Source organism: Kitasatospora xanthocidica (genome assembly GCF_014656195.1).
GTDB classification, from domain to species: Bacteria; Actinomycetota; Actinomycetes; order Streptomycetales; family Streptomycetaceae; genus Kitasatospora; species Kitasatospora xanthocidica.
On record NZ_BNBY01000010.1, the window covers coordinates 225,069 to 280,331 of the forward strand.

Annotated in this window: 47 protein-coding genes and 1 other RNA gene (1 of these 48 cut by a window edge); 22 read left to right on the forward strand and 26 right to left on the reverse strand. The window is 74.9% G+C overall.

What is annotated here, in order from left to right:
* Nucleotides 1–111 carry the start of a TetR family transcriptional regulator gene (locus IE332_RS20380; protein ID WP_373313770.1) on the reverse strand. 516 nt of this gene lie to the left of the window's left edge, so 111 of the gene's 627 nt are visible here — the first part of the coding sequence; its start codon is at nt 109–111; its stop codon lies beyond the left edge, outside the window.
* Between the two features lie 229 nt (nt 112–340).
* Here IE332_RS20380 and IE332_RS20385 point away from each other — a divergent pair, with 229 nt between their 5' ends.
* From IE332_RS20385 to IE332_RS20395, 3 genes are all read left to right on the forward strand, one after another.
* Nucleotides 341–1,651 (forward strand): glycosyltransferase family 4 protein, encoded by a 1,311-nt coding sequence (locus tag IE332_RS20385; RefSeq protein ID WP_189918377.1) that lies wholly within the window; start codon nt 341–343, stop codon nt 1,649–1,651.
* 137 nt (nt 1,652–1,788) lie between these two features.
* Nucleotides 1,789–2,532, forward strand: a complete 744-nt coding sequence (locus tag IE332_RS20390) for a class I SAM-dependent methyltransferase (RefSeq protein ID WP_189918379.1) — start codon at nt 1,789–1,791, stop codon at nt 2,530–2,532.
* The gene (locus IE332_RS20395; protein ID WP_373313771.1) at nt 2,529–3,587 is read left to right on the forward strand and encodes a prenyltransferase/squalene oxidase repeat-containing protein; all 1,059 of its coding nucleotides are present in this window, start codon (nt 2,529–2,531) and stop codon (nt 3,585–3,587) included. The genes IE332_RS20390 and IE332_RS20395 overlap by 4 nt, the downstream gene beginning before the upstream one ends.
* 128 nt (nt 3,588–3,715) lie before the next feature.
* Here the strand turns inward: IE332_RS20395 and IE332_RS20400 are convergent, their stop codons facing one another.
* The 4 genes from IE332_RS20400 to IE332_RS20415 all read right to left on the reverse strand — a co-directional run bounded on the left by IE332_RS20400 (nt 3,716) and on the right by IE332_RS20415 (nt 7,948).
* Entirely contained in the window at nt 3,716–4,618 is a 903-nt protein-coding gene (locus tag IE332_RS20400; protein ID WP_189918381.1) for a hypothetical protein, read from the reverse strand.
* Between the two features lie 215 nt (nt 4,619–4,833).
* Entirely contained in the window at nt 4,834–5,850 is a 1,017-nt protein-coding gene (locus IE332_RS20405; RefSeq protein WP_189918383.1) for an N-acetylmuramoyl-L-alanine amidase, read from the reverse strand.
* Nucleotides 5,851–5,857: 7 nt separating this feature from the next.
* Nucleotides 5,858–7,123 (reverse strand): hypothetical protein, encoded by a 1,266-nt coding sequence (locus tag IE332_RS20410; protein WP_189918385.1) that lies wholly within the window; start codon nt 7,121–7,123, stop codon nt 5,858–5,860.
* 171 nt (nt 7,124–7,294) lie between these two features.
* Nucleotides 7,295–7,948, reverse strand: a complete 654-nt coding sequence (locus IE332_RS20415) for a class I SAM-dependent methyltransferase (protein ID WP_189918387.1) — start codon at nt 7,946–7,948, stop codon at nt 7,295–7,297.
* A 227-nt stretch (nt 7,949–8,175) separates the two neighbouring features.
* On the opposite strand from IE332_RS20415, the gene IE332_RS20420 reads away from it, so the two are divergent.
* Nucleotides 8,176–9,258 (forward strand): alcohol dehydrogenase catalytic domain-containing protein, encoded by a 1,083-nt coding sequence (locus IE332_RS20420; RefSeq protein ID WP_189918389.1) that lies wholly within the window; start codon nt 8,176–8,178, stop codon nt 9,256–9,258.
* Nucleotides 9,259–9,414: 156 nt separating this feature from the next.
* Here the strand turns inward: IE332_RS20420 and IE332_RS20425 are convergent, their stop codons facing one another.
* The 5 genes from IE332_RS20425 to lanL all read right to left on the reverse strand — a co-directional run bounded on the left by IE332_RS20425 (nt 9,415) and on the right by lanL (nt 17,138).
* A complete protein-coding gene (locus tag IE332_RS20425; protein WP_189918521.1) occupies nt 9,415–9,585 on the reverse strand; it encodes a hypothetical protein in 171 nt (56 codons plus the stop codon).
* Between the two features lie 165 nt (nt 9,586–9,750).
* On the reverse strand, nt 9,751–11,469 hold the full coding sequence (locus IE332_RS20430) for an ATP-binding cassette domain-containing protein (RefSeq protein WP_229928744.1): 1,719 nt from the start codon (nt 11,467–11,469) through the stop codon (nt 9,751–9,753).
* Nucleotides 11,470–11,750: 281 nt separating this feature from the next.
* Nucleotides 11,751–11,894, reverse strand: a complete 144-nt coding sequence (locus tag IE332_RS20435) for a VenA family class IV lanthipeptide (RefSeq protein WP_158835523.1) — start codon at nt 11,892–11,894, stop codon at nt 11,751–11,753.
* Between the two features lie 217 nt (nt 11,895–12,111).
* Complete coding sequence (locus IE332_RS20440; protein ID WP_189918391.1) at nt 12,112–14,103, reverse strand: S9 family peptidase; 1,992 nt, start codon at nt 14,101–14,103, stop codon at nt 12,112–12,114.
* Nucleotides 14,100–17,138, reverse strand: coding sequence for a class IV lanthionine synthetase LanL (gene lanL, locus IE332_RS20445; protein WP_308437590.1), 3,039 nt, complete (start codon nt 17,136–17,138; stop codon nt 14,100–14,102). Before lanL ends, IE332_RS20440 begins: the two co-directional genes overlap by 4 nt.
* 570 nt (nt 17,139–17,708) lie before the next feature.
* Here lanL and IE332_RS20450 point away from each other — a divergent pair.
* From IE332_RS20450 to IE332_RS20460, 3 genes are read left to right on the forward strand one after another with little or no spacing between them, the layout of a single operon-like run.
* Nucleotides 17,709–18,545 carry a Nif3-like dinuclear metal center hexameric protein gene (locus tag IE332_RS20450; RefSeq protein WP_189918401.1) on the forward strand — a complete coding sequence of 279 codons (837 nt, stop codon included), beginning with the start codon at nt 17,709–17,711 and terminating at the stop codon, nt 18,543–18,545.
* 23 nt (nt 18,546–18,568) lie between these two features.
* Nucleotides 18,569–19,312, forward strand: coding sequence for a zinc ribbon domain-containing protein (locus IE332_RS20455; RefSeq protein WP_189918403.1), 744 nt, complete (start codon nt 18,569–18,571; stop codon nt 19,310–19,312).
* A 4-nt stretch (nt 19,313–19,316) separates the two neighbouring features.
* A complete protein-coding gene (locus tag IE332_RS20460; protein WP_189918405.1) occupies nt 19,317–20,456 on the forward strand; it encodes a bifunctional RNase H/acid phosphatase in 1,140 nt (379 codons plus the stop codon).
* 28 nt (nt 20,457–20,484) lie between these two features.
* Here the strand turns inward: IE332_RS20460 and yaaA are convergent, their stop codons facing one another.
* Entirely contained in the window at nt 20,485–21,270 is a 786-nt protein-coding gene (gene yaaA, locus IE332_RS20465) for a peroxide stress protein YaaA (RefSeq protein WP_189918408.1), read from the reverse strand.
* A 10-nt stretch (nt 21,271–21,280) separates the two neighbouring features.
* Entirely contained in the window at nt 21,281–21,733 is a 453-nt protein-coding gene (locus IE332_RS20470) for a DUF3995 domain-containing protein (protein ID WP_189918410.1), read from the reverse strand.
* Between the two features lie 158 nt (nt 21,734–21,891).
* Between IE332_RS20470 and IE332_RS20475 the strand changes: the two genes are divergently transcribed.
* From IE332_RS20475 to rnpB, 3 genes are all read left to right on the forward strand, one after another.
* Nucleotides 21,892–23,376, forward strand: coding sequence for an RNB domain-containing ribonuclease (locus IE332_RS20475; protein ID WP_189918412.1), 1,485 nt, complete (start codon nt 21,892–21,894; stop codon nt 23,374–23,376).
* Nucleotides 23,377–23,462: 86 nt separating this feature from the next.
* On the forward strand, nt 23,463–24,977 hold the full coding sequence (locus IE332_RS20480; RefSeq protein WP_189918414.1) for an MFS transporter: 1,515 nt from the start codon (nt 23,463–23,465) through the stop codon (nt 24,975–24,977).
* Between the two features lie 13 nt (nt 24,978–24,990).
* Nucleotides 24,991–25,389: RNase P RNA component class A (rnpB, locus tag IE332_RS20485), an RNA gene on the forward strand.
* A 60-nt stretch (nt 25,390–25,449) separates the two neighbouring features.
* Here rnpB and IE332_RS20490 read toward each other — a convergent pair.
* Entirely contained in the window at nt 25,450–25,707 is a 258-nt protein-coding gene (locus tag IE332_RS20490) for a metallothionein (RefSeq protein ID WP_030056921.1), read from the reverse strand.
* 108 nt (nt 25,708–25,815) lie between these two features.
* Nucleotides 25,816–26,214 carry an ACT domain-containing protein gene (locus IE332_RS20495; protein ID WP_189918416.1) on the reverse strand — a complete coding sequence of 133 codons (399 nt, stop codon included), beginning with the start codon at nt 26,212–26,214 and terminating at the stop codon, nt 25,816–25,818.
* A gap of 190 nt (nt 26,215–26,404) precedes the next feature.
* On the opposite strand from IE332_RS20495, the gene IE332_RS20500 reads away from it, so the two are divergent.
* Nucleotides 26,405–27,064: a PadR family transcriptional regulator gene (locus IE332_RS20500; protein ID WP_229928745.1), complete on the forward strand. Its 660-nt coding sequence runs from the start codon at nt 26,405–26,407 to the stop codon at nt 27,062–27,064.
* Between the two features lie 48 nt (nt 27,065–27,112).
* On the opposite strand, the gene IE332_RS20505 is transcribed toward IE332_RS20500, so the two are convergent.
* Complete coding sequence (locus IE332_RS20505) at nt 27,113–27,310, reverse strand: hypothetical protein (protein ID WP_189918523.1); 198 nt, start codon at nt 27,308–27,310, stop codon at nt 27,113–27,115.
* A gap of 55 nt (nt 27,311–27,365) precedes the next feature.
* Nucleotides 27,366–27,596, reverse strand: coding sequence for a DUF8847 domain-containing protein (locus IE332_RS20510; protein ID WP_189918526.1), 231 nt, complete (start codon nt 27,594–27,596; stop codon nt 27,366–27,368).
* Nucleotides 27,597–28,068: 472 nt separating this feature from the next.
* Here IE332_RS20510 and IE332_RS20515 point away from each other — a divergent pair, with 472 nt between their 5' ends.
* The gene (locus IE332_RS20515; protein WP_189918420.1) at nt 28,069–28,770 is read left to right on the forward strand and encodes a bifunctional DNA primase/polymerase; all 702 of its coding nucleotides are present in this window, start codon (nt 28,069–28,071) and stop codon (nt 28,768–28,770) included.
* Nucleotides 28,771–29,055: 285 nt separating this feature from the next.
* Here IE332_RS20515 and map read toward each other — a convergent pair whose 3' ends face one another.
* Nucleotides 29,056–29,901 (reverse strand): type I methionyl aminopeptidase, encoded by an 846-nt coding sequence (gene map / locus IE332_RS20520; protein ID WP_189918423.1) that lies wholly within the window; start codon nt 29,899–29,901, stop codon nt 29,056–29,058.
* A gap of 104 nt (nt 29,902–30,005) precedes the next feature.
* On the opposite strand from map, the gene IE332_RS20525 reads away from it, so the two are divergent.
* Complete coding sequence (locus IE332_RS20525) at nt 30,006–30,233, forward strand: hypothetical protein (protein WP_189918425.1); 228 nt, start codon at nt 30,006–30,008, stop codon at nt 30,231–30,233.
* 17 nt (nt 30,234–30,250) lie between these two features.
* On the opposite strand, the gene IE332_RS20530 is transcribed toward IE332_RS20525, so the two are convergent.
* The 3 genes from IE332_RS20530 to IE332_RS20540 all read right to left on the reverse strand — a co-directional run bounded on the left by IE332_RS20530 (nt 30,251) and on the right by IE332_RS20540 (nt 33,101).
* The gene (locus IE332_RS20530; RefSeq protein WP_189918427.1) at nt 30,251–31,012 is read right to left on the reverse strand and encodes a hypothetical protein; all 762 of its coding nucleotides are present in this window, start codon (nt 31,010–31,012) and stop codon (nt 30,251–30,253) included.
* A 13-nt stretch (nt 31,013–31,025) separates the two neighbouring features.
* A complete protein-coding gene (locus IE332_RS20535) occupies nt 31,026–32,411 on the reverse strand; it encodes an MFS transporter (protein WP_229928746.1) in 1,386 nt (461 codons plus the stop codon).
* Nucleotides 32,412–32,501: 90 nt separating this feature from the next.
* Complete coding sequence (locus IE332_RS20540) at nt 32,502–33,101, reverse strand: hypothetical protein (protein ID WP_189918429.1); 600 nt, start codon at nt 33,099–33,101, stop codon at nt 32,502–32,504.
* Nucleotides 33,102–33,148: 47 nt separating this feature from the next.
* Here IE332_RS20540 and npdG point away from each other — a divergent pair, with 47 nt between their 5' ends.
* Together npdG and IE332_RS20550 are read left to right on the forward strand one after the other, a co-directional pair.
* On the forward strand, nt 33,149–33,841 hold the full coding sequence (gene npdG, locus IE332_RS20545) for an NADPH-dependent F420 reductase (protein WP_189918431.1): 693 nt from the start codon (nt 33,149–33,151) through the stop codon (nt 33,839–33,841).
* A gap of 112 nt (nt 33,842–33,953) precedes the next feature.
* Complete coding sequence (locus IE332_RS20550) at nt 33,954–34,148, forward strand: hypothetical protein (protein ID WP_189918433.1); 195 nt, start codon at nt 33,954–33,956, stop codon at nt 34,146–34,148.
* A gap of 188 nt (nt 34,149–34,336) precedes the next feature.
* On the opposite strand, the gene IE332_RS20555 is transcribed toward IE332_RS20550, so the two are convergent.
* Nucleotides 34,337–35,152: a site-2 protease family protein gene (locus IE332_RS20555; protein WP_189918435.1), complete on the reverse strand. Its 816-nt coding sequence runs from the start codon at nt 35,150–35,152 to the stop codon at nt 34,337–34,339.
* Between the two features lie 181 nt (nt 35,153–35,333).
* On the opposite strand from IE332_RS20555, the gene IE332_RS20560 reads away from it, so the two are divergent.
* Nucleotides 35,334–38,708 (forward strand): AfsR/SARP family transcriptional regulator, encoded by a 3,375-nt coding sequence (locus tag IE332_RS20560; RefSeq protein ID WP_189918437.1) that lies wholly within the window; start codon nt 35,334–35,336, stop codon nt 38,706–38,708.
* 225 nt (nt 38,709–38,933) lie between these two features.
* Here IE332_RS20560 and IE332_RS20565 read toward each other — a convergent pair whose 3' ends face one another.
* From IE332_RS20565 to panB, 3 genes are all read right to left on the reverse strand, one after another.
* On the reverse strand, nt 38,934–39,746 hold the full coding sequence (locus tag IE332_RS20565; RefSeq protein ID WP_189918439.1) for an ABC transporter permease: 813 nt from the start codon (nt 39,744–39,746) through the stop codon (nt 38,934–38,936).
* The gene (locus IE332_RS20570) at nt 39,743–40,765 is read right to left on the reverse strand and encodes an ATP-binding cassette domain-containing protein (protein WP_189918449.1); all 1,023 of its coding nucleotides are present in this window, start codon (nt 40,763–40,765) and stop codon (nt 39,743–39,745) included. The genes IE332_RS20565 and IE332_RS20570 overlap by 4 nt, the downstream gene beginning before the upstream one ends.
* 166 nt (nt 40,766–40,931) lie before the next feature.
* On the reverse strand, nt 40,932–41,801 hold the full coding sequence (panB, locus tag IE332_RS20575) for a 3-methyl-2-oxobutanoate hydroxymethyltransferase (protein WP_189918451.1): 870 nt from the start codon (nt 41,799–41,801) through the stop codon (nt 40,932–40,934).
* A gap of 320 nt (nt 41,802–42,121) precedes the next feature.
* Here panB and IE332_RS20580 point away from each other — a divergent pair, with 320 nt between their 5' ends.
* The 3 genes from IE332_RS20580 to IE332_RS20590 all read left to right on the forward strand — a co-directional run bounded on the left by IE332_RS20580 (nt 42,122) and on the right by IE332_RS20590 (nt 45,868).
* Nucleotides 42,122–43,729, forward strand: a complete 1,608-nt coding sequence (locus tag IE332_RS20580) for an MFS transporter (protein ID WP_189918453.1) — start codon at nt 42,122–42,124, stop codon at nt 43,727–43,729.
* A 233-nt stretch (nt 43,730–43,962) separates the two neighbouring features.
* The gene (locus IE332_RS20585) at nt 43,963–44,592 is read left to right on the forward strand and encodes a TetR/AcrR family transcriptional regulator (protein ID WP_189918455.1); all 630 of its coding nucleotides are present in this window, start codon (nt 43,963–43,965) and stop codon (nt 44,590–44,592) included.
* A 226-nt stretch (nt 44,593–44,818) separates the two neighbouring features.
* Entirely contained in the window at nt 44,819–45,868 is a 1,050-nt protein-coding gene (locus IE332_RS20590; RefSeq protein ID WP_189918457.1) for an endonuclease/exonuclease/phosphatase family protein, read from the forward strand.
* 168 nt (nt 45,869–46,036) lie between these two features.
* On the opposite strand, the gene IE332_RS20595 is transcribed toward IE332_RS20590, so the two are convergent.
* Complete coding sequence (locus tag IE332_RS20595; protein WP_189918459.1) at nt 46,037–47,791, reverse strand: NAD+ synthase; 1,755 nt, start codon at nt 47,789–47,791, stop codon at nt 46,037–46,039.
* 173 nt (nt 47,792–47,964) lie between these two features.
* On the opposite strand from IE332_RS20595, the gene glnA2 reads away from it, so the two are divergent.
* Nucleotides 47,965–49,326: a gamma-glutamylpolyamine synthetase GlnA2 gene (gene glnA2 / locus IE332_RS20600; protein ID WP_097238167.1), complete on the forward strand. Its 1,362-nt coding sequence runs from the start codon at nt 47,965–47,967 to the stop codon at nt 49,324–49,326.
* 179 nt (nt 49,327–49,505) lie between these two features.
* Nucleotides 49,506–50,723, forward strand: a complete 1,218-nt coding sequence (locus IE332_RS20605; RefSeq protein ID WP_229928747.1) for a hypothetical protein — start codon at nt 49,506–49,508, stop codon at nt 50,721–50,723.
* Here the strand turns inward: IE332_RS20605 and IE332_RS20610 are convergent.
* The gene (locus IE332_RS20610; RefSeq protein ID WP_189918461.1) at nt 50,690–51,868 is read right to left on the reverse strand and encodes an acyltransferase family protein; all 1,179 of its coding nucleotides are present in this window, start codon (nt 51,866–51,868) and stop codon (nt 50,690–50,692) included. The genes IE332_RS20605 and IE332_RS20610 overlap by 34 nt on opposite strands.
* A gap of 183 nt (nt 51,869–52,051) precedes the next feature.
* On the opposite strand from IE332_RS20610, the gene IE332_RS20615 reads away from it, so the two are divergent.
* Nucleotides 52,052–55,075, forward strand: a complete 3,024-nt coding sequence (locus IE332_RS20615) for a bifunctional [glutamine synthetase] adenylyltransferase/[glutamine synthetase]-adenylyl-L-tyrosine phosphorylase (protein WP_189918463.1) — start codon at nt 52,052–52,054, stop codon at nt 55,073–55,075.
* Nucleotides 55,076–55,263: the final 188 nt, after the last annotated feature.

Genomic DNA, 55,263 nt, shown 5'->3' on the forward strand with positions numbered 1-55,263 from the left:
GGCGGCCCGCAGGATCCGCCGGCGCCGCTCGGCCTGGCTCGTGGTCAGCGGCAGCTCACCGGGCCGGGGCGCGACGGGGACCGTGGTCAGGGGCTCGGTGGACGGCGGCAAGGGTGCTCCCGGGCGGGCGAGAGTGGCGGTGTGCTTCCACAGATCGGCAGGGTGGGCGGGGTCCGGCGTGGCGGGAATCACCAGCCCTGGCTCCTGAGGAAAAGCTACGGGCCGGTATCTTCGAGGTCTCTCATTGTTCACGTGGTCGATGACGAGTTCCACCGCCACTGAAACCTGATCTACTTTAGCGACCGGCAGCACAGATAGCAGCTAGAGATGAGGGCCCAGGATGACCGCGCAGCCGCTGCGGATTGCCCTGCTGTCGTACCGCGGGGACCCCTTCTGCGGCGGTCAGGGCGTGTACGTACGGCACCTCTCCCGTGAGCTGGCCGCGCTCGGCCACCACGTGGACGTGATCGGGTCCCAGCCCTACCCGGTGCTGGACGAGGTCGAGGGCCCCGGCTCGGTGCGCCTGGTCGAGCTGCCCAGCCTGGACCTCTACCGCGCCGACGACCCGTTCCGCACCCCCGCCCGCGGCGAGTTCCGCGGCCCGGTGGACGTGCTGGAGTTCGCCACCATGCGCACCGGCGGCTTCCCCGAGCCGCTGACCTTCTCGCTGCGCGCCCGGCAGTACCTGGCCGCCCACAAGGGCCGCTACGACGTGGTGCACGACAACCAGACCCTCGGCTACGGCCTGCTGGGCCTGGCCCGGCACGGCTTCCCGCTGGTCACCACGATCCACCACCCGATCACCGTGGACCGGCAGCTGGAGCTGGACGCCGCCGCCACCCGGCTCAAGCGGCTCTCGCTGCGCCGCTGGTACGCCTTCACCCGGATGCAGCGCAGGGTCGCCGCCCGGCTGGACCACGTGATCACCGTCTCCGGCAGCTCGCAGCGCGAGATCGCCGAGCACCTGGGCGCCGCGCCCGGCGCGATCTCGGTGGTGCCGATCGGGGCCGACACCCGGCTCTGGTCGCCCTCGGACGCGGTCGAACGGGTGCCCGGACGGATCGTCACCACCTCCAGCGCCGATGTCCCGCTGAAGGGCCTGGTCTTCCTGGTCGAGGCGCTCGCCAAGGTCCGCACCGAGCGGGACGCCCACCTGGTGGTGGTCGGCAAGCCGCAGAAGGAGGACGGGCCGGTGGCCGAGGCGGTGCGCCGCTTCGGGCTGGCGGAGCACATCGAGTTCCGCAGCGGCCTGACCGACCGCGAGCTGGTCGACCTGTACCGCTCGGCCGAGGTGGCCTGCGTCCCGTCGCTGTACGAGGGCTTCTCGCTGCCCGCCGCCGAGGCGATGGCCACCGCCACCCCGCTGGTCGCGACCACCGGCGGGGCGATCCCCGAGGTGGCCGGACCGGACGGCGAGACCTGCCTGGCGGTGCCGCCCGGTGAGGCGGACGCGCTGGCCGCCGCGCTCGGCCGGCTGCTGGACGACCCGGAGCTGCGCGCCGAGCTGGGCGCGGCCGGCCGGGAGCGGGTGCTGGCCCGGTTCAGCTGGGAGCGGGCCGCCGAGCTGACCGCCGAGGCCTACCGCGCGGCGATCGCCACCGGCGTCGGCGCCCGGGCCCGTTCGGGCCCCGGCTGGCGGTACGTGGCCTGAACCGGGCCCGGCCCGGGTGTGCCCGCGCGGAGCCGCCAGCCCCGGAACGGGGTGCGTCGGCCGGGGTGCGGCGAGGTGTGACGAGGCATGACGAAGCGTCAAGGACGCTTGGTAGCAATAGGAATGGGAGTCCCGCAGTGCTGACCGTCGATTTCTCGCGCTTCCCGCTCGCCCCCGGCGACCGGGTGCTCGACCTGGGCTGCGGCGGGGGCCGGCACGCGTTCGAGTGCTACCGCCGCGGTGCCAACGTGATCGCCCTCGACCAGAACACCGAGGAGATCGCCGAGGTCAAGAAGTGGTTCGCGGCGATGGAGCAGGCCGGTGAGGCCCCCGAGGGCGCTTCGGCGGTCGCGATGGAGGGCAACGCGCTGGCGCTGCCGTTCGAGGACGAGTACTTCGACAAGATCATCATCTCCGAGGTGATGGAGCACATCCCCGACGACAAGGGCGTGCTCAACGAGATGTTCCGGGTCCTCAAGCCCGGCGGCCTGCTCGCCGTCACCGTGCCGCGCTGGCTGCCCGAGAAGATCTGCTGGGCGCTGTCCGACGAGTACCACGAGGTCGAGGGCGGCCACATCCGGATCTACCGGGGCGACGAGCTGCTCGGCAAGCTCAAGGACGCCGGCCTGGAGCCGTACGGCACCCACCACGCGCACGCGCTGCACTCGCCGTACTGGTGGATCAAGTGCGCGGTCGGCGTGGACAACGACAAGGCGCTGCCGGTCAAGGCCTACCACCAGCTGCTGGTCTGGGACATCGTCGGCACCCCGGTGATCAGCACCCTCACCAAGGCCGCCGAGCGGGCGCTCAACCCCGTCATCGGCAAGAGCTTCGTGGCCTACGCCGCCAAGCCCAACCGCGCCCCGGGCGGCGCGGCGTGACCGCCGCCGTCCCCGAGGTGCTGCTCCTCGACGGGGTGCTCGACGCCGCGCAGGCCGCCGACACCGTGCGCAGCATCCTCGCCGAGCAGCGCCCCGACGGTGCCATACCGTGGTTCGCCGGCCACCACCTGGATCCCTGGGACCACACCGAGGCCGCGATGGCCCTCGACACGGCGGGCGAGCACGCCGCCGCCGAGGCCGCCTACCGCTGGCTCGCCGCCAGCCAGAACCCGGACGGCTCCTGGTACGCCGCCTACACCGACGGCGTGGTCACCGACCGGGCCAAGGAGAGCAACTTCTGCGCCTACGTGGCGGTCGGGGTCTGGCACCACCACCTCAGCGCCGGCGACGACGCCTTCCTGGAGTGGATCTGGCCGGTCGTCCGGCGCGCCCTGGACTTCATCGTCTCGCTGCGGCTGCCCGGCGGCCCGATCGCCTGGCGGGTCGGCGAGGACGGCACCGCCACCGACGAGGCCCTGCTCACCGGCTCGTCCAGCATCCTGCACGCGCTGCGCTGCGGACTGGCCATCGCCGACTACCTGGAGGAGCCGCAGCCCGACTGGGAGCTCGCGGCCGGCCGGCTGCGGCACGCCGTCACCCACCACCCGGAGCGGTTCCTGGACAAGGACCGCTACTCGATGGACTGGTACTACCCGGTGCTCGGCACCGGCCTGCGCGGCGACGCGGCGGTGGCCCGGATCGAGCGGGACTGGGAGCGCTTCGTCGTCCCCGGCCTCGGCGTGCGCTGCGTCAGCGACCGCCCCTGGGTGACCGGCGGCGAGAGCGCCGAACTGGCCCTCGCGCTGTGGGCGATCGGGGAGTCCGACCGCGCGGTGGACATCCTGCGCTGGATCCAGAACCTGCGGCACGAGGACGGCTCGTACTGGACCGGGTACGTCTTCGAGGACGACGCGATCTGGCCGGAGGAGCGCACCACCTGGACGGCCGGGGCGCTGCTGCTGGCGGTGGCCGCGCTCGGCGGTGACCCGGCGACGGTCGCGGTCTTCGGCGGGGAGCAGCTGCCCGCCGGGCTGGTGGTCCAGGACTGCTGCTGAGGGCGGGGAGAAGACACGAAGGAGGGGCGGGACCGGTGCACCGGTCCCGCCCCTCCTTCGTGTGTGTCCGGGACCGCACACGGGTCCGAAGACCGCGCGTGCGTCCGAGGACTGTGCCGTCCGGGGCGTCAGCCGCGCTGGAGGCCCGTGGTGTCGGTCAGCACGCCCTGGGTGCCGTCCGCCAGCTGGGCGACCAGCGCGGTGCCGCGCTGCTCGACCGCCAGGTACCAGGTGCCGGGCACGACCTCACCGATCGGAGCGCCGGCCGGGTTGTCCTTCGGGGCCAGCTGGCGCGGAGCCGGGACGGCGAACCAGAACGGCTGGAAGTCCGCCGCCGGGGCGGCCGGCTGCGCGGCCTGGGTCGGCTGCGGGGCCGGCGCGCCGGCGTCCTGCGGCTGACCGGGCTGACCGGGCTGGGCGGGCTGGCCGGGGGCCGGGTAGCCGTAGCCGGGCTGGGCACCGAACGCCGGGTCGTGACCCTGCGCCGGGTAGCCGTACTGACCGGGCTGGCCGGGCGCACCCGGGTGACCGGGCTGGCCCGGGAAGCCGCCCTGGAACGGGGCGGCCGGGCGGTCGGTGACCAGCGGGGCCTTCAGCGCCGGCACCAGCGGGCCGGCCGCGGCCGCACCGGCGAGCACGATCAGCGAGATGAAGCCGAGCCAGGCGCCGAAGCCGTGGCTGATGCTGCCGCCGGACGGGCCGCCGCCCAGGGACCAGACCGAGGTCCACAGCGCCGCGACGGCGAGGGCGATGCCCCACTGGTCCAGCCGCAGGCCGAGCACCTGGCGGTTGGTCGCGGCCTGGCCCTGGAAGCGCTGCACCAGGATCAGCACCGCTGCGGCGATGCCCAGCAGGTAGATGGAGGGCAGGATGGGGAACAGCTCGGTGCTCCACGCGTTCTGCGAGGCGTCGGGTCCGCAGTACCGGCCGGCGCAGCTCACGGTCCAGTAGGGCAGGAAGGAGGCGATGAAGAGCAGGACGGCCGCGCCTGCGACGGCGGCGTCTCCCCTGGTGAGAGCGCGCAGATTCACTAACGTTCCCCTCGTTGACGTGTCGTGGACGGTGCTTCGTGCGGTCGGGCTGACCGGCCGAAACTCCCGAACGGACCAGAAGCCTAGGCCCAACCGTCCTGCCGGTGCACGGCGGGACCGGGAATGGGGCGAAGTCGTTGCAAACCGCGCGGGTTGGGCGGAGCTCCGTCCGCCGGGGTGCGCGGCCCAACTCCCGTACCGGGTCCCCGAGTCTTCTATCGAGTCGTCAGGAACGCGGTCAACGCGTCGGCGATCCCCTGGGCCGCCTGCTGGCGCCACTGAGGGTCCGTCATCCGCTTCGCGTCCGTCGAGTTGCGCATGTTACCGCACTCGATGAACACCTTGGGGACGGCGGACAGGTTGAGGCCGCCCAGGTCGGAGCGGGTGTCCAGGCCCTGGTCCGCGGTGTAGTCGGCGTACGGTTCGCCGGTCGCCGTGTGGAACTGGTCGCGCAGCAGCAGGCCGAGCCGGTGCGAGGGTTCGACGATCGCGGAGTTGTCCGCTTTGCCGGCCACCACCCTGCCGGGCATGATCACGTGGAAGCCGCTGCCGCTCGCCGGGCCGCCGTCCGCGTGCACCGAGACCGCGGCGTCGGCGTGCGCGTCGGCACCGGACCGGGCGCGCTCGTCGATGCACGGGCCCCAGGGGCGGTCGCCGTCCTGCACCAGCACCACGGTGGCGCCCCGGGCGGCCAGGATGGCGCGGGCCCGGCGGGAGACGTCCAGGGTGTACTCGGCCTCGGTGTACCCGGCGTTGGTCTCCGTCCCGGTGGTGTCGCACTCCTTGCGGGCGTTGCCGATGTCCACCTGGCGGTTGATCTCGGCGGTGTGCGAGAAGTTGCCGGGGTTGTGGCCGGGGTCGAGGACGACGGTGCGGCCGGCCAGGCCGTTCGCCGCCGTGCCGGCCGTGCCGGTCGGGGCGGCCGTGGTGGCGGTACCGGTCGGGGCGCTCGGGGTGGGCGCTTCGCCGGTCGGGGCGTCGGCGGAGGGCGGCGGCGCGACCGGCGGGGTGAGCGGCGCTGCGGCGGGGTCCGCGGCGCCCGGCCGGGTCGAGGCCGGGGCAGTGGCGGAGGCCGGGGCGGAGGCGGCGGCCGTGGCGCCCGCCGGGCCGGAGTGGTCGAGGGCCCGCCAGCCGAGCCAGCCCGCCGTGCAGAGCGGAACGGCCGCGGCCACCACGGTGGTGGCGCGCAGCAGGGTGGAACGGCGGTGCGGGCGGGGGGCGGTACCGGTCACGGGTCGGTCAGATCCTGTCCTGGGTGCGCGGGGTCAGGCCGTAGCTGTTCGCGATCGGGTTCCACTTGGTCATGAAGTCCGTCTTCGCCTGGGTGGCCTGCGGGTTGAGCTCGTCCGCGTGCTTCTTGTCCGCGGTGCTCGGGGCCCGGCCGGAGCAGCCCTGGGCGGCGACGGCGCGCGCCCAGCTCGCGTACGCCTTGTCGATGTCGGCGGACAGCTGCCAGGCGGACTTCAGCGAGTTCACCGCGTCCGCGCCGCCCGGCACGTCCGTGACGCTCAGCTTGCCGAGCTTGGTCAGCAGGGTGGCGCGCTGGGTGGCGCCGCTGTCGAACACCTGCGCCGCGCTCTCGATGTCGGCCTTCGACGGGCAGCTGCTCACCTTGGCGACGGCGCTGCCGATCGGGGCCTTGGCGTTCTCGCCCTCGCTCAGCAGGCCGTCCAGTGCCTGCGCCTGGGCCTGGGCGGCGGGCCCGGCGCCGGTCGCGGTCGGGGACGGCGCGGCGGTGGGGGAGGCCGGGGCGCTCGCGGCGCCGCTCGGCGCGGTGTCCGTACCGGTGGGCGCGGGGGCGGGCTGGGGGTTGCCGGAGCCGGTCGCCGGGGCGCCGGTGGGGGCCGGCGCGGCCTGGCCGTCCTTGTCCCCGCCGCCCCGGGCGGCGAACAGCAGACCGCCGCCGATCGCCAGCACCAGCAGCAGGGCGAAGCCGATCAGCAGCGGGGCCTTGCGGTCGGCCGGGCGCTTCTCGTCCTCGTCCGGGTAGCCCGTCGGGTAGTCCGCCGGATAGTCGGTCGGGTAGTCGGGCCGGCCGCCGTACGGGGGCTGCGGCGGGGCGGCGGGCGGCTGGGGGTAGCCGTAACCCTGCGGCGGGCCCTGGTGCTGCGGGCCGGTCGCGTGGGCGGGGAACGGCGAGGCCGCCGGCGGGCCCGTCGGGGGCGGGGCGGCGGTGCGCGGGATCGGGGCGGTCTGCGGGTCGTAGCCGGGCGCGGTGGCCAGGTACGGGCGGGCGCCCAGCGGCGGGCCCTGGTCGCCGGCGGCACCGGGCTGGGGCGGCGGGGCGAGCATGCCCAGACGGGGGTCGACCGGGGCCTGCGGGGCGGCGGGGGCCGGTGGGGCGGCCTGGTGCTGCGGGGCGGCGGGCGGTTGCGGGGCGGCCGGGGCCTGGGGCGCCGCGGCCTCGGTGCCGGCCGCGTTCTGCGGGCCGCGCACCCAGCCGCCGGCGCCGCCGCGCGCCGTCGGGTCCCAGACCGCCGGGGCGGTGTTCTGCTGGTCCGTCATGTCGCTGCTGGCCCCCACCGTCCGCCGATGCTCTGCCTGGTGCTGCGCGGCCACCGTACCGTTCGAACCCCCGCCCGACAGCCCCGGCACGACGTTAGAGCATCGGCGCGGGGCCGTGGGGCGGCTCGGTGGATCCCGGGTCGGGGCGACAAGCCGGCGGTCGGCCTCCGGTCAGCGCGCGGGTCGGCGCAGGACGCGCAGGGAGCCGGTCACCGAGACCTCCTCGAAGCCCTCGGCGAGCGCCCGCAGGTACACCCGGTACGGGGCCTGGCCGCCGTCCGCCGGGTCCGGGAAGACGTCGTGCACCACCAGCAGGCCCTCCGGCGCCAGGTGCGGCACCCAGCCCTCGTAGTCGCCGGTCGCGTGCTCGTCGGTGTGCCCGCCGTCGATGAACACCAGGCCCAGCGGGCGCCCCCACAGCGCGGCGATCCGCGGCGAGCGGCCGACCAGCGCCACCACGTGCTCCTCCAGCCCGGCGGCGTGCAGCGTGCGGCGGAAGCGGGGCAGGGTGTCCATCAGGCCGACCTCGGGGTCGACCAGGGACGTGTCGTGGTACTCCCAGCCGGGCTGCTGCTCCTCCGAGCCGCGGTGGTGGTCCACGGTCAGCGCGACCGTCCCGGTCTCCCGGGCCGCGGCCGCCAGCAGGATCGCCGAGCGGCCGCAGTAGGTGCCGATCTCCAGCACGGGCAGGCCGGTCTCCCGGGCCGCCGCCACCGCCGCCGCGTACAGCGCGAGCCCCTCGTCCACCGGCATGAACCCGGTGGCCGCCTCGAACGCCGCCAGCACCTCGGGTGCGGGGCGGGCGCCCTCCAGCAGGTCGGACATGCGATGCTCCTCGGGGTCGGGTCGTGGACGGACGTGCTGGGACCCTACTCGACGGTAGTGGCGGTGGTGAGGGCGGGCGGGGGCGGCGGGAGAACCAGGGCGGCCGGGAATCGCGCTCTTTGCCGACCCTTGTGAAACCCGTTCTACTGATATTGCGGAGGCCATGTCAGAATCGCCCAGTCCGAGGATCCACTCCGCGTCACGCCATGCACACAGGGAGCAGCACCATGCGCGCAGCCGTCCTGCACAAGACCGGCCAGGACACCCTCGACGTCCGCGAGGACGTGACCGCGGTCGGCTTCAGAAGAGGCAGCGTCCGGGTCCGGATGCGCGCCGCCAGCCTCTGCCACTCCGACCTCTCGGCGATGAACGGCGTCCTGCCCCAGCCCGCGCCCTTCGTCCCCGGCCACGAGGGCGCCGGTGACGTCGTCGAGGTCGCCGAGGGCGTGACCGGCTTCGCCGTCGGCGACCGCGTCGTGCTCTGCTGGATGGCCCCCTGCGGCCGCTGCGACCACTGCGCCAAGGACCGCGGCCACCTCTGCGTCGCCAGCCTGCGCCGGCTCGGCGCCCCCGGCTTCCGGATCGAGGAAGGCGGCGTGATCGCCTCCGGCTTCTACGGCACCGGAGCCTTCGCCGACGAGGTCGTGGTCTCCGCCAACGCGCTCATCAAGATCCCCGCCGACCTGCCCTACGAGGCCGCCGCGCTGATCGGCTGCGGGGTCACCACCGGCATAGGCGCCGCCGTCAACACCGCCAAGGTCGAGCCCGGCGCCTCCGTCGCGGTCATCGGCGCCGGCGGCGTCGGCATCGCCACCGTGCAGGGCGCCCGGGTCTGCGGCGCCGGCCGGATCACCGTCGTCGACCCGGTCGCCTCCCGCCGCGAGCGCGCCCTCGACTTCGGCGCCACCGAGGCGATCGCCCCCGACGACCTCAAGGCCGTCGCCAAGAAGCTGCCGGGCGGCGGCTTCGACTACGTCTTCGAGGCGGTCGGCCGCGCGGCCACCGTCCGGGCCGGCTACGACGCGGCCCGGCGCGGCGGCGCGGTGGTCGTCATCGGCGCGGGCGCGCAGGACGACCTCGCCGAATTCACCATGGGCGAGCTGTTCTTCAACGAGAAGCGCCTGCTGCCCTCGCTCTACGGCGGGGCGACCGTCGGGCGCACCGTCGCCCTGGTCGTGGACCTCTGGCGGGCCGGGCGGATCGACCTGGACGGCATGATCACCCACCGGGTGGGTCTGGCGGACGTCAACGAGGCGATCGCGCAGATGCGCAGCGGCGAGGCGCTGCGGACCGTCGTGACGATGGACTGACGGACCGCGCCCGGTTGTCGTCGTATCGGCTGCCGTTGGTGATGTGAATGCCGTGATGTGAGAACAGTGATGTGAATACCGTGCGGTGAATGACGAGGGCCCGCCGGGGAGCGCTGCTCCCCTCGGCGGGCCCGGTGCACGTCGGGTGCGGTGGGATCAGCCCCGTGCCGCGGCCGCGCGGTGGCGGCCGTGCGGGTCGGACTCCGAGGTGTCGTCGGCGGCGGACCGGCCCCGGTGGCGGCCGTGCGCGGCGTCCGCGGCCGTCTTCTCGTCGGCGTCGGTCCCGGTGATCGCGGGTCCGGTGGTGTCGGTGAGGGTGTCGGACATGAGAAATCGTCTTCCGTGCGGAGGGTGCAGGTCATCGGCGCCCGCCCGGCGCCGGGGGCGCGCGGTCGGGTCCCCGATCGGGCGCTCGGTACGCGCCCGTAGCCGGTGATCGCGGCCCGTGACCCGGACACCTTAACGGCCGGGACGGGCGAGATCCTATCGAGATCATGACACGCGCCCCGCGCCGGGCCGGGGCGCGGAACCGAGCCAGTGCCCGACCAGCTCGCGGTACAGCGGGGACAGCACCTGGAGATCGCCGTGCCGGGCCGTCAGCCCGTGCCCGCCGTCCAGCAGCAGCACCCGGTCCGCCCGCAGCGCGGAACTGATGCGGTGCGCGACGACCACCAGCGTCCCCGGCCGGGCGGCGAAGGCCCGCTCCACCCGCTCCTCCGCCGCCGGGTCCAAGTGGCAGGTCGCCTCGTCCAGCACCACGACCGGGGCGGGCGACAGGTAGGTCCGCACCAGTGCCAGCAACTGGCGCTCACCTGCCGAGAGTTCACTCGGATCGAGCAGCGCGGCGGCCGGTCCGCCCAGGCGCGCCACCAGACCCTCCGCGCCCAGCAGCGCCACGGCCGCGCCCAGCCGCTCCTCGGTGACACCCGGATCGAGCCAGGCCAGGTTCTCCCGGACCGACCCCGGGAACACGTACGCCTCCTGCGGCACCAGCGCCACCGACCGGCCCGGCACCGGCCGCTCCCCACCGACCGTCACCCACCCCTCCGTCGGCTGCGCGACCCCGGCCAGCAGCGCCGCCAGCGTCGACTTCCCCGCCCCGCTCGGCCCCACCACCGCCACGTGCTCCCCGGCCCCGAAGCCGGCGTCGACGCCGTCCAGCACGGGCACCGCGCCCCCGCCGTGCCCGTACCGGACCCCCACCAGCCGCACATCGGCGGCCGCGGGGGCCGGGGGCGGACCGTCCGCAGTCGTGGCCGTGGCCGTGGGTGTCGTCGTGGTCGCGGCCAGGCGGTCGAGGACGACGGCCAGGTTGAGCAGCCGGCCGCCGACGGTGCCGGCCAGGGTGCGTACGGCCGGGTCGAGTTGCTGGACGAGGTAGGTGGCGACGCCGAGGAGTTCGCCGGGGGTGAGAGCCCGGTGGGCGAGCAGCCAGGGGGCGGCGGCGAGGACGGCCAGGACCGGGAGGCGTCCGCCGAGTGCCACGACGAGCGCGCGCAGGGCCGAGGCCCGGCCGAGGGCCCGGGCGGCGGCGCTCTCCCCGGCCGCCTCGGCCAGGGACCGGGCGACCTCGGGGCCGGTGCCGGTGGCCTGGACGTCGCGCAGCCCGTGCAGGGCCCGTCCGGCTTCGGCGGCGAGCCGTTCCTCGGCCAGGACCACCGCCCGTCTCCGCGTCACCAGGGGGCGCAGCAGCCGGGCGAAGAGCAGCCCGGCGGCCAGGAGCGGCAGCAGGACCAGTGGCAGGACGGCGGGTGCGAGCAGGGCCAGGCCGGTCAGGGCGGCGAGCAGGGTGACCCCGACGCCGCGCACGGTGCGCAGCAGGGTCGCGGTCAACTGCCGGGCGGACTCGACCTGTTCGGTGAGCCGGGCGATCTCGGCCGGATCTGCCGTGGGGCGGGCGAGGGCGCTGTGGACCACGCGTTCGACCAGGGCGTCCCGGAGCGGTTCCACCACGGCGGCGAGGTACGGGAAGCCGGCCCGCGTCGCGTACGCCCGGCCGGCCATGGCCGCGCCGAAGCCGCTCAGCCAGGCCACTCCGACCCCGGGCCGGCCGGCCCGGAACCCCTGGTCGACGGCGGTGGAGACGAGCAGCCCGGACATCAGCGGGGGCAGCGCCTCCACCCCGGACCAGGCCGGCATCCGCACCAGCGGTGCCCGGGTGAGCGTCAGTTGCCGGAACAGCAGGCCCCACCCGGGTGACCCGCCGGGCACGGAACATCGGCCCCGCCGATTTCCGGTGCGCGGAGGCACGCGGGCGGGCTCGCGGGCGGGCCGGCGGGCCTCGGCCGTCCGGCCCCGCGCGGGAGGCCGGCGTCGTCGACTTTTGGTGCGGCCCGGCTGGGCGGGGGCAACTGGGGGCTCCCGTCGGGGTGTTGGGGGCTACTGCGGGGGAGCCGGCGGGCGGGAAGGCCGGTGCCGTCCCCGCCTGTCCGGACAGGCGGGGACGGCACCCGGTGACTACCGCCCGGTCGGCGGTCGGCCGAGCCGGTGGCTCAGCTGACGGTGAAGAGCAGGCAGGTCAGGATGAGACAGGTGTACTGGCAGCCGTTGCCGTGGCCGGTCAGCTCGACGGACTCGGTCTCCGGCAGGTCCTGCAGCGCCGCGAGGTCGGTCTCGAAGTCCACCGTGTTCTCCATGATCGGTTCCTCCCCTAGAGGTCACGCCCACCGCGATCTGCGAACGGGCGTCGGGTGTCGCACCCCGGGCGGTCTCCATCCACCGCGCCGGGGTCGGTACCCCGGGCCGCACAGGGGCCCGGGAGTCTGTGAAAGGTGTGCGCTGCGGCTCGACCCGGCTCGGCTCGGTCCAGCTCGGCTCGGTCGCGCGCGGGGCGGGCGGCTCGGCCCGGACGGCTCAGCCCGGTCGGCCGGTCCGCAGGAAGGCGGCCAGCAGCTCGTGCAGCACGGCGGCGCCCTCCTCGACGAGCACCTCGTGTCCGGACCCGGCCGCCTCGACGTACCGGAAGTCCTCGCCCTCGATCCGGCCGATCCGCAGCAACTCGTGGCGCAGCGACCGGGACTGGCCGACCGGCACGACCTCGTCCCGGTTGCCGTGCACCACCAGCAGCGGCGCGCTCAGCCGGTGCGCCAGCTGCAGGACGTCGCGCGGCCCGCGGGCGTCGGCGATCTGCTCGCCGCCGCCCAGCCGGGTGGTCAACGCCCGTACGGGGGGCGCCGCTTCGGCCAGCAGCCGGGCGCCGGACAGGAACGGCGCGACCACCGCGCAGCGGGCCACCTGCCCGGCCGGCGCGTGCGCGGCCGCCAGCAGTGCCAGGAACGCGCCGTAGCTGACCCCGAACAGGGCCGGCGGCTCCAGGCCGAGCGCCGCGCGCTGGCCCGCGATGCCGTCCAGGAGGTAGAGCACGTCGTCCAGGTCGGGCCCGCCCCAGGCGCCGCGAATGGCCAGCGCGTGCGGCACGCCGTAGCCGGTGGAGCCGCGCTGGTTGGGCGCGACCACCGCCAGGCCCTCGGCGGCCATCCGCTGCAGCGCCGGGTCGAACTCCAGCCGCCAGGCGTCGGCCGGGCCGCCGTGCAGCGCCAGCACCAGGTGCGGGCTGCTCAGCCAGGCGTCCCCGCCGTACACCACGGCCTCCAACGGGCCTGCCGGGCCCGCCAGTTCGAGGCTCTGTGCGGGCTGCCAGCGGCCGCCCTCGCCGGGCGGGGTGCTGCCGTCCAGCCGCCAGCCGGGCGGCGGGGTCCGCGGCGGGCGCGCCGCGCCGGGCTGCCAGGGCAGTACGGTGTCCCGCCACGGCCCGGGCAACCCCGAGGACAGCGGGGCGAGTTGGAGCGGAAGCGGCATCGGGCCGGTCCCGGCCGGCACCGGGCCGTGCGCCAGCAGCGCGTCCACGTCCAGGGTGGCCAGCGCCGCCGGATGGTCGGGCGAGGAGTACGGCAGCCGCAGCCCGGCCGCGTCCCAGCGCCCGACCGCGCCGAGCCGTCCGGGCGGCACCGGCAGCGGCTCCAGCCGGCCGACGGACGGCCGCCACAGGGCGAGCGCCGAGCCGGCGCCGTGGTCGATCTGCACCGCGACCCGCGGGCCGTCCGGCCCCCGCCGCAGCGCGACCGGCCGCAGGAACATGCCCGCGACGTGCAGGCACTCGGGGAAGCGCAGCGGTTCGCCGCCGCCGAGGACGCCCCAGCCGAGCCGGTCGGTGCCGGGCGCGTCGCTGCGCACCATGGCGAACCGGCTGTCGGGGTCGAACAGCACCAGCCGGTCGTTGCTGCGCTCGCCGATCTCCAGCAGCGGGGTGGCGGCGCCGGTGCGCAGGTCGAGCACCACGCTGCGGACCAGGCCCGCGTTCACCCGGTCCAGTGCGAGCAGCGCGCCGGTGTGGTCCAGCCAGGCGCCGCCGCCGTGCAGGCCCGGGATCTCGGCGACCCGTTCGGGTTCGCTGCCGTCCGTCCGCACCAGCCAGGCGGTGGTCGCCGGGCGGGTGTCGGTGCCGAGGGCGACCGCCACCGGCGCCCGGGGGCCCGCACCCGCCGGGACCGGGAGCGGCAGCAGGCGCAGTCCGGCCATCCGCAGGGAGGCCAACGGCTGTTCCACGGTGGCGGTCTCGCCGTAGTGGAGGCGGACCAGGTCGTGCCGCTCGCCGTCGTGCCGGCAGACCAGTACCGAGCCGTCCGGCAGTGCGACCAGCTGGGAGCGCAGGCTCTCCGAACGGTTGCCGGGCAGCGGCAGCGCGATCGGCGCGGCCGGTGCGCCGTCCGGCGGCAGCCGCCAACTCTCCACGTACCAGCCGCTGTCGGCGGAGGACGCCAGGCAGGCGGCGTGACTGCCGTCGGTGGCGAAGGTGAAGCTCAGCCGACGCAGCGCCTGCGTCAGGGTGCGGGTGGCCACGTTCATGCTCCGCTCACCCCGCCCGTTGTGGAGGGGAGCCGGAGTCCGGCGGGCGGCACCGGGTCCAGCCAGAGCCGGGGGCCGCCGTGGCGCAGCCGCAGCAGGAAGGCCAGCGGGCCCGCGGTGCCGGTGCCGTAGGCGGGGGCGCAGCCGGTGCCGGTCTCGTCCGGGAGTATCAGGAGTCCGTCGCGCCGGGCCGCCCGGGCGGCGAGGAGCTCGGCCAACTGCTCGGCGCCGGTGCGGAATCCGGGCTCGCCGGTGGCTCCGGCGAGGTCCAGCAGGTACTCGCCGTCGCCGGCCAGGCCGTGGCACGCGCTGGCCCCGCCGTGCCAGCGGCCGGCCAGGACGGCGCGGCCGGCGGCGCGGGCCAGGTCGAGCGCCTCGGTGTCGCCGGTGGCGAGCCAGAGCCGCAGCAGGAAGCTGCCCGCGCCGGAGGAGCCGCTGCACCAGTGGGCGAGCCGGACGTGCTCCGGGTCGTCCGCGCTCTGCGGCCACCAGGCGGTGTCCCGCCCGGCGCCCGGCCGTTCGCCGGGCCGTTCGCCCCACCGTACGGTCGCGGCGAGGGTGCGCCCGGCCTCGGCGGCGCCGGCGAGCAGGGACCGGTCGCCGGTCGCCCCGGCGGCGGCGAGGAGGAAGGCGCCGACACCGGCCGCGCCGTGGGCGAAGCCGAGGTGGGTGATCCCGGCGAGCGCCGAGTCGAAGTCCGCCGGTACGGGCCACACCGTCCCGTACGGTTCCCGGCGGGCGGCGGCGAGCAGGGCCCGGGCGCCGTGGGCGGCGCGGTCGAGGAACCCCTGGGCACCGCCGTCGTCCGCGCCGACCCCATCGGCGCCGAAGTCGTCGGCGGCGAAGCGCAGTCGGGTGAATCCGGCGCCGGCCGCGCCGTGGCAGACGTCCGGGTTGGGCCACTCGACGGGGATCCGGCGGGCGAGCCCGGCGGCGCGGGCGGCCAGCCCGGGGTCGTCCAGCGCGCGGGCGGCGTCCAGCAGCGCCCAGGCCGTCCCCGACCGTCCGAAGTGCAGCCCGGGCAGCACCACCGGCTCGGCGGCGATGCGCCGTTCGATCCAGTCCGCGGCGGTCCGGGCGGTCCGCGCGGCCTCCGCCCGCACCTCGGCGGGCAGCTGCCCGGTGGTGACGGCCCGGGCCAGCAGGGCCAGCACCCCGGCGGCGCCGTGCTGCACGTTGCACGGGTCGGTCCGCTCGCCGGCGGGCACCGCGGGCCACAGCCGGTCCCGCCGCTCCGGGGCGGCGGTGGCGGCGAGGTGCCGCAGGCCGTCGTGCAGCAGGCGGTCGAGGGGTGCGGCCTCGTCGTGCCCGGCGGAAGCAGGCGCGGGAGCGGGAGCGGGAGCGGAGGCGGAAGCGGGGGCAGGAGCGGGAACGTGGGCGGGAGCGTGCCAGAGCGGGGTGACCAGGGCGGGCCGGACCGCTCCACCGGCCCCGGCGCCCGGCACGGCGGCGTCCTCGCGCCGCGCCGCCCCGGCGCCCGGCGCGGCCGAGCCGCCGCGCAGCGCCTCCCGGACCCGGGCGACGGTCCACCGGTCCTGCGGCTCCTCGGCGCGCAGCCCGAGGACCGCCGGTGCCAGACGGCGCGCGGTCGTCCCGGTCCGCGCCGCGAGGGCGAGCCAGCGGCCGAGCCGTTCGGCGACCGGGCGGGCCCGCGGGAGGTCCTCGGGCAGCAGCGGGTCGTGGCCGGTGGCCAGCAGGAAGAGCAGGCCGCCGAGGGCGTACAGGTCGACGGCCGGGTCGGCGACGCAGCTGCCCGCGGGGGCGAGCCGGCCGGGCCCGTGTTCGGGGGCGCGGTAGCCGGGGGTGCCGGCCGATCCGGCGGCCCGGCCGGTCTCGGCGGCGAGTTCGAGGTCGACCAGCCGCAGGGTGCCGTCCGGGCGGACCATGACGTTGCCGGGGGAGAGGTCGCGCAGCACCAGCCCCTGGGCGTGCACCCGCTCGACCAGGTCGAGGAGGGCGTGCGCGACCGGCCCGGCCTCGGCCCAGTCGACGTCGGGGCTGCCGTCGCGGCGCAGCCGGGCGGCGACCCAGCTGCCCAGCGGTTGCCCGGCGATTCGTTCCTGCACCAGGAAGACGGAGTCGTCCTGCTCGATCAGTTCGACGACGCGCGGTGCCAGCTCCTGCCCGCTCAGCCGGTCGAGCAGCGCGGCCTCGTGCCGCAGCGCGTCGCGGGCGTCGGTGCCCGCGCGGTCGACCTCGATGTGCGCCCGGGCCTGCTTGACCACGACCTCGGCGCCGCTCGCCGCCTCCCGCCCCAGGAACACCCCGCCCTTGGCGCCGTGCCGGACGGCGGCGGTCACCGCGTACCGCCCGGCCAGCAGCACGCCGCCCCGCCGCCTGCCGCTCCCGCCTTCAGTACTCCCGGCACCCCCGGCGCGCAGCGGGTCCCGCACCCACCCGGGCGCCCGGTACGACCCCCCGCGCACGTCCTCGGCCCGTTCGCCGTCCGGCCCGCGCAGCACCGACCGGTACTCCCCGTCGTTGCCCAGCTCCGCCGGCAGCGCGAACGCGCCGTACCGGTAGTGCACCCGGCTCCCGGGCCGGTACGGGCGGTCGGAGAGCACCACCGGGCCGGGCAGTCCGGCGGTGGCCCGGTCGAGCTCGGCCGCCAGCCGCTGGAACTGCCCGTCGTCGTACGGGTAGACGGTGATGAACTTGCCCGCCGAGCCGCGGTCGCTGTTGCGGGAGTTGAGCTCCCGCAGCCGTTCCGGCGCGGCGGCGAACTTGAAGCCGCACGGGTCCTCGGCGAGCACCCGGACGACGGCCGAGAGCACCTCCTCGCCCGCCAAGGACGCCGCGCTCACGTGCAGCTTCCACCCCTGTGCGGGCAGGGGCGAGGACGCGGACGGCCTGGCCGTGCACCAGAAGCCACCGACGGTGACGTCCCAGCCACCGCGGCCTCCCCGGTCCCCGGCGCCGGCCAGTGCCGCCCGCGTCGTCTCCGGCCACGGACCGGCCGCAGCCGCCCCGCGCTCCACCGATCCCCTGTCCCCGGCCGTGCGCAGTGATGTGCCCGCCCCCATCCGCCACCACATCCCTTCGTCATGGCCGCCGCCCGCTGGTGCCCACTGCTCCGGCACCCGGGCGTGCGGCCCGGCCTGATCGGTTTCTGTCGCGCCCCTCGGTGGGGGCCGGACCGTCGCGGTCCGGCGGGTCCGGTCGGCCCGCGCCGACGGGGTGCCCGCCGTGGCCGCCCCGGTCGGGGCTACTGCCGGGGCAACTCCCGTTCGCAGGACTGAAGTTAGTTTCGGAAAAACCGGCGGCTCAACGCAGAGCCGGTCACTTCACTCGTAAGGGTGATCCGGGGGCGGTTTCGAATTCGTACGAGAGCTCTGATGTGTGCAGCGGACGCCGGGCGTGCGAGCGCACACGGCCCGCGCGGGGCCCGCCGAGCGCCCCCGCCGCAGGTTGACGCGCATCCGTGCGCCCTCGGCACCCCCGTCCGAACCCCGGCCGGGAGCCGTTCGAACCGGACGCCGACGGGCCCGCCGCGCCGCGCCGCCCCGGCCGCCGCCCCGGCCGCCGCCCCACCGCGGCCGCGCGGCGGCCCCCGCACCCGAACGGCCGAGGCCCGACCGCCCCCGCGCGCACGGTAGTCTCGACAGGTGCCGAAACTGTCCGACGTCATCACCGCGCTCGAAGAGGTCTACCCGCCGCAGTGGGCGGAGTCCTGGGACGCCGTCGGCCTGGTCTGCGGAGACCCTCAGGCCGAGGTCCGCCGCGTGCTGTTCGCCGTCGACCCCGTCCAGGCGGTCGTCGACGAGGCCGTGGAGTGGGGCGCCGACCTGGTGGTCACCCACCACCCCCTCTACCTGCGCGGCACCACCAGCGTCGCCGCGACCACCTTCAAGGGCCGGGTGGTGCACACGCTGATCAGCAACGGCATCGCCCTGCACGTCGCCCACACCAACGCCGACCACGCCGACCCGGGCGTCTCGGACACGCTCGCCGAGGCGGTGGGCCTGCGGGTGACCGGCCCGCTGGTGCCGGACCCGACCGACCCGCTGGGCCGCCGCGGCACCGGCCGGATCGGCCTGCTGGAGCCCCCGCTGACGCTGACCGCGTTCGCCGCGCAGGTCGCCGAGGGCCTGCCCGCCACCGCCGCCGGCGTCCGCGTCGCGGGCGACCCGAACCGGCTGATCAGCCGGGTCGCGGTGTGCGGCGGCTCGGGCGACAGCCTCTTCGCCGAGGTGCGCGCGGCCGGCGTGGACGCCTACCTGACCGCCGACCTGCGCCACCACCCGGCCTCCGAGGCCGCCGAGGCGGCGCCCGTCGCGCTGCTCGACGCCGCCCACTGGGCCACCGAGTGGCCCTGGCTCGGCCTGGCCGAGCGCGCCCTGCAGTCCGCCGCCGACAAGCGCGGCTGGACCGTGGAGACCAAGGTCTCCCACCGGGTCACCGACCCGTGGACCGCGCACGCCCCCATGTCCTTCACCGCCTGACCCGATTCACAGGAGCTCCTCGCTTGAACGCCGCGCCCGCCGACCAGAACCGCCTGCTCGACCTCCAGGCCTTCGACTCGAAGCTCGACCAGCTGGCCCACCGGCGCCGGACGCTGCCCGAGCACGCCGAGATCGACAAGGCCTCCGCCGACCACACCGCGCTCAAGGACCTCGTCATCGCCGCCGAGGCCCAGAAGGGCGACACCGCCCGCGAGCTGACCAAGGCCGAGCAGGACGTGGAGCAGGTCCGCGCCCGCGCCGCCCGCAACCAGCAGCGGCTGGACTCCGGCGCGATCACCTCGCCGAAGGACCTGGAGAACCTCCAGCACGAGATCGGCTCGCTCGCCAAGCGCCAGGGCGACCTCGAGGAGGTCGTGCTGGAGATCATGGAGCGCCAGGAGAGCGCCCAGACCCGGGTCGAGGAGCTGTCGGCCCGCCTGGAGCACTCCACCGTCGTCCTCACCGAGGCCGAGGGCCGCCGCGACGCCTCCTTCGCCGAGATCGACGCCGAGGCCGACAAGGTCAAGCGCGACCGCGAGACCGTCGCCGCCGTCCTCCCGGCCGACCTGCTGAAGGTCTACACCAAGCTGCGCGAGACCCAGGGCGGCGTCGGCGCGGCCCGCCTCTACCAGCGCCGCTGCGAGGGCTGCCGCACCGAGTTCTCGATCACCGAGCTGAACGCCATCAAGGCCGAGCCGGCCGACAAGGTCGTCCGGTGCGAGAACTGCTCGCGGATCCTGGTCCGCACGGCCGACTCGGGCGTCTGAGCCGATGGCGGCGCGCTTCATCGTCGAGGCGGACGGCGGGTCCCGGGGCAACCCGGGGCCGGCCGGCTACGGCGCGGTGGTCCGTGACGGGGACACCGGGCAGATCGTCGCGGAGGCCGCCGAGTTCATCGGCCACGCCACCAACAACGTGGCCGAGTACAAGGGCCTGATCGCGGGCCTCAAGGCGGCCCGCGAGCTCGACCCGGACGCCTCCGTGGACGTCCGGATGGACTCCAAGCTGGTCGTCGAGCAGATGTCCGGGCGCTGGAAGATCAAGCACCCCGACATGCAGCCGCTCGCCGCCGAGGCGCGCACCGTCCTCCCGCGCGGCCGGGTCACGTACACCTGGATCCCGCGCGAGCGGAACAAGGACGCCGACCGGCTGGCCAACGAGGCGATGGACGCGGGCAAGGCCGGGCGCCAGTGGGAGCCCAGGCCGAAGGCCGCCGCCGTCGCCGTCGACGAACCGCCGCTGGAGACCGCCGCCCCCAAGGCAGGCTGGGCCGCCCCCGCCGACCTCGGTACCCCGACCACCTTCGTCCTGCTGCGCCACGGCGAGACCCCGCTCACCCCGGAGAAGCGGTTCTCCGGCAGCGGCGGCAGCGACCCGGAGCTCTCCGAGAAGGGCCGCTGGCAGGCCGAGCGGGCCGCCGAGGCGCTCGCCGCGCGCGGCAGCGTCCAGGCCGTGGTCGCCTCCCCGATGCGCCGCACCCGGCAGACCGCCGAGACGGTCGCCGCCCGGCTGGGTCTGGAGGTCCGGTACGAGGACGGGCTGCGCGAGGTCGACTTCGGCGACTGGGAGGGCCTGACCTTCGCCGAGGTGCAGGAGCGCCACCCGGACGACCTGGCGGCCTGGCTCGGCTCCGCCAAGGCCAAGCCGACCGGCAGCAGCGAGAGCTTCACCACCCTCACCCACCGGGCCGGCGTCGCCCGGGACAAGATCATCGCCCGGTACGCCGGGAAGACCGTCCTGGTGGTCTCGCACGTCAGCCCGATCAAGACGCTGGTCCGGCTGGCCCTCGGCGCCCCGCCGGACTCGATGTACCGGATGGAGCTGGCCGCCGCCTCGATCTGCGCCGTCCAGTACTACGCGGACGGCAACGCCTCGCTGCGGCTGCTCAACGACACCTCGCACCTGCGCTGACCGGTCACCGGGGTGCGCTCGGCGCACCTCAGTGCACCTCGGTGACCACCACGTCCAGCTGCCACGGCTTGCGGGCCGTGCCCTCGGCCGCGAGCTCCACCCGGTGGCCCAGCTCCAGCAGGGCGTCCATCAGCTCGGCGGGCGTCTTCGGCTCCGCCCCGGCGACGAGCAGGTCCCGGACCAGGCGGCCCTTGGTCGCCTTGTTGAAGTGGCTGACCACGCTGCGCTTGCCGTTCCGCTCCTGCAGCACCCGGACGGTCGCGGTCCGGGAGGCCACCTCGCCGGCCGGCTTCCAGGCCGCCGCGTACGCGGAGCTGCGCAGGTCCAGCACCAGTCCGTCCGCCACCTCCGGGAGCACGGAGGCCATCGCGCCGCGCCAGTGCGCCCCGAGCGCTCCGGGGCCGGGGAGCTTGACGCCCATCGAGCAGCGGTAGGACGGGATCCGGTCCGAGATCCGCACCGCCCCCCAGAGGCCGGAGAACACCAGCAGCGAGCGCTCGGCCCGGTCGCGGGCGGCCGGGTCCAGGGTGGCCAGGCCGAGGTTGTCGAACAGCACCCCGGTGTACACCTCGCCCGCCGGACGGGCCCCGGCGGTCGGCAGACCGGCGTTCTTGGCGATCTCGCCGCGCAGCCCGGGGGAGAGGCCCAGCACCTCGGCGGCGGCGTCCTCGTCACCCCGGCAGAGGCCGACCAGCGCGTCCAGCACCGCCCCGCGCGCCGCCGTCAGCCCGGGCAGTGACAGCCGGTCCAGCGCCACCGGCTGGCCGTCGCCGGACCCGGCCTTGCCCTCCGAGGGCGGCAACAGCACCAGCACAGCGGACTCCTCAACAGTTTGTGGCGGACGAACCCCGCCACCCTACTGCGGCCGCTCCGGCTCCCAACGCCACGCAGAGCGGCGAGTAGTACCGGCGGTCCAGCCGCCGGAACCGCTCCGAGCGCTCGATCACACCGCCGAACAGCGCGAGTCCGCCGACCCCGCGCGCCAGCATCACCCCGGCCACCGTCCGCACCCCGGCCCGCCGCACCCGCTCCGGTCCCACCTTGGGCAGCACCCCGGCCTCCGCCCCCACCAGGTAGGCGGCCGTCCCCAGCATCCCTGCCACCGCGACGCAGGCCGCCGCCGACGGCACCCCGTCCCCCGCCCCCACCACGGTGTCCGCGAACTCCTCCGGCGTCCGCAACGGCCACGGCGTCACCGCCCACACCGCGTGCAGTACCCCGGTCGCCGCCAGCGCCCCCGCCACCGCGGCCCCCGCCACCTTCACCGCACCACTCATCACCCGAACCCCCTCCGCCCAAGGCCGACTCCTCCCACCCTACGAGCCCTTACGCCGCCCTTCGCCGCGCCCGCCCGCCCCGTGGCGAAGGACCCGAACTCCCTACGGGGACGCTGAGCCTCCGTCCGGAATCACCCGATTCGCCCTACGCTGCCTCCATGCCTCGCCGAAAACTGCGCGTCAAGGCCGCCGACTCCGCCCGGATCAACACCGAGCTGACCGAGCTCCGCACCCGTCTGGAGATCCACACCGAGTGGCCGCAGGAGGTGCTCGCCGAGGCGGAGGAGGCGGCGGAGCGCCCCCGGCTGCCCGAGTACGACGCCACCGACCTGCCCCTGTTCACGGTCGACCCGCCCGGCTCGCGCGACCTCGACCAGGCCATGCACCTCAGCCACCGCGCGGGCGGCGGCTACCGGGTGCACTACGCGATCGCCGACGTCGCCGCCTTCGTCCGCCCGGGCGGCGCGATCGACGCGGAGGCGCGCCGCCGGGTGGAGACCCTCTACTTCCCCGACCACCGGGTGCCCCTGCACCCGGCCCGGCTCTCCGAGGACGCCGCCAGCCTGCTGCCCGGCGAGCCCAGGCCGGCCCTGCTCTGGCAGCTGGACCTGGACACCGACGGCGCGGTGGTCCTCGCCGACCTGCGCCGCGCCCTGGTCCGGTCGCACCGCCGGCTGGACTACGCGGCCGTCGAGCGCGCCGTGGCCCTCGGCGGCGCCGACGAGCAGCTGGCCCTGCTCGCCACCGTCGGCGGGCTGCGCGAGGAGCGGGAGCGCGCCCGGGGCGGGATCAGCCTCCCGGTGCCCGAGCAGGAGGTCGAGGAGACCCTGCACGGGTACGTCCTCGGCTACCGCGCGCCCGGCCCCGCCGACGGCTGGAACGCCCAGATCTCGCTGCTCACCGGCATGGCCGCGGCCGACCTGATGCTGGACGCGGGCGTCGGCCTGCTGCGCACCCTGCCCGCCGCGCCGCCCGGCGCCTACGAGCGGCTGCGCCGGATCGCCGCCGCCCTGGACGTGGAGTGGCCGCAGGCGCTCCCGTACCCGGAGCTGATCCGCTCGCTGGACCCGGACGTGCCGCTGAACGCCGCCTTCCTCAACGCCTGTACCGGCCTGCTGCGCGGCGCCGGCTACCACGCCTTCGACGAGTCCCGCGGCCTGCCCGCGCCCGCCGAGCCGGCGCACGCCGCGCTGGCCGCCCCGTACGCGCACTGCACCGCGCCGCTGCGCCGGCTCGGGGACCGGTTCGCGCAGGAGGTGTGCGCGGCGGTGGCGGCGGGGGAGGACGTGCCGGACTGGGCGCGGGAGGCGCTGCCGACGGTACCGGCGCTGATGGCGAGCGGGGACCGCCGCGCGGGCGAGGTCGAGCGCGCCTGCGTGGACCTGGTGGAGGCGGAGCTGCTGGCGGGCCGGGAGGGCGAGGACTTCTCGGCGGTGGTCATCGACGTGGACGAGAAGCGGCCCGCCTCCGGCACCGTGCAGCTGCGCGACCCGGCGGTCCGGGCCCGCTGCGACGCCGCGGGCGCGGCTCCGGGCGCGGCTGCTGACGGCACGGCGGGCCGGCTGCCGCTCGGCCGGGTGATCGACGTCCGGCTGACGACGGCGGACCCGGCCACCCGCACCGTCCGCTTCGCCGCCGTGTGACGGGGCGGCGGGGCCGTCGGCGAGCCCCGCCACCCGTACGGTCCGTCCCGCCGCCCCGCCCCGGTCCGCGGTGGGAGGATCGGTGCGTGCTCGATGCCCAGCCCCCCGCCCCCGCTGCCGCCCTCGCGCCCGCCCCGGAACCCGGACGGCGCCACCGTCTGCTGGTCCTGGCGATCTGCTGCCTGAGCCTGTTCATCGTCGGCCTCGACAACACCGTGGTGAACATCGCCCTGCCCGCGATCCAGCGGGACCTGCGCGCCCCGGCGTCCGGGCTGCAGTGGATCATCGACGCCTACACCCTGGTGCTGGCCTCGCTGCTGATGCTGTTCGGCTCGGTGGCCGACCGGTTCGGCCGCCGCCGGGTGTTCCAGACCGGGCTGGTGTGCTTCGCGCTCGGCTCGCTGCTGTGCAGTCTGGCGCCGAGCCTGGGGTGGCTGGTGGCGTTCCGGGCCTTGCAGGCGGTGGGCGGCTCGATGCTCAACCCGGTGGCGATGTCGATCATCACCAACACCTTCACCGATCCGAAGGAGCGGGCGCGGGCGATCGGCGTCTGGGGCGGCGTGGTCGGCATCTCGATGGCGCTCGGCCCGCTGCTCGGCGGCTTCCTGGTGGACGGCGCGGGCTGGCCGTCGATCTTCCTGATCAACGTCCCGGTCGCGCTGGCCGCGATCCTGCTGACGGCCCGCTACGTCCCGGAGTCCCGCTCGCCGCGGCCCCGCCGGCTGGACCCGGTGGGGCAGCTGCTGATGATCGTGCTGCTGGGCTGCGGCACCGCCGCGATCATCGAGGGCCCGGGCAACGGCTGGACCTCCCCGCTGATCCTCGCCCTGGCCGCGGCGGCGCTGGCCGCGCTGGCGGCCTTCCCGCTCTGGGAGCGGCGGGTCGCGGAGCCGCTGGTGGACCCGCGGTTCTTCGCCAGCGCGCCGTTCACCGGGGCGACGGTCACCGCGGTCTGCGCCTTCGCCGCGCTCGGCGGCTTCCTCTTCCTCAACACCCTCTACCTGCAGGACGTCCGGCACTACGGCCCGGTCGAGGCCGGCCTGTGGACGCTGCCGATGGCCGGGATGATGCTGGTCTGCGCGCCGCTGTCCGGACGGATCGTGGGCAGCCGGGGCCCGCGCCTGCCGCTGGTCGCGGCCGGGCTCGGCCTGGCCGGGAGCGGGGTGCTGCTCACCCGGCTCGCCGCGGACTCCCCGCCGGCGCTGCTGCTGCTCGCGTACGCGCTGTTCGGCTTCGGCTTCGGCATGGTCAACGCGCCGATCACCAACGCCGCCGTCTCCGGCATGCCGCGCGCCCAGGCGGGTGTGGCGGCCGCGGTCGCCTCGACCAGCCGTCAGGTCGGCCAGTCGCTGGGCGTCGCGGTGATCGGCACGGTCGTCATGTCGGCGGTGGCGGGCCCGGTGGCGACCGGGTTCGCCCCGGCGAGCCACGTCGGCTGGTGGATCCTGGTCGGCCTGGGCGGCGCGATCCTCCTGCTGGGCCTGGCCACCACGACCGCCCGGGCGAGCGCGACGGCCGCCCGGGTGGCCGCCCGCCTCGGCGCCGAGCCGCCGGCCGTCCGGTCCGGTGTACGGGCGGCGCCGCCCGAGCGGCTACCATGACCACTACGGCGGAAGAGCCGGCCGGGCGGCCGCGACGGGTCCACGGACCCGCCGAGGAACGTCCGGGCTCCACAGAGCAGGGTGGTGGGTAACGCCCACCCGGGGTGACCCGCGGGACAGTGCCACAGAAAACAGACCGCCCACCGCTTTTCGTGGTGGGTAAGGGTGAAACGGTGGTGTAAGAGACCACCAGCGACCGGGGTGACCCGGCCGGCTAGGTAAACCCCACCTGGAGCAAGGTCAAGATCGGTGCCCTCGGGCGCCGTGCGCGAGTGTTCGAGGGCTGCTCGCCCGAGCTCGCGGGTAGACCGCACGAGGCTGTCGGCAACGGCAGCCCTAGATGGATGGCCGTCTCCCCGGGCCGCGCAAGCGACCCGGGTGACAGAACCCGGCGTACAGGCCGACTCTTCCGCCCCCTTCCCCGCCCGTGACCGGGCGGGGCCCCCTCCCCGGCCGTGCGGCCGCCTCGCGCCTACGCGGGGTGCGCGCCGACGGCGTCGCGGATCTGTTCGCCGAGGCCGCCGTTGACCCGGGCGCAGTTGGCGCAGCAGAAGAACATCCCGGCCACTTCGACGCCGTGGCCCACGATCCGGACGTTGCACTGCTCGCAGCGCGGCGCGAGCTTCTCCATCGCGCACTCGAAGCTGTCGAAGGTGTAGGTGTCGCCGGTGACCGTCTTGATCTCGAAGGCCAGCCAGTAGTCGTTGCCGCAGGTGACGCAGATGGCCATGGCGGCCGTCTCCTTCCGGTGGGGCCGCCCTCGACGGGGCGGCTGCTCCCAGTGTCGAAGGCCCGGTCGGCGGCGGCCACCCGGAACGACTGTCGGGCGGACCCGGCCCTACACGGGGTGTTCGGAGAGTTCCTCCAGGGCGCGGACGGCGCGTTCGGCGTCGTCGGCGGCGACGAAGAGGTGGTCGTGGTGGAAGCCGGCCACCACGTTGCAGCTGATCCCGTGCTCGGCGAGCCGTCCGGCGACGGCCGCGGTCAGTCCGACGGCCTCCAGCGCCGAGTGGATCTGCAGGGTGATCCAGGCCGCCACGTACTCGTAGCGCAGCCCGAGCGCGTCCGCCTCCTCCTGGGCGACCACCACCGTGACCCCTTCGGGTTCGGCGACGGTCACCACCGGCCGCATGCCGGCGGGCACCTTCGCGGGGAGCGTGCAGTAGACGTACCGCCCCGGGTTGAGCACCGGGCGCATCCCGCCCAGCAGCGTCGCAAGATCTCGTTCTCCGGCCATGCCCGTCACCGTAGCGGCTGGGCGGTGGACGCGCCCGGGCCGCGGCGGCCGTGTCGGGAGCTGTCACGGGCCGGCGGGCGGGCTGTCGGTGAACCGTTGACGAGCGACAGTCGCCGATATATCGTCGAACTATCGAGACAGTAACTCGACTGTTTCGGAGAGTCAGGAGGTGGGCGCCATGCGCTCAGGAATGCGATTTCGTGGAGAGGGCCCGGGCGGCGGCCGCCGGCGCGGGCCGGGGCCGGAGTTCCGGGGGATGCCCGGCGAGGGCTTCGAGGGCCGGGAGGCGTTCGGCGGGTTCGGTCCGCCGTTCGGCGGCGGCCCCGGCCGTCCGATGGGCGGCCCGTTCGGGCACGGCTTCGGCGGCCACGGCGGCCGGCGCGGCGGCCCGCACGGGCGGCGCGGCGGACGGGCGCGGCGCGGTGACGTCCGTGCCTCGCTGCTGGCGCTGCTCAAGGAACGGCCGATGCACGGCTACGAGATGATCGCCGAGATCGCCGAGCGGACCGGCGGGGCCTGGCGGCCCAGTCCGGGCTCGATCTACCCCAACCTCCAGCTGCTGGAGGAGGAGGGCCTGATCACCGCGGAGGAGGTCGGCGGCAAGCGGCTGGTCGCGCTCACCGAGGCGGGCCGTGCCGAGGCCGAGGCCGGGCCGGCGGAGCCGTGGGCCGAGGCCGGCCGGGAGGTCGACTGGGAGGCCGTCCAGGAGGTGGGCCAGGCGCTGGCCGCGGTCGACCAGGCGATCCGGCAGGTCATGGCGACCGGCACCGAGGCGCAGCGCGCCAAGGGCCTGACCGTGCTGACCGAGGCCCGCAAGAAGCTGTACCTCATCCTCGCCGAGGATGACTGACCGGCGCGGGGGGAGGCGCACCGGCGGGACGGGCGGTGCCGCCGCGGCTCACGGGTGGACCAGGAACAGGCCCACGCAGACCAGCAGCAGCACCGCCCAGCCGAACCAGAGCCAGCCGTTGGGCCCGATCGTCACGGTGTAGAGGCTCACCGCCAGCAGCAGCACCCCGGTGGTCCAGGCGACCTGCCGGTTGTGGTGCGCGACCGCGCGGGAGCCGTTGCTCGGGTGCCGTACCGTCCTGGCCATGCCGACCTCCCGGGAGGGCGATGGGGGAGCGGGCGGCCCGCCGGCCCAGGGCTCGTCAGCCGGAGGCCTTGGCGGTGGCCGCCTCGTCGTACTCGTAGCGCCAGAACCAGCTCAGGCCCCGTACCTGCTTGGTCCGGACGTACACCAGTGTGCGCGCGGCGGCGTCACCGTGCGCGGGGACCGGGACCTTGTACTTCTTGGGCACGCCGAGCATCGGCCCCAGGGGGATCGGGAGGACCCGCCCGTCCAGGGGGCCGCCGACGAATGCCGTGTCCGCGCTCTTCATCCCCCCAGGGTCTCACCTCCGCGCGGGTGATCCGGCGTCCCGCCGGGTGGCCGGGGACACCCGGAAGGGAAGGTGAGCGGGACGCCTCGTGAGGACCGCGTGCCGGGAGTGTGCCCGGGGTGCGCGCGGGAGTGTGACCGGAGAGGCACCGCCCCCGGTCATCCGGAGGGCCCGAGCACCCCTATCCTTTCCTGTACGCCCTCGGGGTCCACCCGGGTCAGCGGGCCCCGTACGGGCCGGGCGAGGCGCGGATCCGCGCGCCCTCCGGCCGTTCCGGCGCGGACAGCGTGCTGCCGTGACCGCGTACCGTGACCCGGCGTCGGCCGTCCGGTGACCCCGGGACGCGGCCGGCGGGGCGCGGACGGCAGGGCCGAGCGACCCGGGAAGCAGCGGGGCGCGCCGGGCGTTGCGTCGGAGTGGAACGTCGAACGCTGTGTCGCACCAGGCACGGCAGTTGCGCGGAAGGGGCCCGATGGAAGCCGGCGGCAAATGGACGACCTGGTGGCAGAAGCGTGATCGTCAGCGGGCCCGGGCGGGGGACCCGGACGGCCCGGCCGCCGGGCTGGACCAGCTGCTCGGCGCGGTGCGCGCCGGATTCCCGGTCGCCCCGGCCGCCCACCCGACCGGCTACCGCTGTTCCTGCGACCGGGTGGCCTGTCCGGCCCCGGCCCAGCACCCGGTCTCCTTCGCCTGGCAGACCCAGGCCACCACCGACACCGAGCAGCTCTCCCGCTGGCTCGCCCGCGACCCGCGGGCCAACTTCATCACCGCCACCGGCCGGGTGCACGACGTCCTGGACGTCCCGGCGGAGGCCGGGCGGCTCGCCCTGGAACGGCTGACCGCGCTGGGCGTCGAAGGCCCGGTCGCCGCCGTCGGCGAGGACCGCTACCTGTTCTTCACCGCCACCCGCGGCACCCCGCTGGACGAGGACGAGTGGTGGCCGAGCGCGCTCGACTCCACCCCCGACACCATGTCCGAGCACCCCGGCCTGCGCTGGCACTGCCGCGGCTCGTACACCCTGCTCCCGCCGGCCGCGCTGCCGGACGGCTCCCGGGTGCGGTGGCTGCGCGGGCCCGAGCAGCCGCTGCCGGACCCGCTGCGCGTCCTGGACGTGCTGACCGACGCCTGCACCGAGGTGGGCGCCGTCGCCGAGGAGCAGTGGCTCATCGGCTGAGGCTGTGACTCGCCCGCTCGCCTCCGGGGCGCTCCGACCCGGTGCCGACGGTCGGCGCTCCAAGGCCCTCGTTCCTCGGGCCTCCTCGCTTCTCCCTTTCGGCACCGGCGCGCCCCTTCGGCTCGGGGCTGTGACTCGCCCGCTCGCCTCCGGGGCGCTCCGACCCGGTGCCGACGGTCGGCGCTCCAAGGCCCTCTCCCCCAGCCTTCGGCGGGGGGGACCCCCATCTCGGGCCTCCTCGCTTCTCCCTTTCGGCACCGGCGCGCCCCTTCGGCTCGGGGCGGGCTACGGCAGGGTGAGGATCTCGGCGCCGTCCGCCGTGACCACCAGGGTGTGCTCGAACTGGGCGGTGCGCTTGCGGTCCTTGGTGACGACCGTCCAGCCGTCCGGCCAGATCTCGTAGTCGTAGGTGCCCAGGGTCAGCATCGGCTCGATGGTGAAGGTCATGCCCGGCTTGATCACCTCGGTGGCCCGCTCGCTGTCGTAGTGCGGGATGATCAGGCCGGAGTGGAACGACGTGTTGATGCCGTGGCCCGTGAAGTCCCGCACCACGCCGTAGTCGAAGCGCTTGGCGTAGGACTCGATGACCCGTCCGATCACGTTGATCTGACGGCCCGGCTTGACCGCCTTGATCGCCCGGGCGAGGGACTCCCGGGTGCGCTCCACCAGCAGGCGGGACTCCTCGTCCACGTCGCCGACCAGGTAGGTGGCATTGAGGTCGCCGTGCACCCCGTGGATGTACGCGGTGGCGTCGATGTTGACGATGTCGCCGTCCTGCAGCACGGTCGAGTCCGGGATCCCGTGGCAGATCACCTCGTTGACCGAGGTGCAGATCGACTTGGGGAAGCCCCGGTAGCCCAGGTCCGACGGGTAGGCGCCGTGGTCGCACATGTACTCGTGGGCGACGACGTCCAGCGCGTCCGTGGTGACCCCGGGGGCGATCAGCTTGGCCGCCTCCTCCATCGCCCGCGCGGCGATCCGGCTCGCGATCCGCATCTTCTCGATCGTCTCGGCGGTCTGCACCTCGGGCCCGGTGTACGGCGCCGGGGCGGGGCGCCCGACGTACTCGGGACGCGCGATGTTCGCCGGGACCTTGCGGGTGGGGGACTGGATGCCGGGTACGAGAGCCATGGCCGCGAGTCTATCCGCCGGGCCCCGGCCGGACGGGCGGTGTGCGGAGCCACCCGGGCCGGGGAATGATCGGTACGACCCATCCGACTGAACGGGAGGACGCCATGCCCCTCGGATTCCACCGCAAGCCCACCGGCAAGCCCGGCGAGTGGTTCTACTGCATCAAGCACGGCAAGGTCGAGGAGGGCCCGGAGTGCCCGGCGAAGGACCGCCTGGGCCCGTACGACAGCCCCGAGGAGGCCGCGCAGGCGCTGCGGATCGCGGACGAGCGCAACCGGGAGTGGCAGAACGACCCGCGCTGGAAGGACGAGCCCAAGGGCCCCACCGCGTAGGGCGCTCGTCCGGTGGCTCAGCGCGGCTCGGGGCCGGTGAAGTACTCCTCGTCCACGCTCAGCACGACGAGGCGCCGCCCGGCCGAGAGCGCCTGGGCGGCGGCCAGGTCCACGGACGCCGCGGGCCTCGACTCCCGGTCGGCCCAGGCCTTCGCGGCGGCGTTCGGCGCGGCGAGCTTCCAGGGGAAGCCCGCGCCCGGGGTCGGGGAGGCGCTCGGGTCCTTCCGCTCGTCGAAGGCCAGGCTCACCCCGAGCAGGTCGTGGTCGCCGTCGGCGCGCGGGAAGCCGTACCAGAGGCCCTCACCCGGCCGGGGCGAGGCGTTGGTGTCGGCGGGCTGCGCGCCCTGCGCGGCCATCGCCTGCTCCCAGCGGGCCCGAGCCTGCCGCGGATCGCCCTCCACCGTCAGGTACCTGACCACCTGTCGGCGGCACGTCGGGGCCGGCCAGTGCGTGGCGGCGCCGTCGGGCCGACCCGGGGCCACCCCGCAGCCGTCCTGGACGCCCTCGCCGATCGGCTGGGCGCCGGAGAGCACCGGGAGGAGTGCGGCCAGCCGCCGGTCGATCTCGGCGGTGAGGGCCTGGTCGGCGGCGGCCACCTCGGGGGCGGCGGCCAGCTTCGCGACGTCCGGCGCCGACGGGTCGAGCGTGCTGCCGACGCTCCGGCGGGCCGGGTCCGGAGCCTCGTCACCCCGCGAGAGGGCCCAGCCGAGTGCCCCGGCCAGTGCCGCGATCACGACGACCACCGCGGCGGTCCCCTGCATCCAACCCCCGGTTTTCATGCCGAAAAGTCTGTCACAGCGGGGTCGAGGCCTCCCGCCCTCCCGTCCGCTCCTGCTGGGCCCGCTCCTGCTCGGCCCGCTCCTGCTCGGCCCGCTCGTGCTCGGCGCGGACGGCCGCGGCGTGCGGGTCGGTGCGGTCGTCGTAGGCGAGCAGCCTGGGCAGCGCGGCGGCGACCGCAAGGACGGCGACGACGCAGGCGAGGCCGCCCGTCCAGACTGCGGCGCGCACACCGACCAGCCCGGCCATGGTGCCCGCTCGGACCTGGCCCAGCTGCGGGCCGACGGAGTAACTGAGCAGCTCGACACCGGCCATCCGGCCGCGGACCGCGTCCGGGATCGACTGGTTCCACATCGTCGAGCGGGCCAGCCCGCTGATCTCGTCGGCCCCGCCGGCCAGCGCCAGCCCCAGCAGCACCAGCCAGACGCTCCCGGACAGCCCGGCCAGCGCCATCGCCGCGCCCCAGCCGACGGCGGCGGCCACCAGCAGCCGCCCGTGCCGGTGCACCCGGGACGTCCAGCCGCTGGTCGCCCCGACCAGCAGGGCGCCGAGGGCGGAGGCCGCGTACATCGGGCCGAGCGCCCAGTCCGCGCCCAAGTCCGAGGCCAGGAAGGGGAAGACGGCCACGGGGTAGGCGAACAGCATGGCGCAGAGGTCGATCGCGTAGGTGCCGAGCAGGTCCTTGCGGCTCCACGCGTAGCGGACGCCGGTGAGCACCGCCCGTACCGAGGGCCGCTCGGCACCGGTGGCCGGCGGCACCGCCTTGATCCGGACGAGCAGCAGCAGCGAGGCGCCGAAGGTGAGCAGGTCCAGCGCGTACGCGATCTGCACCCCGGCGAAGGCCACCACGACCCCGGCCAGCGCCGGCCCGGCCACCGAAGCGGCGTTGTGGTACAGGGACTTGAGGGCGAACGCGGCGGTCAGGTGCTGGTGCGGCACGATCCGCGGGGTGAGCGAGTCCAGGGCCGGGCGCTGCAGGCCGTCGGCGGCCGCGACCAGCGCGGCGACCAGGTAGATCGGCCAGAGCAGCGGGTGCGGCAGCAGGGCGTTGAGCAGCAGCAGCCCGGCCAGCACGGCGAGCGCGGCCTCCGCGCGCAGCACCAGCTTGCGGCGGTCCAGGGCGTCGGCGAGAGCGCCGCCCCACAGGCCGAAGACGATCAGCGGGACGAGTTCGACGGCGCCGATCAGGCCGACCGCGAGGGAGGAGCCGGTGAGCTCCTTGATCTGCATCGGCACGGCGACGAGCGTGAGGAAGCTGCCGAAGCTGGTCACACAGCCCGAGGACCACAGGTAGCGGAAGTCACGCGAGGCCCGCCACGGCGACAGATCGGGCGTCAGCGACCGCAACACCGCCCGCAGCCGTCCGGGCGCGGGAGGACACGGGGGTTCGTCGACGTTCACGAACTGTCATCCTCGTTCGGCCGCCCGCCCCCCGCAAAGGGTTTTTGCCCCCACCCGAACGGCCTCCGCTACCACCGCCGCCGGCCGGGGCTACCAGCGGTTGATCGGTGGGGGTGAGGTGAGGCGGGCGGCGAGGGTGGCGAGGCGGGTCAGGGGGGAGCGGCGGGGGGCGGGGTGGGCGGCGGCGGCGCTGAGCAGGTGTTGGGCGAGGTCGAAGGGTTCTTCGGCGGCGGTGCCGACGGCGAGGCGTTCGTGGGCGAGTCCGCCGAGGTCGCCCGGGGCGGCGGCGCCGTCCACGGCGAGGACGGTCGCGCCGTGCCGGCGGGCGTCGTGGACCCGTTCCAGCAGGGGGGTGTCGGCCGCCGCGGGGGCCACCACCAGGACGGTGGCTCCGCGTCCGGCGTCGGTCAGCCGCCGCAGGTCGTGGGCCAGGTGGGCCGGGGCGCCGGCCGGTGGGCGGTGCCGCAGCAGGGTGGGTGCCAGCCGGGGGACGGCCGACCAGGCGGCCTCGTCCGCCAGGTGGGCGGCCAGGTGCCAGGGCTCGTACGCCTCGGTGCCGACCAGGAGCAGTCCGTCGGCGCCGCGTCGTTCCACCGAGCGCCGCAGCGTCCCGGCGAAGCCGCCGACGGCCTCCAGCCAGCCCGTGCCCGTCAGCCGTTCCCGGAGTGCCGAAACTCTCACCGCGTCCATGCGGGCCAGGATGTCGCGCCGGGCCGGGCATTTGGCAGGATCAACCCATGACTTCCCTCGATTCAGCGACAAACCCGGCCCATGAACTGCCGGACGTCTCGCAGCTGGTGGTCGGTGTCCTCGGCGGCACCGGCGACCAGGGGCGGGGCCTGGCCCTGCGGCTGGCCAAGGCCGGCCAGCAGGTGATCATCGGCTCCCGCGACGCCGCCCGGGCCGAGGCCTCGGCGGCCGAGCTGGGCCTCGGCGTGCGCGGCGCCGACAACGCCACCGTCGCCAGGGAGAGCGACGTGGTGATCGTCGCGGTGCCGTGGGACGGCCACGCCGCCACGCTGACCGCGCTGCGCGAGGACCTCGCCGGCAAGATCGTCGTGGACTGCGTCAACCCGCTGGGCTTCGACAAGCAGGGCGCGTACGCGCTGAAGCCGGAGGAGGGCAGCGCCGCCGAGCAGGCCGCCGCGCTGCTGCCGGACTCCCGGGTGACCGCCGCCTTCCACCACCTCTCGGCGGTGCTGCTGCAGGACGAGTCGGTGGAGGAGATCGACACCGACGTCATGGTGCTGGGTGAGGACCGGGCCGCGACCGACGTCGTGCGCGCCCTGGCCTCCCGGATCCCGGGCATGCGCGGCATCTACGCGGGCCGGCTGCGCAACGCCCACCAGGTCGAGGCGCTGGTGGCGAACCTGATCTCGGTCAACCGCCGCTACAAGGCCCACGCGGGTCTGCGGATCACCGACGTGTGACCGGAGGCCGCCGTGTCGACCTCACCCCTGGAGCCCTTCCGGAGGTGAGGTCGGCGACAATGGGTCCCGGCCGCGATCCGGCCGGCCGCACCCGTTCTAGGAGCCTCCCGCCATGCCCCGCACGTCCCTGCTCGCCCTGATCGTCGTCGTCCTCGCGCTGGCGGCCGCCGTCTTCTCCGTGACCCAGGGCCTCTGGCTGGGCCTGATCTGGCTGCCGCTGGCCGGTGTGGCCAGCAACGTGCTGTGGATGAACCGCCGCCGGGCGAAGATCGCCGAGGCCGCCGCGGCCGCCGCCGAGCAGGGCTAGGGCGTGTCTGACAATTCGCGTCGGATCAGCGCGCGGCGTTGGGGTGCGTGCATCGCAAGGCGGAGGAGGGAGTCCATGCGGAGCATCGGCGACCGACGACAACGCGGCGAGGTGCGTGCCCCGGCGTCGCGCGCCCGGCGGGAATTGTCAGACACGCCCTAGCCGCCGGGACGCACCGGCGCCCCGGCTCAGTTGTCCCAGAACCGGAACAGCGCGTAGCCCAGGTCGGAGACCCGGCCGTCCGCCCCGAAGAGCGACATCAGCCCGTGCACCGCCTCGAAGAAGAGGTGGTTGACCTGGGGCTGCCACAGCAGGGCGAACACGGCCAGCATCCCGTACGGCGCGAACGGCTCGACCGCGCGCCGGGTCTTGGCGGAGAGCCACGGCTCGACGATCCCGTAGCCGTCGAGGCCGGGCACCGGGAGCAGGTTCAGCAGGGCGGCGCTGAGCTGGAGCAGGCCGAGGAAGGCCATCGCGCACTCGATCGGCTTGTACGGGTCGACGCCGAGGGCCCAGACGTACACCCCGTCGTCGCCGTGCAGCCAGCCCGCGCCGACCGGGATCAGCAGCACCGCCGCGAACAGCAGGTTGACCAGCGGCCCGGCCGCCGAGATCAGGCTGTGCTTGAGCCGGCCCTGGATGCGGTGGCGCTCGATCCACACCGAGCCGCCGGGCAGGCCGATGCCGCCGAGGATCACGAAGACGATCGGCAGCACGAAGCTGAGCAGCACGTTGGTGTACTTCAGCGGGTTGAGCGTGAGGTAGCCCTTGGCGCCGACGGTGATGTCGCCGCCGTGCAGCGCGGTGCGCGCGTGGGCGTACTCGTGCAGGCAGAGCGAGACCATCCAGCCGGCGACCACGAACAGGAACACCCCGAAGGAGCTGTTCCCGTAGTCGGCGTACACGGCCCAGGCGGAGGTGCCGAGGACGGCGAGGAGCACCCAGAACACCGGGCTGATCCGGCGGTCCTCGCTGCGGGAGCGCGGCGTGGCGGCGAAGGTCATGGTGGGGATGCTCCGTGGGCAGGGGGGCGGGATGCGGGCCGGGGTCGATCATGCCGGGCGGGCCGGTGGCGGACAAGCCGCTCCGGGTGAAACGTCCGAACCTCCGGTCCCGTTCCGCCCCGGGCGCGGGCCTCAGCACAATTGTGCGGCCGCACCCGTGCGGATCGACCAGAATGGTCCGGTGCACTACGGCATCCTCGGGACGACCACGGCCCATCACGACGACGGAACCCAGGTGCCCCTGGGCGGCGCCCGGCTGCGGGCGCTGCTGACCGCGCTGGCCCTGCGGCAGGGCCGGCCGGTGCCGGCCGACCTGCTGGTGGACGAGGTGTGGGACGCCGACCCGCCGCAGGACTCCTCCGCCGCGCTGCAGACCCTGGTCGGGCGGCTGCGCCGTACCGTGGGCCGGGACGAGGTCGGTTCCGGCCCGGCCGGGTACTGGCTGACCGGCCCGGGCACCGACCTCGCCGACTTCCAGCGGCTGAGCGCGGAGGGCCGGCGTGCCCTGGACGCCGGGGAGCACGCCGTCGCCGCCGAGCGGCTGCGCGCCGCCCTGGCGCTCTGGCGCGGCCCCGCCCTCGCCGACCTGCCGGACCGCACCGGCCCGGCCGCCCGGCTGGAGGCCCAGCGCGAGGAGGCCCGCCGGCACCGGATCACCGCCGACCTGGGGCTGGGCCGGGCCGGGGAGCTGGTCGCCGAGCTGGCCGAACTGTGCGAGCGGCACCCGCTGGACGAACCGCTGCAGCTGCTGATGCTCCGGGCGCTGCACGAGAGCGGCCGGACGGCCGAGGCGCTGCGCCACTACGAGCGGACCAGGCGCGCCCTGGCCGATGAGCTCGGGGTTGATCCCGGTCGGCAACTCCAGTCCGTCCACGCCGAGTTGCTCGCCCCGGTGGCGGAGTCGCCGGTGCGGCGGGAGCCGGGGCCGGAGCCGGGGCCGGAGCCGGCCCGGACCGCCCCGGCGCCCCAACCGCCGCGCGCCGGAGGCAATCTGCGCGGCCGGCTGACCAGCTTCGTCGGCCGGGAGTCCGATCTCGCCGCGCTGCGCCGGCTGTTGACGGAGCGTCGGCTGGTGACCCTGACCGGCCCCGGCGGGTCGGGCAAGACCAGCCTCTCGGTCGAGGCCGGCCGCGCCGAGCTGTCCGCCGGGACCTGGCCGGACGGCGTCTGGGTGGCCGAACTCGCCCCGCTGGAGAGCCCGGACGCGGTGCCCGCCGCCGTGGTCTCCGCGCTCGGGCTGCGCGAGATCGTGCTGCACAGCACCAGCATGGTCGCCGAGGTGATCGAGAAGCGGGCCGAGGACCCGGTGCGCCGGCTGGTCGAGCGGTGCGGACACCGCCGGATGCTGCTCGTCCTGGACAACTGCGAGCACCTGATCCAGGCCGCCGCCGACCTGGTGGACGTGCTGCTCGCCGAGTGCCCCGGGCTGACGGTGCTGGCCACCAGCCGGGAGCCGCTCGGCGTGCCCGGCGAGACGGTGCTGCCGGTCGAGCCGCTGCCCGACCCGGTCGCGCTGCGGCTGTTCGCCGAGCGCGCCGCCACCGCCCGTCCGGGCTTCGACCCGCAGGGCGACCCGGAGGCCTGCGCGGAGATCTGCCGCCGGCTGGACGGGCTGCCGCTGGCCATCGAACTGGCCGCCGCCCGGCTGCGGGTGATGACGGCGCGCCAGATAGCCGACCGGCTGGACGGCCGGTTCGCGCTGCTCACCGCGGGCAGCCGCACCCTGCTGCCGCGCCAGCAGACCCTGCGCGCGGTGGTCGACTGGAGCTGGGACCTGCTGGGCAAGCGGGAACGCGCGGTGCTGCGCCGGCTCTCGGTGTTCGCGGGCGGCTGGCAGCTGGAGGACGCCGAGGCGGTCTGCGCCGACGGCACCGACGTGGCCCCCGGCGAGGTCGCCGACCTGCTGCTGTCGCTGGTCGACAAGTCGCTGCTGGTCGCCGACCTGGACGGCGCCAGCCTGCCGCGCTACCGGATGCTGGAGACCATCCACGAGTACGCGACCGAGCGCCTCGCCGAGTCCGCCGCCGAGCGCACCGCCACCGAGGCCCGCCACCTGGCGCACTTCCGCGCCCTGGTCGCCGAGGCCGACCGGTACATCCACGGCCCCCGGCAGCTGCACTGGCTGGCCGTGCTGGAGCGCGAGCAGGACAACGTCCGGGCGGTGCTGCGCCGCGCCATCGACCTGGGGGACGAGCAGCAGGCGCTGGTCCTCGTGCTCGGCATGAGCTGGTACTGGTCGCTGCGCGCCTACGGCATGGAGGCCCGCGGCTGGTACAACGCGGTCGCCGCGCTCGGCCCGGACCCGTTCGGCCCGGACGTCCCGCCGCCGGTGCCGCTGGAGCGGAACGTGCTCTCGTACGGCCTGCCGATGCCCGAGGGCGTGGTGGAGGAGTGCCGCCGGCTGCTCGCGATGTTCCGGCTGGTCGGGCTGTTCGAGGGGAACCTGGACGTGCTCGGCGACGAGCAGGCGATCGCCCTCTCCCAGCAGCTGCTGGAGGTCTACACCCCGGAGCTGCCGCAGTCCTACCGGTTCCCGGCGCTGATGCGGGTGTTCGGGGCCTTCCTGTCCGGCCGGCTGGAGCTGATGACGGAGCTGCTGGACGACGCCGTCCGCGGCTGCGAGCGGTACGGGGAGCCGGGCGACCTGGCCTTCATCCTGCAGATCCGGGCCCGGATGATGAACGACTGGCCGAGCGGCGCGGAGCAGAGCCTGGCGGACGGCCGGCGCTCGCTGGAGCTGTACGAGCAGACCGGGGACCTCTGGGGGACGTCCCAGGCGCTGGCCGCGCACGGCGAGAGCCTGGCCAACCAGGGCGAGTCGGAGGCCGCCGCCGCCGCGTACGGGCGGGCGATCGAGCTGGCCGAGGAGCTGGGCGCGCCGCAGGAGATCCCGATGCTGCGGGTGCACCTGGGCACCGCCCTGCTGGAGCACGACATGGAGCTCGGCGAGCGGACCGTCCGGGAGGCGCTGGCCGCGATCGAGACCCCGGTCGCCAACCAGTCCACCACCGGCGCCCTGATGTTCGGCCACCTGACGCTCTGCGGCGTCCACGCCCAGCGCGGGGAGTACCCGGAGGCCCTGGCCGAACTGGACGCGCTCGACGCGGTCCGGGTGGGCGGCTTCGCGCCGGGCATCGTGGACGGGCTGCTGGTGAGCGCCCGGGGCTGGATCAGGGCCCGGGCCGGGGACCCGGACGCGGGCCTCGTCCTGCTCCGCGAGGGGCGGCGGATGCTGAAGTCCGTCTCGGCCGCGAGCGGCTTCACCGAGCACATGACGGTCATGGTGGTGCCCGCGGTGGTCGCGGTGCTCTGCGCCTTCGCCCAGCGCGACGGGGACCTGGCGCGGGCCGAGGCGGCGGCCGTGCTGATCGGCGCGCACGGCGGTCTGAACGGGCCGAAGGGCGGCTACCTGGACCGGGTCGAGCGCGAGCGCTCCGCGCGGGCCTTGTGCGAGGTGCTGGGCGACGCCGCCTTCGAGGAGGCCCGGGGCCGCGGCGTCGGGATGACCCAGCAGCAGACCCACGAGCTGCTGGAGGAGCTGATCTTCGGGGCGTAGGGCGTGCCCTGTGGATCTTGTCGGATCAGGCCGCGGCGAGGTGCGTGCCCCGGCGTCGTGGACCCGGCGAGGATCCGCGGGACACGCACGCCCGTCGGCCCGGCCGGCCGGTGCCCGTCCCCTGGTCACCGGCCCGCCGGGCCCGTACGGCGGCCGGCGCCTGTCCCGGGCGGCCGGCCGTCGGATCCGCCGTCTCCTCCGAGGAGGGGCGGCGGAGGTCCGGGGTCAGGTCCGCTTGCGGAACCGGGCCACCGCGAGCGGGGCGAAGACCGCGGTGACGGCGGCGGACCAGATCAGCACGATCATCACCGGGTGGGCCACCGCGCCCTGGCCGTTGAGCAGCGCCCGGGAGGCGTCGGCCAGCGCGGAGAGCGGGTTGACCTTGGTGAAGGACTGCAGCCAGCCCGGCATGGTCTGGGTCGGGGCGAAGATCGAGCTGCCGAACTGCATCGGCATCAGGACCAGCATGGCCACGCCCTGGACGGCCTGGGCGCTGCGCAGCGCCATGCCCAGCAGCATCGAGATCCAGACGATCGACATGCCGAACACCAGGGCGAGGCCGATCGTGGCCAGCACCTCCAGCGGACCGGTCTTCACCTCGAAGCCGATGCACATCGCGAAGCCGATCAGGATCGCGAAGGAGAGGAGCCCGCGGAGGGTCTCGGCGGCGATCTTGGAGAGCAGGACGGAGGCCCGGCCGATCGGCAGGGTCCGGAAGCGGTCCATCACGCCGGTCTGGAAGTCGCTGTTGAGGCCGGTGCCGACGGCCATCGCGAGGGTGAGGCCGGTCTGTCCGAGCAGGCCGGGGACCAGGTACTGCTTGTAGGTGTCCTGGTCGCCGGCCATCGCCCCGCCGAAGACGTAGACGAACAGCACGGTGAAGATCACCGGCATCAGCACGGCGTCGAACATCGACTCCGGGTCGGCCTTGATCCGCATCAGGTTGCGCCGGGTCAGCGCGCCGACGTGGCGCAGCGTCCCGGACAGGCCGATCCGGGAGTCCTCGGCCCGGGCGGGGGCGAGCGTGGCGGTGGTCATGCGACGGGCTCCTTGGCGAGGCTGGGGACGGGCTCGGCGTCGGCGACGGGCTTGCCGGTGATGGCGAGGAAGACCTCGTCGAGGCTGGGCACCTTGGTGTCGATGCCGGCGATCGCGAAGCCGCGGCCGCCGAGCACCCCGATCACCGCAGTCAGCTGCTCCTCGCCGGTGATCGGCACCGCGAGCAGGCCGGTGTCGGCGGAGTAGGTGGCGGTGCTGACGCCGTTCTCGCGCAGGCAGCGGGCCATCTCGGGCAGATCGGCCGGCCGGGCCGGGCGGACCTGCAGGGTCTGGCCGCCGACCTTGGCCTTGAGGTCGGACACCAGGCCGTTGGCGATCACCTTGCCGCGGTCGATGACGGTCAGCTCGTTCGCGAGCTGCTCCGCCTCCTCCATGTACTGGGTGGTCAGCAGCACGGTGGTGCCTTCGGCGACCATCCGCTGCACCTCGTCCCAGACCTCGTTGCGGGTGCGCGGGTCCAGGCCGGTGGTGGGCTCGTCCAGGTAGAGCACCCGGGGGCGGCCGATCATGCTGGCGGCCAGGTCGAGGCGGCGGCGCATGCCGCCGGAGTAGGTCTTGGCGGTCCGCTTGGCGGCCTCGGTGAGCGAGAACCGCTCCAGCAGCTCGGTGGCGCGGGCCCTGGCCTCGCGGCGGGGGAGGTCGAGCAGGCGGCCGATCAGGTAGAGGTTCTCGTACCCGGAGAGGAGCTCGTCGACCGAGGCGTACTGGCCGGTGAGGCCGATCGTGCGGCGCAGCTGCTTCGGCTGGCGCAGGACGTCGTAGCCGCCGACGACCGCGGTGCCGGCGTCCGGCTTGATCAGGGTGGAGAGGACCCGGACCAGGGTGGTCTTGCCGGCGCCGTTGGGGCCGAGCACGCCGAGGACGGTGCCCTCCTTCACGGTGAGGTCGACGCCGTCCAGGGCCTTGGTGGTGCCGTAGTGCTTGACGATGCCGCGGACCTCGACGGCGTTGCCGACGGCGGCTCCCCGGTCGTTCGGGGCGGTGGCGATTCGTGTCATGCCACCAGGTTGTCCGCCCCGGCTGTCAGCCCCCTGTCAGCCGGGCGGGCCCGCTGCCAGCCCGCTGTCACGCCGCTGTCAGCGGGGCCCGGAGACGTCACAGCCCCCTTTCCGCGACCGCGGAGAGGGGGCTGCTACTCGCTCACTCGCCTCCGGCCCGGGCCGGTCAGTGGAAGCTGTGCTCCTCGGCCGGGAAGGCGCCGCCGCGGACGTCCTCGGCGAAGGCGCGGGCGGCGTCGCCGAGGACGGCCCGCAGGTTGGCGTACTGCTTGACGAACTTCGGCACCCGGCCGGCGGTCATGCCGGCCATGTCGGTCCAGACCAGGACCTGGGCGTCGGTGTCGGGGCCGCCGCCGATGCCGACGGTCGGGATCGCCAGCTGCTCGGTGACCTGGGTGGCCAGCTCGGCCGGGACGGCCTCCAGCACCACGGCGAAGGCGCCGGCCTGCTGGACGGCCTTGGCGTCGCGCAGCAGCTGGTGCGCCGCCTCGTCGCCGCGGCCCTGGACGGGGTAGCCGCCGAGGGCGTGCACGGACTGCGGGGTGAGGCCGATGTGCGCCATCACCGGGACGCCGGCCTCGACCAGCAGCTCGATCGAGCGGGCGCTGCGCTCGCCGCCCTCCAGCTTGACCGCGCCGACCCCGGCCTCCTTCATCAGCCGGGCCGCGTTGTGCATGGCCTGCGCGGGGGACTCCTGGTAGGAGCCGAACGGCAGGTCGGCGACGATCATCGACCGCTTGGTGCCGCGGACGACGGCGGCGGAGAGCATCACCATCTGATCCATGGTCACCGGGACGGTGGTCTCGTAGCCGAGGTGGCAGTTGCCCGCCGAGTCGCCGACCAGCAGGACCGGGATGCCGGCCTCGTCGAACACGCCCGCGGTCAGCGCGTCGTAGGCGGTGAGCATCGACCACTTCTCGCCGCGCTGCTTGGCGGCGGCGAGGTCGCGGACGGTGACGCGGCGGTTGGTGACCCCGCCGTAGAGGGTGGCGGTCGACGCCTGGTTCTGGGCAGGCGAAGGCGAGGAAGCGTTCATCGAACGGGCTCCTGAAGGGTTGTCGTCTCGTGGCGCCGTGCGGCGTCCCCGGATCACCTCCATGCTTGCACGCCCCGGCGCGAGCGCAAAGAGGGGTGCGTCGGTCCCGGTGCGATCCGTGACACACGGGGTCCCGGGGCCGTCGCGGACCGGCGCCGTCGTGGACCGGGGCCGTCGCGGACCGGGGCGGGCTTTGCCTCGTTTTTACGAAACGGGGTCGTCTCGTATCGTATTCGCCGCTACTCTGGTGCGGGGGGTTACGAGACGCATCCGACTCGGAATTGCCCGCCAGTGCCACGCCAACACGGACGGGAAGACCAATGACCACCGCAGCCGCGCCACCCCGTGTGCCGGAAGCCATCCACCGTCGGCGCTGGGCGATCCTCTGCACCCTGGTGCTCGCCCTGCTCGTCGTCGTGCTCGACAACTCGATCCTCAACGTCGCGATGAAGACCATCGCGACCCCCGCTCCGGTCGGCCTCGGCGCCACCCAGAGCGACCTGGAGTGGTCGATCAACTCCTACACCCTGGTGTTCGCCGGGCTGCTCTTCACCTCGGGCCTGCTCGGCGACCGCTTCGGGCGCAAGCTCGCGCTGCTGGCCGGCATGGTGGTCTTCGGCGTGGCCTCGCTGCTGTCCTCGATGGCCGGCTCGCCCGGTGAACTCATCGGCTTCCGCGCCCTGATGGGCGTCGGCGCCGCGCTCGCGATGCCCGCCACCCTGGCGATCATCATGAACGTCTTCGAGCGCGAGGAGCAGCCCAAGGCGATCGGCATCTGGGCGGGCGCGGTCGGCCTGGCCATCGCGATCGGCCCGATCACCGGCGGTCTGCTGATCGAGCACTTCTGGTGGGGCTCGGTCTTCCTGATCAACGTCCCGATCGTGGTCGTCGCGGTGATCGCGATGGCGGTCCTGGTGCCCGAGTCCAAGGACCCGAGCCCGGGCAAGCTCGACCCGGTCGGCGTGCTGCTGTCGATCGTCGGCCTGGTCGCGCTGATCTACGGCATCATCAAGGGCGGCGAGCTGGCCGACTTCACCGCCCCCGCGGCCTGGGTGCCGACCCTGGTCGGCGTGGTCGCGCTGGTGGCCTTCGTCTGGTTCGAGCGCCGCACCGCGTTCCCCGCGCTGGACGTCACCTGGTTCCGCAACAAGGTGTTCAGCGCCTCCGTGGTGGTCGTCGGCGTGATCTTCTTCGCGCTGATGGGCGTCTCGTTCTTCGGCGTGTTCTACATCCAGAGCGTGCGCGGCTACAGCGCGCTGCAGGCCGGTCTGCTGATGCTCCCGCTGGCCGTGGCCCAGCTGCTGTTCGCGCCGCGGGCCCGGCTGGTGGTCGACCGGATCGGCGTCGCCGCCACCGCCGCCGGCGGCATGGTGCTGGTCGCGCTCGGCTTCGTCGGCTACACCGTGCTCACCGTCACCACCCCGATCTGGGTGCTGATCGTGCTCGGCCTGGTGATGGGCGCCGGCATGGCGCACGTGATGCCGCCGGTCACCGTCGCGATCATGGGCTCGCTGCCCCGGGAGAAGGCCGGCGCCGGCTCGGCCGTCAACAACACCTTCCGCCAGGTCGGCGGCTCGCTCGGGGTCGCCGTGCTCGGCGCGGTGCTCTCCACCGTCTACCGCGACGGGATGAGCGACACGCTGAACCAGCTGCCCGAGAACCTGCGGGACAAGGCCGGCGAGTCGCTGGAGGCCACCCTGGCCATCGCCGACCGGATCCCGGGCGGCAAGGCGCTGGTCGGCCCGGCGAACGACTCCTTCATCCACGCCATGCACATCGTCGCCTCGCTCTCGGTGGGCATCTCGGTGCTCGGCGCGCTGGTCGCCTGGTTCCTGCTGCCGCGCCGCACCGCCGCCCCCGGCGCTCCGGCCGGTCCGGCCGCCGCGCAGCCGGACGAGGCCCGCGCGGCCGCGGCCGCGGACGCCTGACCGGCGACCGGTGCCCGGCGGCCGGCGAGCGGCGACCGGTGGCCGGGTCGGCCTGGGCCGACAGCCGACGGCCGGCCGCCCGCCGCGGATCACGACTGAGTGACAATGGCCCTGCCGCCCCGGGTGCGCCCGGGCGGCAGGGCCTCGGTCCGGCGGGCCCCCGCCCGCCGTACGGACCGCCAACGACACGGACGGCGCCCGCGCGCCCGGGGACAGCGAGGAGACCAGCGGGGATGAAGACGGACAGCCCGACCGCCGACACCGGGCAGGCCTGCGCCGCGACCCGCCGGGGCCGCCCGCGCAGCGAGGCCGCCGAGCAGGCCATCTTCACCGCGGTCGAAGACCTGATGGCGGGCGGCACCACGATGTCCGAGCTCACCATCGAGGGCATCGCCACCGCCGCCGGCGTCGGCAAGGCCACCATCTACCGGCGCTGGCCCAACAAGGAGGCGCTGCTGGTCGACGTGGTCAGCCGGCTGGAGGTCCCGATGCCGGAGCCGACCGGCGAGGGCGCCCGGGCCGACCTGATCGAGATGGTCGACTACATGCGCCGGCGCGGCCTCGCCAAGCGCAGCCGCTGGGTGCTCAAGGCGGCCTTCGGCCAGATGCACAGCCTGCCCGAACTGCACAACGCCTACCGCGAACGGGTGGTCAAGCCGCGCCGCGAGGCCGGACTGGCCCTGATCCGCCGCGCCGTGGACGAGGGCGTGCTGCGCGCCGACCTCGACCCGGACCTGCTCGGCGACCTGCTGATGGGCCCGATCCTCTACCGCAGCATCCTGTGGGACGACTCCGACCTGGAGGACCCGGACCTGGCCCGGGCCATGGTCGACTCCGTGCTCCAGGGCCTGGCACCCCGCTGATCCCGCTCATCCGTTGACCCGCTGACGGCGCTCACCCCGCCGACCCCGCCGGACGTGGCCTGGCTCACCAAACCGGGCCACGCCGGAACCCGCTCCGGGGGCGTGACGTCTGTCCCGGCATAGGCTGAGCCGGGTATCCGAACGAACCGGCACCGGCCCGGTTCGTGCCCGTCCGTACGGGCCGGACCGGGGACCGGCGGACGGCACGAGCGAACGGGAGCCACGGATGGCACAGGCGGACAGGACCGAGCGGATCGCGGCCCCCGGAGGTGCCGACGACCCGGCCCCCGCGGCCCGTCCGGCCGGCTTGCTCGGCCTGCGCCACTGGGGCCGGGACGCCCGCGGCGCCACCACCTGGCGGCGCGGCCTGGTGGTCGCCGTCCTGGCCGTGCTCACCGGCGCGCTGCTCGCCTTCCACGCCGAGGTGCCCAACAGCGTGGGCAACCTCGGCAGCCTGCTGGAGACCTTCCTGCCCTGGGTCGGCCTGGCCGTCCCGGTGCTGCTGGTGCCCGCGCTGCTGCGCCGCTCCGCCACCGCGCTGATCGCCCTGCTGCTGCCCGTCGTGCTCTGGGCCAACCTGTTCGGCGGCCTGCTGAGCGACAAGAGCGGCGGCAAGGGCGACTGGACGGTGGTCAGCCACAACGTCGCCGCGGCCAACACCGACGTGCCGGCCACCGTCCGCGGGCTGGTCTCCTCCGGCGCCGAGATCGTCGCCCTGCAGGAGCTGGCCAGCCGGGCGCTGCGCTCGTACGAGACCGGGCTCGCCGACGCCTACCCGTACCACACGGTCGAGGGCACGGTCGGGCTCTGGTCGAAGTTCCCGATCAGCGGGATCGCGCCGGTGGACCTCAAGATGGGCTGGACCAGGGCGTTCCGGGCCCAGGTCGCCACCCCGCAGGGCCCGGTCGCGGTGTACGTCGCGCACCTGCCCTCGGTGCGGCTGAAGGCCGAGGGCGGCTTCACCGTCAACCAGCGGGACGCCAGCGCCCAGGCGCTCGGCGACGCGATCCAGGCCGAGCCGGTCAAGAAGGTGCTGCTGCTCGGCGACCTCAACGGCACCATGAACGACCGCAGCCTGGCGCCGGTCACCTCGCAGATGCGCTCGGCCCAGGGCGCCGCCGGGGACGGCTTCGGCTTCAGCTGGCCGGCGTCCTTCCCGATGGCCCGGATCGACCAGATCCTGAGCAAGGGCGGGCTGGCGCCGGTCGACTCCCGCACCCTGCCCCGGGACGGCAGCGACCACCTCGCGGTGGCCGCCACCTACCGGTACAACTAGGGCACCCTAGGGCGTGTCTGACAATTCGCGTCGGATCAGCGCGCGGCGTTGGGGTGCGTGCATCGCAAGGCGGAGGAGGGAGTCCATGCGGAGCATCGGCGACCGACGACAACGCGGCGAGGTGCGTGCCCCGGCGTCGCGCGCCCGGCGGGAATTGTCAGACACGCCCTAGCCGCGCCGCCAGCGGTTGGTGATCGGCAGGCGGCGGTCCCGGCCGAAGTTCTTCACCGAGATCTTCGGGCCCGGCGGGTACTGGCGCCGCTTGTACTCGGCGGTGTCGACCAGCCGCACCACCCGGTCCACCACGGCCGGGTCGAAACCGGCCGCCACGATCGCGTCCCGCCCCTCGTCGCCCTCGATGTAGCGGGTCAGCACGCTGTCCAGCAGGTCGTAGTCCGGCAGCGAGTCGGTGTCCTGCTGGTCCGGCCGCAGTTCGGCGGACGGCGGCTTGACGATGGTGTTCTCCGGGATCGGCGCCACCTCGCCGCGCCGCCCGGCCTCCTCGTTGCGCCAGCGGGCCAGCCGGAAGACCAGCGACTTGTAGACGTCCTTGATCGGCCCGTACGCGCCCACCGAGTCGCCGTACAGGGTCGAGTAGCCCACCGCCAGCTCGCTCTTGTTGCCGGGCGCGAGCACGATGTGACCCTCCTGGTTGGAGATCGCCATCAGCAGGGTGCCGCGCAGCCGGGACTGCAGGTTCTCCTCGGCCAGGCCGGTCAGCTCGGTGGCGGCCAGGTAGGCGTCGAACATCGGGGCGATGGGGACGGTCCGGAAGTGCAGGCCGGTGCGGCGGGCCAGCTCGGCCGCGTCGTCCTTGGAGTGCTCCGAGGAGTAGCGGCTGGGCATCGACACGCAGTGCACGTTCCCGGCGCCGATCGCGTCCACCGCGATCGCGGCCACCAGGGCGGAGTCGATGCCGCCGGAGAGGCCGATCAGGACCGACCGGAAGCCGTTCTTGGCCACGTACGCCCGGGTGCCGGAGACCAGCGCGGCCCAGATCTCGGCCTCGTCGGACAGCCGCGGCGCGATCCCGGCGGGCGGGATCGCGGCGGGTGCGGCCCCCGGCCCGTCGTCCAGCTCGGTGCGGACCAGGTGGAGGCCGTCGCTCAGCAGCAGGCCGTCGGTGTGGTCGCTGTCGGCGGCCGGCAGGTCCAGGTCCAGCACCAGCAGGTGCTCCTCGAACTGCGGGGCGCGGGCGAGCACTTCGCCGTCCGGGCCGACCACGATCGAGTCGCCGTCGAAGACCAGCTCGTCCTGGCCGCCGACCATGTTGACGTACGCCAGGGCGCAGTCCGCCTCGGCGGCCCGGCGCCGGACCAGCTCCAGCCGCTGGTCGTCCTTGTTCCGCTCGTACGGCGAGCCGTTGATCACCAGCAGCAGCCCGGCCCCGGCCTCGCGGGCCGCGGTGACCCGGCCGCCGTCCTGCCAGATGTCCTCGCAGATCGCCAGCGCGACGTCCACCCCGTGCACCCGGACCACCGGCAGCTGGTCGCCCGGGACGAACCAGCGGAACTCGTCGAACACGCCGTAGTTGGGCAGGTGGTGCTTGGCGAAGCGGGTGACCACCTCGCCCCGGTGCAGCACCGCGGCGCAGTTCTGCGGCGACCCGGCCGGGCGGTTGAAGCGCGGCGAGGCGTGCTCGGAGCGCCCGAGGTAGCCGACCACCACCGGCACCTCGCCCAGGCCGTCGGCCGCCAGCCGGCCGGCCAGCTCGACCAGCGCGCCGCGGGAGGCCTCGACGAAGGAGTGGCGCAGGGCCAGGTCCTCGACCGGGTACCCGGTGAGGGCCATCTCGGGGAAGGCGACCAGCTGCGCGCCGGCCTCGACGGCCTGCTTGGTCCAGCGCACCACCTCATCGCTGTTGCGGGCGAGGTCACCGACCCAGGGGTCGATCTGGCTCAGGGCGAGACGGAGATTGGGCATGCCACCGAGTTTATCGTCTATCTGACGCGATGTCCCGCGAGGGCAACTCCACGAGGGGCCGCACTGCCGGACCGCGCGGTGATCGGCCATGATGGGGGCAATCGCCGCCAGGGGTCTTTCGGGGGCTTCCCGGGCGTAACACGAGCGTAAAGAGCAGAGGTGAGACTGTCCCCATGGGCAAGCAGCAGCAGTTCGTGCTTCGGACGCTCGAAGAGCGTGACATCCGGTTCGTCCGGCTGTGGTTCACCGACGTGCTCGGGTTCCTCAAGTCGGTCGCGGTGGCGCCGGCCGAGTTGGAGCAGGCCTTCGAGGAGGGCATCGGGTTCGACGGCTCCGCCATCGAGGGCTTCGCCCGGGTGTACGAGTCCGACATGATCGCCAAGCCGGATCCGACCACCTTCCAGATCCTGCCCTGGCGCTCGGAGACCCCGGGCACCGCCAGGATGTTCTGCGACATCCTGATGCCGGACGGCTCGCCGTCCTACGCCGACCCCCGGTTCGTGCTCAAGCGCACCCTGGAGAAGGCCTCCGACCTGGGTTTCACCTTCTACACCCACCCGGAGATCGAGTTCTTCCTGCTGAAGAACCTGCCGGGCGACGGCACCGCGCCGATCCCCGCCGACCAGTCCGGCTACTTCGACCACACCCCGCGCGGGGTCGGCCACGACTTCCGCCGCCAGGCGATCACCATGCTGGAGTCGATGGGCATCTCCGTCGAGTTCTCGCACCACGAGGGCGCCCCTGGCCAGCAGGAGATCGACCTGCGCTACGCCGACGCGCTCTCCACCGCCGACAACATCATGACCTTCCGTCTGGTCATGAAGGAGGTCGCGCTGGAGCAGGGCGTGCACGCGAGCTTCATGCCCAAGCCGTTCTCCGAGCACCCCGGCAGCGGCATGCACACCCACGTCTCGCTGTTCGAGGGCGACCGCAACGCCTTCCACGAGTCCGGCGCCGAGTACCAGCTCTCCAAGGTCGGCAGATCGTTCATCGCCGGCCTGCTGAAGCACGCCGCCGAGACCGCCGCCGTCACCAACCAGTGGGTGAACTCCTACAAGCGCATCTGGGGCGGCTCCCAGCGCACCGCCGGCGCCGGCGGCGAGGCCCCGTCCTACATCTGCTGGGGCCATAACAACCGCTCCGCGCTGATCCGGGTGCCGATGTACAAGCCGGGCAAGCAGGGCTCCACCCGGATCGAGGTCCGCTCCCTCGACACCGGCTGCAACCCGTACCTCGCCTACGCCGTCACCCTGGCGGCCGGCCTCAAGGGCATCGAGGAGGGGTACGAGCTCCCGCCCGGCGCCGACGACGACGTGTGGGCGCTGTCCGACTCCGAGCGCCGCGCCCTCGGGATCCAGCCGATGCCGCAGAACCTCGGCGAGGCCATCGACCTGATGCAGCGCAGCGAGCTCGTCGCCGAGACGCTGGGCGAGCACGTGTTCGACTTCTTCCTCCGCAACAAGCGCCAGGAGTGGGAGGAGTACCGCTCCGAGGTGACCCCGTTCGAGTTGCGGAAGAACCTCCAGGTGCTGTGAGCGGGTGACCGCCGCTCAAACCGCTTCGGGCCCGCTGTCGTTCGAGAGGATGACGGCGGGCCCTCCTATGGAGTGGATCTGAGCCGGAGGACTCCACTGGTGGCGGTATGTGACGTTCATGTGACGGAACGTTGTGGTCCGATTGGGCTGCTCGTCTCGTTCCGTCCTGAGAGGATCACATGACCTCCTCCGTCAGCCGTGCCGCTGCCGCCCGTCTGCTCGCCCGCCGGATCGGCGTCGGGGGCGCCGCCCTCGTCGCCGTCGCGGGCCAGCTGCTGGCCGTCCCGACGATCGCCGACGCCCGGGGTTCCGGCTCCGGCAAGGAGCACCCGCAGCTGCGGGCCAACACCATCGCGTCCAACCCGCTGCCGTTCACCACCCGCTTCGAGGGCGACTTCCACGGCTCCATCACCCGGATCAGCAACTCGCTGATGACCTGCGACGAGACCAAGCCCCCGGTCGACCCGGCGCAGCCGCCGTGCGAGGACGCCCGCAAGGGCCTCGGCAGCCGGCCGATCAACAACAAGTACCAGATGAAGTACATCAACATCGACCCGGGCTCGATCGGCCCGCTCGGTGACCCGATCTACTCCGCCAGCTCCGCCGACCTGGGCCTGCTCCCGGGCTCGACCGTCAAGTACGCCCGGCTCTACTGGGGCGGCACCCGCGGCATCGGCGACACCGTGCTGCCGGAGAGCCAGATCGACGAGGTGTACCTGAAGGTCCCGGGCGAGACGCAGTACCGGAACATCGCCAACGACCAGCCGTCCATCGGCTACATCACCACCGACGACGAGAGCAGCTACCAGGCCTCCGCCGACGTCACCGACCTGGTCAAGAAGTTCGGCAACGGCAGCTACACCGTCGCCAACATGGACTCGGTGGTGAAGCCGCACAGCTGGGGCGGCTGGACGATCGTCGTCGCGTACGAGAACGACTGCAAGCCGCTGCGCCACGTCCACCTGTGGGACGGCTTCCAGGTCGAGCTGCCGGACAGCCCGGAGCGCGAGATCGACCTCACCGGGCTGCAGACCCCGCCGACCGGCCCGGTCCAGGGCAAGCTCGGCTTCGTGGTCTACGACGGCGACCTCAAGTGGACCGGCGACACGCTCAAGATGAAGTCCACCAACGGCCCGGAGACGCCCTTCACGGACGTCAACCACGCCTCGGACGACGCCTTCAACTCCACCATCGAGGAACTGACTCCGGCCGACCAGTTCGTCCGCACCCCGTACAACCGCAACAACTTCGGCTACGACTCCAACCGCTGGGACATCTCGCCGTTCCTGCGCAACGGGGACACCGACATCAAGGTGAAGTTCGACACCGACAAGGACGGCTACGACCTGGGCGTCTTCTACGCCTACGTCAACCTGGACAGCTCCACCGAAGGCTGATCCCCCCTCGGGGACCCGGCCCGACCCCGGCGCCGCTGCCGCACCACCCGCACCCCGCGGGGCGGCAGCGGCGCCGCCGCGTCCCGGCCGCGCGGGGCGCCGCGCAGCAGCCGCTCGCAGGGGCGCTCCACCCAGCGGTAGAGGGCGGCCGCGACGGCCAGCGAGCCGCCGGCCAGCAGCAGCCAGACGCCGAGCGTCGCGGCGCCGGGGGCCGGGCGGCCCTGCACCGCGAGCCAGCAGCGGATGCCGACCTCGTGCACCAGGTACCAGGCGTACGACCACTCCCCGAGCCGGACGGCCGTCCGGCCCGCCAGCAGCCGGGGCGCCGTCGCCGCCGCGTCGCGCCGGGCGGCCGCCGCCAGCAGGGCCGCGAACAGCGGGGCCGGGACCAACTGGGCGGCGCTGTACGGTCCGTACCAGAGCGCGTCCGGGACGGCCGCGTGCCAGGGGACCAGCACCAGGTGCCACCCGAGGACGGCGGCCGCCGCCGGGACGAGCCGCGGCCGGGGGAGCAGGCCGTGGCGGGCGGCCAGACCGGTGACCACCCCGAGGACGAACTGCGGGGTCCTGGTCAGCGGGAGGTAGTCCAGCAGCCAGCCGCGCAGGACCGGATCGGCGGGCAGCAGGGCGCCGGCCGCCCACAGCGCCGGACCGAGCAGCGCGCAGCCCGCCCCGACCGGCAGCCAGACGCGGCGGCGCGGCGCCAACAGCCGCAGCAGGAACGGGAACAGCAGGTAGAACCAGGCCTCCGCGCCCAGCGACCAGGAGGCCGGATTGCCGCCGTACACGGTGGACGGCGCCCACGGGTGCACCAGCGCCAGCGACCAGAGCGCGGCCACCACCGGCAGGGCCGCGCCGATCGCGGCGTCCGCGCCCAGGGAGAGCCCGGTGGTCAGCAGGTGCAGCGGCCAGATCCGGGCGAACCGGCGCCGGGCGAAGACGGCGGCGGACGCGGGCGAACTCCCGTACGTCCAGGCGAGGACGAAGCCGGAGAGCACGAAGAAGAACGTCACCCCGGACCGGCCGTACCAGGCGAGCGGGCCCACCAGCGGCAGCTCGCCGACCTTGCGGGAGAGGTGGTAGAGCACGACCAGCAGGGCGGCCCAGAAGCGCAGCCCGGTGAGCGAGGGCAGGCGACTGGGCATCTGTGCTCCGGGGGGTCTGTGCTCCGGGGGGTCTGTGCTCCGGGGGTGGGGGACGGCGCCCGGGTGAACGAGCGGGGCGGGGGCGAGGTCACGCGCGGCGGTCGGGGCGTCCGGGAGGTGGTCGTGTCCGGCGGCCGGCCGCCGGGGCGCGTAGCCTGCTGAGGCGGACGGATGGAGGGGCTGATGGTGGAGGAGCAGCGGGCCGGGAGCCGGGTCAGCAGGCCGGAGAACCGGTTGGTCCGACGCGGGTTCGGCGACCCGGCGCGGGCGGTGCGGCTGTTGGAGGGCCCCGGCCTGAGGGGACTGGCCGACGACCCGGTGCTGCTGGACGCGCTCGGCGCCACCGCCGACCCCGACCTCGCGCTGCTCGGCCTGGCCCGGCTGATGGAGGCGGCCGACGAGACCGACCGGCACACCCTGCGGGACACCCTGACCACCTCCAAGCCGCTGCGCGACCGGCTGCTCGGCGTGCTCGGCGTCTCCACCGCGCTCGGCGACCACCTCGCCCGGCACCCGCACGACTGGCACGTGCTGGTCACCTTCGAGCTGCGCGACATGCACCCCGGCCCGGAGGACTTCCGCCGGGCCCTCGGCGAGGGCGTGCGCGGCGGCGACCGGAGCCCGGCGGATGCCCTGCGGGTCGCCTACCGGCGCTGCCTGCTCGCCATCGCCGCCCGCGACCTCACCGGCACCACCGACCTCGCCCGCACCGCCGCCGAACTCGCCGACCTGGCCGGCGCCACCCTGCAGACCGCCCTGGACCTCGCCGCCGAGCAGGACCCGGAGGCCACCGCGGCCTGCCGGCTCGCCGTGATCGGCATGGGCAAGTGCGGCGGCCGCGAACTCAACTACGTCTCGGACGTGGACGTCATCTTCGTGGCCGAGCCGCGCGAGGGCGTGGACGAGCACGAGGCGGTCAAGGCCGCCACCCGGCTGGCCGCCGCCCTCACCCGGCTCTGCGCGGACACCACCGGCGAGGGCACCATCTGGCCGGTGGACGCCAACCTGCGCCCCGAGGGCCGCAACGGCCCGCTGGTGCGCACCCTGGCCAGCCACCTCGCCTACTACCAGCGCTGGGCCAAGACCTGGGAGTTCCAGGCCCTGCTCAAGGCCCGCCCGGTCGCCGGGGACGCCGAACTCGGCGCCGCGTACGTCGAGGCGCTCGCCCCGATGGTCTGGCAGGCCGCCGCCCGGGACAACTTCGTCACCGACGTGCAGCAGATGCGCCGCCGGGTGATCGACTCCATCCCCGCCACCGAGCTGGACCGCCAGCTCAAGCTCGGCCCGGGCGGGCTGCGCGACGTCGAGTTCTCCGTCCAGCTGCTCCAGCTGGTGCACGGGCGCACCGACCCGGCGCTGCGCAGCGGCAACACCCTGGAGGCGCTGGCCGCGCTCTCCCGGGGCGGCTACGTCGGCCGGGCGGACGCCGCCTCGCTGGACACCGCGTACCGCTTCCTGCGCTCGCTGGAGCACCGGATCCAGCTCCACCGGCTGCGCCGCACCCATCTGATGCCCACCGCCGCGGAGGACCAGCGCCGGCTGGCCCGCTCGCTGACCTCGCTGATCAACGACGACACCCGCGCCGATCCGGTGGCCGCGCTGCAGCGGGAGTGGAAGCGGCACGCGGTGGAGGTCCGGCGGCTGCACGAGAAGCTGTTCTACCGGCCGCTGCTCGACGCCGTCGCCGAGCTGCCGCCGGGCGCCGCCGGGCTCACCCCGGACGCGGCGCGGGCCCGGCTGGAGGCGCTCGGCTACACGGACCCGGCGGCCGCGCTGCGGCACATCAGCGCGCTCGCCTCCGGGGTCAGCCGCAAGGCGGCGATCCAGCGCACCCTGCTGCCGGTGCTGCTCGGCTGGTTCGCCGACTCGGCCGACCCGGACGCCGGGCTGCTCAACTTCCGCCAGGTCTCCGACGCGCTCGGCCGCACCCCCTGGTACCTGCGGCTGCTGCGGGACGAGAGCGCCGCCGCCGAGCAGCTGGCCCGGGTGCTGTCGGCCGGCCGGCTCGCGCCGGACCTGCTGCTGCGCGCCCCCGAGGCGGTGGCCATGCTGGGCGATCCGCAGGGCCTGGAGCCGCGCGGCCGGGCGGCGCTGCAGTCGGAGATACTGGCCGCCGTCGGCCGGGCCGGCTCCACCACGGCCGCCGTGGCCGCCGCCCGCTCGGTGCGCCGCCGGGAGCTGTTCCGTACGGCCGCCGCGGACGTCCTCGGCCGGCTCGGGGACGACCCCGCCGAGGCGCTGGAGACCGCGGGGGAGGCGCTCACCGCGCTCAACGCCGCCACCCTGGAGGGGGCGCTGCGCGCCTGCGTGGCGGGCTGGGAGGCCGAGCACGGGGACCTGCCGACCCGGCTCTCGGTGGTCGCGATGGGCCGCTTCGGCGGCCACGAGCTGGGCTACGGCTCGGACGCGGACGTGCTCTTCGTCCACGAGCCGCTGCTCGGCTCGCTGGAGGAGGAGGCCGCCAAGGCCGCCCAGGCGGTCTGCCACGAGCTGCGCACCCAGCTGGGCGCACCCTCCACCGAGCCGCCGCTGCTGGTCGACGCCGACCTGCGGCCGGAGGGGCGCAGCGGCCCGCTGGTGCGCACCCTCGCCTCGTACGCGGCGTACTACCGGCGCTGGTCGCACGCCTGGGAGAGCCAGGCGCTGCTGCGGGCCGAGCCGGTGGCCGGGGACGCGGAGCTGGGCGCGCGGTTCCGGCAGCTGATCGACCCGCTGCGCTACCCGGGCGAGGGGGTGCCGGAGCGGGACCTGGTGGAGATCCGCCGGATCAAGGCCCGGATCGAGGCCGAGCGGCTGCCGCGCGGGGCCGACCCGACCACCCACACCAAGATCGGCCGGGGCGGGCTGGCGGACGTGGAGTGGACGGTGCAGCTGCTCCAGCTCCGGCACGGGCACGAGTTCCCGGCCCTGCGCACCACCCGGACCAGGGCGGCGCTGGCGGCCGCGGTGGAGGCCGGGCTGGTGCGGCGGGACGACGCCGAGGTGCTGGACGCCGCCTGGGTGCTGGCCTCCCGGGTGCGGGCGGCGGTGATGCTGGTCCGCGGCCGACCCGGGGACAGCTTCCCCGGGGAGGCCAGGGAGCTGGCCGGGGTGGCCCGCTACCTCGGGTACGGCGCCGGGCACAGCGGGGAGCTGCTGGACGACTACCGGCGGACCACCCGGCGGGCGCGGGCGGTGGTGGACCGGCTGTTCTACGGGCTCGGGTGAGCTCGGCGGCGCATGCGAAAGGGGCCCCTGGATCAGGGGCCCCTCCTCGTCGTTCCTCGGCCGTGGCACAGGGCGCGTCTTCGAACCCCCGGCGTCGCCCCGCAGGCGGGGGTTCGAAGACGGGCCCTAAGGCGTGTCTGACAAATGATCATCTGGCCGGTTCGCGGAGCCAGAGGATCAGGGAGGCC

What these genes read in the sequence shown, in the direction of transcription:
- IE332_RS20490 (WP_030056921.1), bottom strand. Translation starts at nt 25,707, where the DNA reads ATGGCCATCTGCGTCACCTGCGGCAACGACTACTGGCTGGCCTTCGAG.
- IE332_RS20425 (WP_189918521.1), bottom strand. Translation starts at nt 9,585, where the DNA reads ATGTCCGACACCCTCACCGACACCACCGGACCCGCGATCACCGGGACC.
- IE332_RS20410 (WP_189918385.1), bottom strand. Translation starts at nt 7,123, where the DNA reads ATGACGGACCAGCAGAACACCGCCCCGGCGGTCTGGGACCCGACGGCG.
- IE332_RS20415 (WP_189918387.1), bottom strand. Translation starts at nt 7,948, where the DNA reads ATGTCCGACCTGCTGGAGGGCGCCCGCCCCGCACCCGAGGTGCTGGCG.
- IE332_RS20515 (WP_189918420.1), top strand. Translation starts at nt 28,069, where the DNA reads ATGGAAGCCGGCGGCAAATGGACGACCTGGTGGCAGAAGCGTGATCGT.
- IE332_RS20580 (WP_189918453.1), top strand. Translation starts at nt 42,122, where the DNA reads ATGACCACCGCAGCCGCGCCACCCCGTGTGCCGGAAGCCATCCACCGT.
- IE332_RS20590 (WP_189918457.1), top strand. Translation starts at nt 44,819, where the DNA reads ATGGCACAGGCGGACAGGACCGAGCGGATCGCGGCCCCCGGAGGTGCC.
- IE332_RS20540 (WP_189918429.1), bottom strand. Translation starts at nt 33,101, where the DNA reads ATGGACGCGGTGAGAGTTTCGGCACTCCGGGAACGGCTGACGGGCACG.
- IE332_RS20470 (WP_189918410.1), bottom strand. Translation starts at nt 21,733, where the DNA reads ATGAGTGGTGCGGTGAAGGTGGCGGGGGCCGCGGTGGCGGGGGCGCTG.
- IE332_RS20565 (WP_189918439.1), bottom strand. Translation starts at nt 39,746, where the DNA reads ATGACCACCGCCACGCTCGCCCCCGCCCGGGCCGAGGACTCCCGGATC.
- IE332_RS20420 (WP_189918389.1), top strand. Translation starts at nt 8,176, where the DNA reads ATGCGCGCAGCCGTCCTGCACAAGACCGGCCAGGACACCCTCGACGTC.
- map (WP_189918423.1), bottom strand. Translation starts at nt 29,901, where the DNA reads ATGGCTCTCGTACCCGGCATCCAGTCCCCCACCCGCAAGGTCCCGGCG.
- IE332_RS20525 (WP_189918425.1), top strand. Translation starts at nt 30,006, where the DNA reads ATGCCCCTCGGATTCCACCGCAAGCCCACCGGCAAGCCCGGCGAGTGG.
- IE332_RS20440 (WP_189918391.1), bottom strand. Translation starts at nt 14,103, where the DNA reads ATGAACGTGGCCACCCGCACCCTGACGCAGGCGCTGCGTCGGCTGAGC.
- IE332_RS20505 (WP_189918523.1), bottom strand. Translation starts at nt 27,310, where the DNA reads ATGGCCAGGACGGTACGGCACCCGAGCAACGGCTCCCGCGCGGTCGCG.
- panB (WP_189918451.1), bottom strand. Translation starts at nt 41,801, where the DNA reads ATGAACGCTTCCTCGCCTTCGCCTGCCCAGAACCAGGCGTCGACCGCC.
- npdG (WP_189918431.1), top strand. Translation starts at nt 33,149, where the DNA reads ATGACTTCCCTCGATTCAGCGACAAACCCGGCCCATGAACTGCCGGAC.
- IE332_RS20550 (WP_189918433.1), top strand. Translation starts at nt 33,954, where the DNA reads ATGCCCCGCACGTCCCTGCTCGCCCTGATCGTCGTCGTCCTCGCGCTG.
- IE332_RS20605 (WP_229928747.1), top strand. Translation starts at nt 49,506, where the DNA reads ATGACCTCCTCCGTCAGCCGTGCCGCTGCCGCCCGTCTGCTCGCCCGC.
- IE332_RS20610 (WP_189918461.1), bottom strand. Translation starts at nt 51,868, where the DNA reads ATGCCCAGTCGCCTGCCCTCGCTCACCGGGCTGCGCTTCTGGGCCGCC.
- lanL (WP_308437590.1), bottom strand. Translation starts at nt 17,138, where the DNA reads ATGTGGTGGCGGATGGGGGCGGGCACATCACTGCGCACGGCCGGGGAC.
- IE332_RS20510 (WP_189918526.1), bottom strand. Translation starts at nt 27,596, where the DNA reads ATGAAGAGCGCGGACACGGCATTCGTCGGCGGCCCCCTGGACGGGCGG.
- glnA2 (WP_097238167.1), top strand. Translation starts at nt 47,965, where the DNA reads ATGGGCAAGCAGCAGCAGTTCGTGCTTCGGACGCTCGAAGAGCGTGAC.
- IE332_RS20435 (WP_158835523.1), bottom strand. Translation starts at nt 11,894, where the DNA reads ATGGAGAACACGGTGGACTTCGAGACCGACCTCGCGGCGCTGCAGGAC.
- IE332_RS20585 (WP_189918455.1), top strand. Translation starts at nt 43,963, where the DNA reads ATGAAGACGGACAGCCCGACCGCCGACACCGGGCAGGCCTGCGCCGCG.
- IE332_RS20530 (WP_189918427.1), bottom strand. Translation starts at nt 31,012, where the DNA reads ATGAAAACCGGGGGTTGGATGCAGGGGACCGCCGCGGTGGTCGTCGTG.
- IE332_RS20555 (WP_189918435.1), bottom strand. Translation starts at nt 35,152, where the DNA reads ATGACCTTCGCCGCCACGCCGCGCTCCCGCAGCGAGGACCGCCGGATC.
- IE332_RS20385 (WP_189918377.1), top strand. Translation starts at nt 341, where the DNA reads ATGACCGCGCAGCCGCTGCGGATTGCCCTGCTGTCGTACCGCGGGGAC.
- IE332_RS20570 (WP_189918449.1), bottom strand. Translation starts at nt 40,765, where the DNA reads ATGACACGAATCGCCACCGCCCCGAACGACCGGGGAGCCGCCGTCGGC.
- IE332_RS20500 (WP_229928745.1), top strand. Translation starts at nt 26,405, where the DNA reads ATGCGATTTCGTGGAGAGGGCCCGGGCGGCGGCCGCCGGCGCGGGCCG.
- IE332_RS20495 (WP_189918416.1), bottom strand. Translation starts at nt 26,214, where the DNA reads ATGGCCGGAGAACGAGATCTTGCGACGCTGCTGGGCGGGATGCGCCCG.
- IE332_RS20460 (WP_189918405.1), top strand. Translation starts at nt 19,317, where the DNA reads ATGGCGGCGCGCTTCATCGTCGAGGCGGACGGCGGGTCCCGGGGCAAC.
- IE332_RS20475 (WP_189918412.1), top strand. Translation starts at nt 21,892, where the DNA reads ATGCCTCGCCGAAAACTGCGCGTCAAGGCCGCCGACTCCGCCCGGATC.
- IE332_RS20595 (WP_189918459.1), bottom strand. Translation starts at nt 47,791, where the DNA reads ATGCCCAATCTCCGTCTCGCCCTGAGCCAGATCGACCCCTGGGTCGGT.
- IE332_RS20615 (WP_189918463.1), top strand. Translation starts at nt 52,052, where the DNA reads ATGGTGGAGGAGCAGCGGGCCGGGAGCCGGGTCAGCAGGCCGGAGAAC.